A 56,873-nucleotide genomic window follows, 5' to 3' on the forward strand; every position below is an offset into this window, starting at 1 on the left:
GAGCGCATGGCGCCCGCCGCCGGAATGGACAAGCAGCGACGGCGGCAACACCCCGGAAAGAAGTCGCTCGACCCTCGTCTCGACGTCCGCCTCGGCCTCGCGCAGCGGCTTGCTCTTGTCCAGATCGATATCCGTCGCGATGACGCGGATCTTCGCTATGTCATCCTTGCGGAGCTTTGTTCCGTGCGCCCCGGCTTCTGGCTCGTTTAGCGAATAGAAGACATTCTGCCCGGCCGGAATGCTCCGGAGATAGTCGCGCACCTCACCCCATGAGTTTGGCGGGAACGTCCGGCCTAGGAAGTAGGATGCACCCGGTGGCTGATCCGGCGGCGCGTGGTCGAGGTGATGCCAGCCGTCCGGGTCGAGATGCTTCAGGAAGTCGACGGCAATGTCGGTGTCGATCCCATTGCCGGCCGGCGGCGCTGGAGGGGCCGGCGTTCGAGTATTGCCCCGCCTCGCGGCGAGGATATCGCCGAACGAGGCGCCTTGCTGCAGCCGGACCTCGGCTGTTATAGTGTCATTGCTCATTGATTGAGACCTCTTCGGCCGGTGCGCTCTTTGCGGGAGCGGCCGGCCGTTCCATTTCAGGTGTTGTCGACTACCAGACGAAGCTTTGGCTTGGCCCGCCGTGCCCGGGAACGGCGAGAGGCTTCGCGCTCCGCAATGAGCCTCTTGAGGCTGGAAAGCGTGACGCCCTGGCGGCTGCCATCCGCCGGCGCGAGCGATCCGCGGCGGCGATATTCCCGGATCCTTGAAACGGAAACGCCCGCCAGTTGCGCCGCCTCGGCGATCGATACGCCGCCGGCGGCCATTCCCTCTTTTTCGGTATTCATCGTACTGCGCCTCGCTGCTGGGTATCCAAGGATCAGAGGAGGCGGTCTGCGAAACAATGGCCCTTTACGAGCTCGGTTTCGCAGCCGTTGGCTCTTCGGCCCGCCGACGCACGTACAGCGATTGCAGAGCGGCGATGGCAGCCGCCAGAACCGCGTCGACAGCGGCTTCGCTATCTGTCCGAGCGTTCAGATCTTCGCTGAAGGTCTTCTGATAGAGCGTGAGGAACTCGCCAGTCCGGACGAGTTCGGTCGTCACGCTCTTCACGGACCGGATCGACCGCCGCTCATTGATGATGGCCCATAGCTGTTCAGTCACGCGCTGCTCATGCAGAGACGGGATGAGAAAAGCTCGTACGTGAGACATCGGCGAAGACGCGCTGAAATTGAGCCCCGACATCTGGAGCGCATTCTGGATCAGCAGGTGCCGAACCTTGTCATAGCTGATCCCGGCGCAGCCGGTCGGAATGCCCCGGCTAAGCAGCCTGGCGACATCGGAGCGATCCGGAGCCCCATGCGATAGCCAAGTCGCACTCACGACCTCGCGCACCGTCACTTTTCCCGGCTCATAGTCGGTTGGAGAAAGTCGCGGGCTGAGGTCATCCGTTTCGTCGAGAAAGAGTGCGCGGATGTTTGCGAGCAGGCCGCCCAAGTCATCGAGGAATTGTCTCATGGACGGGAGCTCGGTCACCGCGTCCGGCACACCGCTGGACGACAGATAGCTTTCAGCCATCATTCGCCGTAGCTCCGCCAGGCACTCGAAATGCCAGGATCGATGCTGGGCTTCGGCCTTCGCACGCGCCGCCGGCAGCGAGGCCACCGCCTCTGCCGTCGGCAACCGCTCTACCTGCTTGACGTAGTCCAGCGTCCAGCAGCTGAACCAGAGAAACGACCGATCGTCGATAGTGCGTTTGCTCATGGCGCTGCGCTCACGCGCTTGAGGGTACGCAATCGAGGAATGATCGCTAGGCCACGAGATCGCCGTTGACGCTGTGGTGCAGGGCAATGCGGGTTTCGAAAAGCTCTCTGGAGGCGAGCCTCCTCGGCGATCGGGCCGCAGTTCATGATCTAGCGCCTGCGCTCGTGGTCGACGCCCGTGCTAGAAGCGCGTCCAGATCAACAAACCGGACGAGGGTCCGGCCGCGGAGCCGCACGCGCGGAAGCGTCCCGTCGCGGAGAAGACGCCAAAGTGTTGGTTCGGAAACGCCAAGATACTCGGCGCCCTCACGGATTGGGCAAGCGCCAGCGCGTCCTGGCTGGCTCCGATTGGCTGCAATAGTCATCCCTATCTCCATTCGTGACATCACGTGATGGGAGTGAACAGGGATGGAAAGGAAGATAAAACGGGTCCGAATTAACTTCCTGAAGTTTCATCGATCGGATCGAACCAGAGCCGTGCGTACTTTTTCAAGGCATCCCGAACGCTCCGCGGGTTCATCGGTCGTGGCACCGGTCCGTAGCCCTCGATGCCTAGGCCGTAAAGAACGGCGGGAGCCTGCCTGATCGCCTCTTTCTCGCTTAACTCGCGGTCGTGCATGAGCTGCGTGACCACGTTATGTATTACTTTGATTCTGAGATCGTCGGGCGGCCGCCCTCGTCGCTTTTGAGACTGAGGCTTTCTCAACGAGAACATCCGGCTCAGAGCCAGGGCTGACGGTCCCGCCCGTTCAAAATCATCGATCAATGCGCTCGCGTCCACGTCGGTCAACGCCGCAAGTCCAGCAAGGAAGGCACGGTGGTCAACTATTGGAGAAGCCGGCGGCGCAGACGCCTGTACGGGAGCTGCCGTCGCTCGACGGCCAGCCAGCCACGCGGGGTCGCCCAACAAGTCGCCTAAGGTGGGCCGATCGGACGCCGGACTATCGAAGAGCGCCGCGAGGGCGACTGCAGCGTTCTGAGGCTCCGCGGGATCTTTGGTCATGTGCTCTCGACAACGAATTCGACAACGAAATGCCAAGAACCAGTCGGATGTGCCGTAAGCTATTGATTTTATTGGCGCGCCCTAGGGGAATCGAACCCCTGCTTTCGCCGTGAGAGGGCGACGTCCTGACCGCTAGACGAAGGGCGCGCGGGTCGCTTGCTCAGCGACGCTCGCGATATAGCGAACCGCTCGGCGCTTGGCAAGCGGCGCGCCGCGAATGTCGTGGAGAAGTCAGGGCGTCACGGGCAGCGGTGCGTTGGCGAGAACGGCCCGCCGCAGGACCTTGTTGGACGAAAGATCGATGACGACGATGCGGACCGCACCGCCCGCCTCGAAGGTCAGCGCCAGCAGACGGCCATCGAGCGCCGTCGAGAGAACGCGAGCACCAGCCGGCAGGACGCCGCCGATCATCGTCTCGCCGGCGACAGGCGCAAGCGCGGCCTTGTCTTGGCCAGGGCCAATCTTGTAGATGACGGCAGCGAGCACGGCGATCAGCCCCACCAGAAGCGTCGCGCTCGAAATGACGATCAGCCGCTTCAGGCGCTGGCGGATGCGCTCGACCGCCGGATCGAGCGGCGGCTCCTCGCGCTCGTCATCATCGAGCGAACGGGGCTGCAGCGGATGTGGGGCAGAAGAAGCGCGAACCATGGATGACTTTCCGGACAGCGGCGAGGACATCGTCGACCTCGTGGTCGAAGCCGAGGCAACCGGCCGGCGTCTCGACGCCTGGCTCGCCGCCCGCATCGAACGATTGAGCCGAAGCCGACTCAAGGCCCTGATCGAGGCAGGCCATGTCAGCGTCGGCGGCGCGACCATAGTCGAGGGCAAAAAGCCGGTCAATTCAGGCGACCATGTCCGCGTCACCATCCCCGAGGCGGAGCCGGCCGAACCCGAGGGCGAGGCGATCCCGCTCGACATCGTCTATGAGGACGAGGCGCTGGTCGTGATCGACAAACCAGCCGGCCTCGTCGTGCATCCCGCCGCCGGCAACTGGACCGGCACGCTCGTCAACGCCCTCATCGCCCATTGCGGGGCGAGCCTTTCCGGCATTGGCGGCGTACGTCGCCCGGGCATCGTCCACCGCCTCGACAAGGGCACGACGGGTTTGATGGTGGTCGCCAAGACCGACCGCGCCCATAAGGGCCTCGCCGCGCAATTCGCCGATCACGGCCGCAGCGGGCCGCTCGAGCGCGGCTACCAGGCCATTGTCTGGGGTGTGCCGTCCCTGCCCTACGGCCTCGTCGACGCGCCGCTCGGCCGCTCTCCGACGAGCCGGCAGAAGATGGCGATCGTCAAGCAGGGCGGCAAGCAGGCGATCACCCACTATACGGTCTCGGAGACCTTCGGCCCGGCCTCGGCTCCGATCGCCAGCCTGATCGATCTTCGTCTCGAGACGGGCCGCACGCACCAGATCCGCGTCCATATGGCAGCGCTCGGCCATCCGCTGATCGGCGACCAGGACTATGGCAAGGGCTTCCTGACCAAGGCAGGCCTGCTGCCTCAGCCGCTGCGCGCAGATGTCACGCATTTCCCGCGCCAGGCCTTGCATGCCTGGCTGCTCGGCTTTGAACATCCGGTCACGGGTGAGACGATGCATTTCGAGGCCGAACCGCCGGAGGATCTGGCCGGCCTCATCGCTGGCTTCGAAGCGCTCTAGGGTCCGCAACAAGGGGTCCCGCTTGCTCGCGGCGCAGTCTCGTCCTTGTGATCCCGCGCTGCGGGATGGCCCTGTTTTTGCTGGAATTCGCACCCATATATAGCCATGCGGGCCGTTATGGCCGCATTCGGCGTTGGCTGCTTGCGACGCCGTGAGAGGAAGGGGGTCTCAATGGCTGCCAGAGCAAGTTTGCCGGTCATCGCTTCGGGCGAGGCCGGACTATCGCGCTATCTCGATGAGATCAGGCGCTTTCCAATGTTGGCCCCGGACGAGGAATATATGCTCGCCAAGGCCTACAAGGAACATGATGACAGGAACGCCGCCCATCGTCTGGTGACGAGCCATCTGCGCCTCGTTGCCAAGATTGCCATGGGCTATCGCGGTTATGGGCTGCCGATTGGCGAGGTCATCTCCGAGGGCAATGTCGGCCTCATGCAGGCCGTCAAGCGGTTCGAGCCTGAAAAGGGCTTCCGTCTGGCGACTTATGCCATGTGGTGGATCAAGGCTTCGATCCAGGAATATATCCTGCGGTCGTGGAGCCTTGTGAAGATGGGCACCACGGCGAACCAGAAGCGGCTGTTCTTCAATCTCCGCAAGATGAAGAGCCAGATCCAGGCGCTCGACGAGGGCGACCTCAAGCCTGATCAGGTCCAGCAGATTGCGACCAAGCTCGGCGTCACCAACGAGGACGTCATCTCGATGAACCGCCGTCTCGGCGGCGACACCTCGCTGAACGCGCCGCTCCGCGCCGATGCCGAAGGCGGCGAGTGGCAGGATTGGCTCGTCGACGATAGCGAGAGCCAGGAGACGGTTCTTGCCAATCAGGAAGAGGCGAGCAACCGCCGCAAGCTGCTGAAGGACGCGATGGGCGTGCTCAATGATCGCGAGCGCCGCATCTTCGAAGCGCGCCGCCTCGCCGAGGAGCCGATCACGCTGGAGGAACTGTCGACCGAATTTGGCGTCAGCCGCGAGCGTGTGCGTCAGATCGAGGTCCGTGCCTTCGAGAAGGTCCAGAAGGCCGTCAAGCGCGGCGCACGCGAGCTTGAGCGTGGTCATTCCGATGACGATGAACTGGAACAGGCAAGTCTCTGAGGCACGGTTCTCAAGACGATCTCCGTAGCCGACTTCCAGTTCAATTCATCGAATCCTTGTCCTCACCATCGGAGTGATGACAACATCGTGATCGGCTGCCGGTCACATTACATCGTGCATCCGGCGCGATGATGAATAACCATCGGCTTGGGGCATTTGCTCAGCCGATGGTTCACCTATCGGATGAGCGTCAGTTTAAATCCGCTCTTACCAGATAGGAAAAAGGGTCAATGGCGCGCCCGCGTCGTCGCCTTATTGTCATCGCCGCACTCGACATGGTCGGCTATTCCGAGCTGGTTCAGCGCGATGAACTCGGCACGCTTCGTGAGATGCGTGCCATTTACAAGACGCTTGTCCGGCCCTCGCTGCCCAAATTCGGCGCGCAGATCATCAAGATGATGGGCGATGGCGGGCTCGTCGAGTTTCCGAGCGTTCTCGACGCCGTCGAGTGGTGCATGGGGTTTCAGCTCGCCATGGCCGAGCACAATACCGCTTCCGATCGGCCGCGCATCGAGGTCCGGGCCGCCATCGTCCTCGCCGATGTCATTCTTTCGGATGATGATCGCTTCGGCGCCGCGCTCGGCTTCGCCATGCGCCTCCAGGCGGCGGCGCCTCCCGGCGGGATCGCCATCACCCATTCGGTGCGTTGGCAGCTCTTGGGAGAGCCGGCATCGGCCTTCAAGGCGGTTGGGTTCCTGATGCTGCGCAGCGTGCCCTATCCGGTCGAAGCCTGGTTCTGGGTTCCGCCCGGACGAACTCTCCCCGACATCCAGCCGACGCAGAACCAGATGCTGACGCCAGGCGTGCTCGCTTTGCCGGGCCTTGCCGCGGAACCCCAGGAGGACCAGCGCCCCTTGGTGGCGATCCTTCCCTTCGGCGATCTCTCGCCGGACCACAGCTGCGCAAGCATTGCCGGCGGGGTGACAGAGGAGACAACGGCGACACTCGCCCATGTGCGCTCGATCCGCCTCATCGGCCGTCACTCTCTCGCCGGCGCGCCAGATATGCGCGCCCTCGCCCGCGATCTCGGTCTGCGCTATGTGGTCGAAGGCAGCGTACGCCGCGCCGCGAACCGCATCCGCATCACGGCGCAGCTGATCGAGGCCGAGACCGGCACGCATCTCTGGTCGGGCCGGACCGAAGGAACCTTTGACGATCCGTTCGCACTGCAGGACGAGGTGGCGACCACCATCGCCGGCGCCCTTCATCCGGCCATCCGCACGGCCGAGATCGACCGGGCCCGCCGCAAGAATAGCGACGCATTGCGGGCTCATGATCTCGTCCTCAAGGCAATGCCGCACTTCTGGGCCCATCGGCGCGAGGACAACGCGGCTGCCATCCGCCTGCTCGACGAGGCGCTCGCCACGGATCCGCGCTCGGGCCAGGCCTTGGGGCTCAAGGCCTGGTGCCTCAGCCAGGAGGTCACCTATCTCTGGTCGGACGACGTCGATCGCGACAAGCGACTGGCGCTCGCCCTCGCGCAGAAGGCGGCCGAGATCGCAGACCCGGATGCGCTCGTCCATGTGATGATCGGCGCGACCTTGTCCATCCTCATGGTCGACCAATCCGAGGCCCGCGTTCACATCGAGCGGGCTTTGGCGCTCGATCCGACCCTGGCATGGGCCTGGACGCGGCTCGGTTTCATCCAGGCCTATTCCGGCCAGCCGCGCGAGGGTCTGGCCAGTCTGCGCCGGGCCATCCTGCTCAGCCCCGAAGATCCGGTGCGCTTCAACGCCTATGCCGGCATGGCCACCTGTCTTTTCATGCTTGGCGACTATGCCGAAGCCGCCCGGGAGGCGCGCCAGGCCCTCGATGCACGGCCGGGCATGATCTGGGCCAATCGCCTCCTCGCCACCTCCGCAGCCCTCGCCGGCGACATGCCGCTGGCCCGGACCGCCATTGCCCGGCTGCTCCAGGAGCGACCGGGCATGACGCTCGCCGAAGTTCGGCGGGCCGTCCACAATCTGGGTGGCGCCGAAATGGAGCGCTATATGGAAGGCCTGCGCATCGCAGGTCTTCCGGAGGGGTGAGCCGCGCTCAGCGCGGCGCAATGGCGTAGCTTTCGACCGGCGGGATCGTGACGAGCAGGCCCTTGTCCTTCAGGAAAGCCGCGAACCGGTCGTAACGACCAGGGTCGAGCGCCGCAGGACGCTTGGCGAATCGCGGCAGCGTATCGGCATAGGCGGTTCGGTTCAGCTTGTCGTCGAGATCGGGATGCGCCTTGAGAAACAGCGCCAGCCCCTCCTCAGGATGATTGGTCAGGAAGATCGTCGCCTCTTCGACCGAGGCGATAAAGCGGGCCATGCGCGGGTCGGTGGCGAGGTCTTTTCGCGTCACATAGATGAGCTCGTCATAGGGCGGCACGCCATGCTCTTCCGGGAAGAAGGCAATGCCGGTCTTGCCTTCAAGCGCAAGCTGCGTCAGCTCGAAATTGCGATATCCGTCGATGACCGCGTCGACTTGGCCCGACATCAGCGCCGTTGTCAGGTTGAAATTGACATTGACCATCTCGACGTCCTTGGCAGTCAGCCCGGCGGAACCGAGGATGGCGCCGATATAGGCGTCCTGCAGGCTCGCGACCGAATAGCCGACCTTCTTGCCCTTGAGATCGGCCAGCGTCTTGATGGGGCCGTCCTTCAGCACGATCAGGCAGTTGAGCGGCGTCTCGACCAGAGTGCCGATGCGGACGAGTGGCAGGCCTTCCTTCACCTGCAGCATCAGATCGGGCTGGTAGGTGACGGCGATATCGGCCTGCCCGGCTGCGACGAGGCGCGGCGGAGCGCTTGCATCCGCCGGGGCGATCAACTCGACGTCGAGATCGTGCCGGGCGAAGAAACCGCCCTCCTTGGCCACGACCAGCGGCGCGTGATCGGGATTGACGAACCAGTCGAGCAACACGGTCATCTTGTCGGCGGCCATGGCCGGCATGACCGGCAGCGCGAGGGCAAGCGCCAGGGCAAGCATTGCGCGACGAAGTATCGGTCTCATCGAATTGTCCTTTTTGGGGGGAGATCAGGTTCGCGTTTCGGGCGCCCATGGTGCGATGTGGCGCGTGAGGGCGACGACCAGAGCGCGCACGAGTAGTGCCATGACGGCAAGGAGCGCGAGGGCGGCAAAGACGACATCGGTCTGCGCGCGTCCGTTCGCCATCAGCATCGCGTAGCCGAGCCCCGAGGAGGCACCGACCCATTCGCCGATCAGCGCGCCGACCGGCGCATAGACGGCCGCGACGCGCAGGCCCGAGGCCAGCGCAGGGAGCGCGCTCGGCACGCGCAGCAGGAACAGCTCCTGGTCATGGCGCGCCCTGTGCAGCCGGCCGAGATCGATCAGGCTTTCATCGGTGCGCGTGAGGCCGTCATGAAAGGCCGAGGCGACGGGAAAGAAGATGGCGATCGTCGCCATGACAATCTTCGAGCCGATGCCGAAGCCGAACCAGAGCACGAGCAGCGGCGCGATCGCGAAGACAGGAAACGCCTGCGTCACCACGAGCAGTGGCATCAGCACCCGCCCGAGCGGCGGCATCAGCATCATCGCGAGCGCGAGCAACACGCCGGCGATCGAGCCCGTGATGAGACCCATGATGGTCTCGGTCAGCGTCGTCACGGCATCGCGCGTCCAGAGTTCCGGCCGCGACACCAGCGCCTGCCAGACCTTCGCCGGCGGCGGCAGCATGAAAGGCGGCGGCGCGAAGATGACGATCACCGCCTGCCAGATCGCGACGAGCGCAACCGCGATGGCGAAACCGCGCAGCAACGGCGCAAATACGAGGGATGATGGCGATTGCTCAGCCAAGGACGACCAGCCCTTCCACAAACGGAATGAGCCACGCGTCGGCGATGAACGAGCCAAATGGACCAAGCTTCCCGTCCCTTCGCCGGCATGACCCGGATCAGGTTCGAAGGGTTCGGCCCTTGGCCATCTCAGCTCGCGTTCGCGAACACCCCTCGGAATGGCCGGAGCATGGCCGAAGCCTCCGCCAAGCGCAAGGGGCGGAGAAGGTGTTCCAACACCGCGAAAAGCAAATCGCCGCCGAGCGAAGCGTTCGGCGGCGACAGGATCGAGCGGTAGGAACGGGATTACGCGTCAGCAGGAAGCGGGGCGGCCCATGCAAGCCGCCCGCCCCGTCAATTGCCCCAGGCCGCTAGCGCCTTGTCGAACACGCGTTGGCCAGGCGTCCCCTTTTCGAGGGTGAGGATCGCGCGCTGGTCATTGTTGTAGACGAGCGGAATGTCGATCCAGTTGCGTTCCTTCATCAGCGCGATGTTCTGCGCCATCGGTGCGCTGTCATTGGCGAAGGCAATCCAGAAGAAGCCGTCCGCGACCTTGGCGGCGGCTCCGTCGAGCGGAACGCCGCGCGCCTCCTCGGTCGGCTTCATCACGAAGGCCGGCACCGCCTTGACCCCGCCGCCCGGGAAATCGGCCGGCGTGTCGATGATCACCTCGACGAGATGGCTCGCCGGCAGCGCGGTGTCGTTGTTCTTGCGGATATTGACCGTCACCTTCATCTGCCGGTCCGGCACGTCGACATTCGCGACGATCTGCGGGCCATTGGACGAATCGGCCTCGAACTTCCACGTCACGGTCGCCTGCAGCGCCGTCACATTGGCGCTGCCGCCGAGCGGCTGTTCGTAGAGGATCGCCTTCTGCGCGACCAGATCGTCGCCAGGCGTCGCAGCGTTGTCTGCCTCTGATGTCGGCGCAGTAGCCGCGGGCGCCTCGGCAGCCGCTTCCGGCGCGGGCGCCGGGGCAGCAGGCGTGGGTTCGCTCGCTTCATTGCTTCCAGGCTGCACCACGCCAGCCAGCGGATCCGGCTCGGAGCCTTCGGCCGGCGGCTCGGCGGTGACGGTGCGGACGGATTTCGGCGCTTCCTCGGGTGGTGCATCACCGAGACGGTCGGCATTCTTCGAATTCGCCGCGTCGGGAGCCGGTTCGGTCTGCGCCGCCGGCGTCGATCCCTTGTCGGACGAAATCAGGTCGCCGACGACATCGCCGACTTTCGCGCGCTGCGACCAGGCGAGCGCCGCGATGCCCCCGAGGATGAGAACGGCGATGACCAGGATGATGATAATCGCCGGACCACGCGAGGGCTTGGCGCGCTCGACAGAGGCGACAGGCTGCTCCTTGCGGGGACGGCGCTCGCGCCGTTCGCGGCGCGGCGGCTCTTCGTCTGCCGCAAGCAACGCCTCGGAATCGCTGTCCTCGGGCCATTCGGCACGCTCATCGGCCGTGATGGGCGCGACATCGACCGGCTCGGACGAGGTCTGCTCGGCCTCGTCGTCAAACCGCGGCTCCTGACGCGGCGCCCTCGGATTTCGGCGCGGCGCTTCCGCGACCGGCTCGTCCTCGGGCGTCCATTCCGGAGCAGCCGGCGGCGCGACGCGCGCCGCGCTGCGGCTTTGTACGGGCTCTCCAGACGGAACGATATTGCGAGCCGCCGTAGCACGCGCCTCCCCGGAACGCGGCTCCGGCGCCCGGAAATCGGGCGGCACTGGCGTCGCGCGCGGCCGTGGAGGCGCAGGCGGCGGTGCGGCCTCGGCTTCGCTCTCTTCCTCGGCGAGGCGCATCGCTTCGGCGGCCATCGCATCGGCCGCGGCGGCAGCGGCGCGCACGCGCGCGGGCGACGGCCCGGCCGCGGTCATCGCTGCCTCGCGCTCGACACGGCGGATCGCGTCCTCGAGCTCCAGGCGCTGCTTGGAGATCTCGGCCGTGGTGAGCGGCGGCGTAATCGCCTTCAACTGGCCGAGCAGGGCCGAGCGCGCCTTGTCATAGATCGACCGGCGAACGTCGGACGCTTCGTGTTCAAGCCCGCCGACGGCCCTCTTCAGTACGACGTAATAGTCGGTCATCGTTCCATTCTGCTAAGCGGTGCGTCCGGACCGGCGCCGACTTTCGTCAGGCTCAGTCCTGGAACGGATCCTGGACGAGAATCGTGTCGTCGCGCTCGGGGCTCGTCGACAGTAATGCAACGGGCGCGCCGATCAATTCCTCGACATGGCGCACATATTTGACGGCCTGAGCCGGCAGGTCGTTCCAACGCCGTGCCCCGGCGGTGGAATCCTGCCAGCCTTCGAGCGTCTCGTAGATCGGCTCGACTCGCGCCTGCGCCGCCTGGGCGGCCGGCAGGTAGTCGATCTCGCGACCATCCAGCCTATAACCCACGCAAATCTTGATTTCTTCAAGGCCGTCGAGAACATCGAGCTTGGTCAGCGCAATACCATGGATGCCCGAGGTGCGCACGGTCTGTCGCACCAGCACGGCATCGAACCAGCCGCAGCGGCGCTTGCGTCCCGTGACGGTGCCGAACTCATGGCCGCGCGTGCCGAGGAAATCGCCGACTTCCCCCGTCTGTTCAGTCGGGAACGGGCCCTCGCCGACGCGAGTCGTATAGGCCTTGGTGATGCCGAGGACATAGCCGACGGCGCCCGGACCGACGCCCGAGCCGGTCGCGGCCTGGCCTGCGACGGTGTTGGACGAGGTTACGAACGGATAGGTGCCGTGGTCGATATCGAGCAGAGCCCCCTGCGCGCCCTCGAAGAGAATGCGCTTGCCGGCCTTGCGATGCTCGTCCAGCAGCCGCCAGACTGAATCCATGAACGGCAGCACCTTGTCGGCGACCGAGGCGAGTTCTTCATAGAGCACGTTCGCATCGATCTCGGCCTGGCCGAGGCCGCGACGCAGCGCATTGTGATGCGACAGCAGGCGCTCAATCTTGTCGCGCAGCACGTCGAGATCGGCGAGATCCATGACGCGGATGGCGCGGCGGCCGACCTTGTCCTCATAGGCCGGGCCGATGCCGCGCTTCGTGGTGCCGATGCGCGTGCCGGAATTGCTGGTCTCGCGGAAGGTGTCGAGCTCGCGATGCAGCGACAGGATCAGCGCGGCGTTCTCGGCGATGCGCAGATTGTCCGGCGAAACGGCGACGCCCTGTGCCGCCAGACGCTCGATCTCTGCCACCAGCGCATGCGGATCGACCACGACGCCATTGCCGATGACGCCGAGCTTGCCCGGACGCACGACGCCCGAGGGCAGAAGGCTCAGCTTGTAGCTGACGCCATCGATCACCAGCGTATGGCCGGCATTGTGCCCGCCCTGGAAGCGCACGACGACATCCGCCCGCTCCGACAGCCAGTCGACGATCTTGCCCTTCCCTTCGTCGCCCCATTGCGAGCCGACGACGACCACATTCCCCATGAAACGGCCTCTTCGCCCCTTCGGGCGCCCTTCGGGATATCCTGACATGCCGCGCCCCGGCACCGGGCCGGGGCGAAGCGCGCGAACCTTATATCGATTCCGTTCCGGCCGCGCGACCCCTGCCGGCGACCGTCACGAAACTGCCTCTCAGAACGAGAGGCGCTTGGCCTGGACGACGCCTTCGAGCGCGCTGACGCGGCCGATGACGCTGTCCGAGATCGCCTCATCCACCTCGACCAGCGCGATCGCATCCTCGCCTGCCGCCTGGCGGCCGAGATTGAAGGTGGCGATGTTGATGCCTTCGGCTCCGAGCAGGCTGGCGAAGCGGCCGATGAAGCCGGGCTTGTCCTTGTTGGTGACATAGAGCATGTGGCGGCCGAGCTCGGCCTCCATGTTGATGCCCTTGATCTGGATGATGCGCGGCTTGGTGTCGGCAAACACGGTGCCGGCGACCGAACGCTCCTGCCGCTCCGTTGTGACGGTCAGGCGGATATAGTTCTCATAGGCGCCCTGCTGCTCGCGGCGAACCTCCTCAACGGCAATCCCGCGTTCCCGCGCGATCGCCGGCGCCGAGACCATGTTGACCGTCTGCAACTGCGGACGAAGCAAGGCAGCAAGCGCCGCATTGGTCAGCGCCTTGACGTTGAGGGCTGCGACATCACCCTCATATTCGAGCTTGATCGCCGTAATGCCGGTCTCGGTCAGCTGGCCCGCGAAGGAGCCGAGCTGGTCGGCGAGCTTGACGAACGGCGTCAGGCGCGGCGCTTCCTCGGCGGTGATCGACGGCATGTTGAGCGCGTTGGAAACGGCACCCTTCACGAGATAGTCGGCCATCTGCTCGGCGACCTGCAGCGCGACATTCTCCTGCGCCTCGGTGGTGGAAGCGCCGAGATGCGGCGTCGCGATGAAGTTCGGCAGGCCGAACAGCGCATTCTCGGTCGCCGGTTCCTCGACGAAGACGTCGAAGCCGGCACCGCCGACCTTACCGGACTTCAACCCCTCGGCGAGATCGGCCTCGTTGACCAGACCGCCGCGGGCGCAGTTGATGATGCGTACGCCATCCTTCATCTGCGCGATCGCCTTGGCGTCGATGATGCCGCGCGTCTTGTCGATCAGCGGCGTATGGAGCGTGATGAAGTCGGAACGGCGGAACAGTTCCTCGAGCTCGACCTTCTCGACGCCGAGCGCGACGGCGCGCTCATCGGAAAGGAACGGATCAAAGGCGATGACCCGCATCTTGAGCCCGACGGCGCGGTCGGCGACGATCGAGCCAATATTGCCGCAGCCGATGATGCCGAGCGTCTTGCCCGTCACCTCGACGCCCATGAAGCGGTTCTTCTCCCACTTGCCGGCCTGGGTCGAGGCGTTGGCCTCGGGGATCTGGCGCGCCAGCGCGAAGATCATCGCGATCGCATGCTCGGCCGTCGTGATCGAATTGCCGAAGGGCGTATTCATCACGATGATGCCCTTGGCCGTGGCGGCGGGGATGTCGACATTGTCGACGCCGATGCCGGCGCGGCCGATGACGCGGAGGTTCGTCGCGGCCGCGATCACCTTCTCGGTCACCTTGGTATTGGAGCGGATGGCAAGACCATCGTAGTTGCCGATGATCTCGAGCAGCTTCTCCTTGTCCTTGCCGAGGTCCGGCTGATAGTCGACCTCGACGCCGCGATCCTTGAAGATCTGGACGGCGGTCTTGGAAAGCTTGTCGGAAATGAGAACGCGCGGTGCCATGATGAGGATTTCCTTGCGCATTGCCTGAAGACCCCTCGCCTGTCATGCCCGGGCTCGACCCGGGCATCCAGTCTCCGCCTGCATCGCGGTCAGGCTGGATTGCCAGGTCAGGCCCGGCAATGACCGAAGGGGAACGAACTGCGAAACTCAGGCGGCCTTCTTGAGGCCGGCCTTCTGCGACTGAAACGCCCAGTCGAGCCACTCGGTCAGGATCGCGAGATCCGACGCCTCGATGGTCGAGCCGGCCCAGATCCGGAGACCTGCCGGCGCATCACGATAGGACCCGATGTCATAGGCGACGCCGGCCTTTTCGAGCGCCGAAGCAATGCCCTTGGCGAACGCCGCCTGACCGTCCGCATCGAGCGCCTTCACGGCCGGATCGGCGATCACGAGGCAGACCGAGGTGTTGGAGCGTGTCTTCGGCTCGGCCGCCAGGAATTCCGCCCAGTCGCTCTTCTCGACCCAGTCGGCGAGCACCTTGAGATTGGCGTCGCAGCGCGCGGCGAGACCTTTGAAGCCGCCGATCGACTGCGCCCAGGTCAGCGCGTCGAGATAATCCTCGACCGCCAGCATAGACGGGGTGTTGATGGTTTCGCCGACGAAGATGCCTTCAATCAGCTTGCCGCCCTTGGTCATGCGGAAGATCTTCGGCAGCGGCCATGAAGGCTTGTAGCTCTCGAGCCGTTCGACGGCGCGCGGCGACAGAATGAGCATGCCATGCGCTGCCTCGCCGCCGAGTACCTTCTGCCAGGAGAAGGTCACGACATCGAGCTTCGGCCAGTCGAGATCCTGCGCAAAGGCGGCGGAGGTCGCGTCGCAGATCGTGAGACCGGCGCGGTCGCCATCGATCCAGTTGCCGTCCGGAACGCGCACACCAGAGGTGGTGCCGTTCCAGGTGAAGACGACATCGCGGTCGAAATCGACCTTGTTGAGATCCGGCAGCTTGCCATAGTCAGCGGCGAGCGTCCGGACATCGGACAGCTTCAGCTGCTTGACGATATCGGTGACCCAGCCTTCGCCGAAGCTCTCCCAGGCGAGCACGTCGACGCCGCGGGCGCCGAGCAGCGACCAGAGCGCCATCTCGACGGCGCCGGTATCGGACGCCGGCACGATGCCGATGCGGTAATCCGCCGGCACGCCGAGAACCTCGCGGGTGAGGTCGATCGCCTTCTGGAGCTTGGCTTTGCCGATCTTGGCCCGATGCGAGCGACCGAGCGCCGCATCCTTGAGCGCTTCAAGCGACCAGCCGGGTCGCTTGGCGCAGGGGCCGGAAGAATAGTTGGGATTGACCGGCCGGGAGCCGGGCGTCGCGAGATCTGCCATTTAATCTACCCTCTCAGATAGCAGCGCCTCGTTGGGGAGGCGTGTCCCGCCGTGGCTGTTACGCGGGCCGGAGAGGGAAGTCAACGAGCCGCCACGCCGCACCAGCGTCGCATGCATCACAATGACGAAAGGCGCGCCCTTGCGGACGCGCCTTTCCTTGATCGATCGCCGATGCGCTCAGTAGAAGTTATAGCGCAGACCGAGGCGAACCTCGTTGGCCGAGATGTTGTCGTAGTTGATCGTGCCGCCGCCGCCGGCCGGAATATAGCCGGAAACCGCATCGCCGAGATTGAGATAGCGATAATTCAGGTCGACCGACACGTTCGGCGAGAAGGCATAGGAAACGCCGGCCATGAGGGCATAGGCGAAGTTCCAGTTGCCAGCGCCGTCCCAGGTTCCGCTGACGCCGTTCGGATTGAGGTAGCCGATATCCGTCGTCTGCAGGTAGGACGTGCCGATGCCCGCGCCGACATACGGCGTGAAGCCGGACCAGGTGCCGATATCGACGTAGCCGTTGGCGAGGAACGTCCAGGCGTCGATGTTGCCGGTCTCGATCGTGTGACCGACGCCGCCGCAGCCGCCGCAATAGCCTTCGGCATAGGTGCCGGCCTGGAACTCGTAATCGATGGTGGCGTCGACACGGAAGTGGTCGTTGAAGCGATAGCCGGCACCGAGACCGATGATGCCGGTATTATCGAGCGTGCTGTTGTTCCAGTTGTCGACATAAGTATTGGTGACGAAACTGGTGCTCGGATTATTGTACCACTTGTATCCGATATCACCGCGCAGATACCAGCCGCCCGTCGCGATGACCGGCGGGGCCGGCTCGACATAAGGCTCGGGCATGTCGGCGGCCAGCGCGGCCCCCGATGCGGTAAGGCCCGCCCCAAGCATGGCGGCGAGCGTGATTGTCTTCACGAAATGCATGGAAGTCTCCCCGGCATCGACTGGATCGAGGCCAAGCCCGATCGATACAAAATCACCGAGGATGAATCTGCCGGAGAAGCTTTAAGAACAGATTAACTACGTCGCTTAACCACGGCGGTTTACGTTACTCGCACGTTAACATCGGCCAGAACGGCGAATCGCCAATCCGGCCAATCGCTTGCCGCAATCAGCCGGTGGCCGCAGCGCAAAACGCGCCGGGGGCCATCTCAATAATCATGAAGAAAACGATGCGGATCTGAAGATCAGTTCATGCCGACGAACTGATCATCGAAAGCATATCCTGAGCCACGTACGGTTCGGATCGGATCTTTGACCCGCCCGCGATTGACCGCCTTGCGCAGACGACCAATATGAACATCGACGGTGCGCTCATCGACATAGACGTCGCGTCCCCAGACGCCGTCGAGAAGTTGCTCGCGCGAGAAAACGCGGCCGGGGCTTTTCATCAGGAACTCGAGCAGGCGGAACTCGGTCGGCCCGAGCCGCAATTCGCGCCCCGAGCGGCGGACGCGGTGCGTCTCGCGATCGAGTTCGATATCGCCGGCCCGAAGCAGCGAGGCGATGACCTCGGGCCGCGAACGGCGCAGGATGGCGCGAACCCGGGCCATCAGCTCGGGCACGGAGAACGGCTTGACGACATAGTCGTCCGCGCCCGTCGCGAGGCCGCGGATGCGCTCCTGCTCCTCGCCGCGCGCGGTGAGCATGATGATCGGAAGCGTGCGCGTCGTGTCTCGGGCCCGTAGCCGCCGACAAAGCTCGATGCCGGAAATGCCGGGCAGCATCCAGTCGAGCAGCAGCAGATCCGGCGCCGTCTCCTTCAGCCGGGTCTCGGCATCGTCGCCGCGCGGCACGACCTCGACCGTATAGCCCTCGGCCTCGAGGTTGTAGCGGAGGAGGAGGCCAAGGGCCTCCTCGTCCTCGACGATCATCACGCGTGGCGTCATCTCGGTCTTGGTGTCCTTCTTCGAGGCGCGCTCAGCGGGTCTCGTAGGAGACGCTGGTCACGCTCGATTCGTCCTGCTTCGGACGGTCCTGCGTCAGCGCCTCGCCGGTAACGACATAGTGCACGGTTTCGGCGATGTTGGTCGCATGATCGCCGATGCGCTCGATATTCTTGGCGCAGAACAGAAGATGCGTGCACAGGGTGATGTTGCGCGGATCTTCCATCATGTAGGTCAGCAATTCGCGGAACAGCGACGTGTACATGCTGTCGATATCGGCATCGCGGCGCCAGACTTCGAAGGCTTGGTTGACGTCGCGGGCAGCATAAGCATCGAGCACGTCCTTGAGCTGGGCGAGCGACAGCTCGGCCATGTGCTCGACGCCGGTGATGAAGCGCTTCGACTGGAACTGGCCATCGAGCGCCAGGACGCGCTTGGCGATGTTCTTGGCGAGATCGCCGATGCGCTCAAGATCGTTCGAGATGCGCATCGCGCCGATCACTTCGCGCAGGTCCAGCGCCATCGGCTGGCGGCGGGCGATGATCATGATCGCCAGCTCCTCGCACTCGCGCTGAACCTGGTCGAGGCGCCTGTCATCGGCGATGACCGAATTGGCGATCGTCGTGTCGAGGCGGGTCAACGCGCGGACCGACAGGTCGACGAGCCGCTCCGCCATGCCACCCATCTCCGCGATGCGGCGCTGGACATCCCTCAATTCGTCGTCGTAGCGGGTAACGATATGTTCCGACATGTCGTCCTCCTGGCGCGGTCCGGCCTCAGCCGAAGCGTCCGGTGATATAATCCTGGGTGCGCTTGTCGCTCGGGGCCGTGAAGATCTTCGAGGTTTCGTCGAACTCGATCAGTTCGCCGAGATACATGAAGGCGGTGTAGTCGGAGACGCGGGCAGCCTGCTGCATGTTGTGCGTCACGATGGCGATCGTGTAGTCGGCCGTCAGTTCGTCGATGAGTTCCTCGATCTTCGAGGTCGAGATCGGATCGAGCGCCGAGCAGGGCTCGTCGAACAACACCACCTCGGGGCGCACCGCGATCGAACGGGCGATGCACAGGCGCTGCTGCTGACCGCCGGAGAGGCTGAGACCGCTCGAATGCAGCTTGTCCTTGACCTCGTTCCACAGCGCGCCGCGCGTCAACGCCGCCTCGACCCGCTCGTCCATCTCGGTGCGCGACAGGTTTTCATAGAGACGGATGCCGAAGGCGATGTTGTCGTAGATCGACATCGGGAACGGGGTCGGCTTCTGGAACACCATGCCGATCCGGGCGCGCAGCAGGTTAAGATCCTGGTTCGGCGCCAGGATGTTGCCGCCGTCGAACAGAACCTCGCCCTCGGCATGCTGCTTCGGATAGAGGTCGTACATGCGGTTGAGGACGCGCAGCAAGGTCGACTTGCCGCAACCCGACGGTCCGATGAAGGCGGTGACCTTCTTCTCGTAGAGCGGCAGGTTGATCGACTTCAATGCGAGGTTGTCGCCGTAGAAGAATTTGAGATTCTTGATCGAGATCTTCTCGGGCAGCGCGTTCTGGAGCGTGGACACGGTCATTTCGACGTCCTCGGGCTAAGGAAGGTGCGCGCCACGATGTTGAGCGCAAGCACGGTGAAGGTGATGAGCAGCGCACCGGACCAGGCGAGCTTCTGCCAGTCGGGATAGGGGCTGAGCGCGAACTGGAAGATCGTCACCGGCAAGCTCGACATCGGCGCGTTGAGGTCGGTGCTCCAGAACTGGTTGTTCAGGGCGGTAAACAGCAGCGGCGCCGTCTCGCCGCTGACGCGGGCAATGGCGAGCAGGACGCCCGTGACGATGCCCGACATCGCGGCGCGATAGGCCACTTTCTGGATCATGACGGACCGCGGCAGGCCGAGCGCCGCCGTGGCTTCGCGCATCGTGTTGGGAACGAGGCTCAGCATGTCCTCGGTGGTCCGCACCACGACCGGGATGACCAGGATGGCCAGCGCGATCGAGCCGGCGATCGCCGAGAAATGACCCATCGGCGCCACGACCACCTCATAGACGAAGAGGCCGATGACGATCGAAGGCGCGGCGAGCAGGATGTCGTTGATGAAGCGGACCACGGTGGTCAGCTTGTTGTGCCGGCCATACTCGGCCATGTAGGTGCCGGCCATGATGCCGATCGGCGTGCCGACCACGACGCCGATGATGGTCATGACCAGGCTGCCCATGATCGCATTGAGCAGGCCGCCGGCGGCGCCGGGCGGCGGCGTCGTTTCGGTGAACACTTCGAGCGAGAGGCCGGCGAAGCCCTGGTAGAGCAATGCCGCGAGGATCAGCACCAGCCAGGCGAGGCCAAAGATGGTTGCGGCGAAGGAGAGCGTGAGCAGCACCACATTGCCGCGGCGGCGGCGGGCGTAGAGCGCCTGCGCTGCGGGTGAGGAGACGGCGGAGTTGCCGAGCGTTGCCATGATCGTTTCGCCTCAGTTGCCGGCTTTGACGTTCATGCGCATCAGGAGAAGCCGCGCAGCCGCCAGGACGAAGAAGGTGATGACGAAGAGGATGAGGCCGAGGGCGATCAGCGAAGACGTGTAGAGATCGCCGACCGCCTCGGTGAATTCATTGGCGATCGAAGCCGAGATGGTCGTGCCGGGCGCCATGATCGAAGCGGAGATCTTGTGCGCGTTGCCGATGACGAAGGTCACCGCCATGGTCTCGCCGAGCGCGCGGCCGAGGCCGAGCATGATGCCGCCGATGACGCCGACCCTCGAATAGGGCAGCACAACCTTGGTCACCACCTCCGCCGTCGTGCAGCCGAGGCCGTAGGTCGCCTCCTTCAACACCGGGGGGACGGTGTCGAACACATCGCGGGTGATCGAGGTGATGAAGGGCAGCACCATGATCGCGAGAATGATGCCGGCCGTCAGGATGCCGATGCCGTAGGGCGGACCCGCGAAGAAGTCCGACAGGACCGGGACCGGCCCGAACAGAGCGATCAGCGCCGGCTGGATCGTCGTCTGGAAGAAGGGGGCGAAAACGAACAGGCCCCAGATGCCGTAAATGATGGACGGGATGCCGGCGAGCAGTTCGATGGCGACGCCGATCGGACGCTTCAGCCAGGGCGGGCAGAGCTCGGTCAGGAAGATCGCGATGCCGATGCCGACCGGCACGGCAATGAGGAGCGCGATGATCGAGGTGACGACCGTACCGTAGATCGGCGCCAGCGCACCGAACTTCTCGGTGACCGGGTTCCAGCGCTGTGTCGTCAGAAATTCGAGCCCGAAGGTGGAGAAGGCCGGGATGGACCCGTAGATTAGCGAGATGATTACCCCGCCAAGCAGGAGCAGCACGGTCAGCGCCGCCGCCAGTGTCAGGCCCCTGAAGGTCGAGTCGCCGACGCGCAGCCGCGCCAGGCGTCGGAGCTTTGCATTGTCGATGCCTGCGGTTTGCAAGCCAGTCATTACGGCGTCCGCCATCTCGATCCCCCGACCCTTATCGAAGGGTCCACGATGTCAACGGTCGGAGGAGGGGCAATGCCCCTCCCCCGGTTCGGCGAAACTTACTTCGCTTCGACGTAGAGCGGCTTGCCGTCTGCGCCCTTGATGTCCTTGGCCCAGGTCGCCTTGATGTTCTCGACGACGGCGTCCGGCATCGGGATGTAGTGCAGTTCGGCGGCGGCCGCGTCACCCTTGGCATAAGCCCAGGAGAAGAACTTCAGCGCTTCGGCGGCGTCTGCATCATCCTTGGGCTGCTTGGGGATCAGGATGAAAGTGGCAGCCGTGATCGGCCAGGACTTGGCGCCCGGCTCGTTGGTCAGGATGATGTAGTAGCCGGGGGTGTTCGCCCAGTCGGCGCTCTCGGCGGCGGCCATGAAGTTCGGCACTTCCGGCGAGACGGTCTGGCCGTCCTTGTTGATCAGCTTGGTGAACGTCATGTTGTTCTGGGCGGCGTAGGCATACTCGACATAGCCGATCGAGCCGACCGTCTGCGTCACGCCGGCGGAAACGCCTTCATTGCCCTTGGCGCCGAGGCCCGTCGGCCATTCCACGGCAGTGGCCGCGCCGACATCGTCACCCCAGGACTTACTGACCTGCGACAGATAGGTCGTGAAGATGAAGGACGTACCCGACCCGTCCGACCGATGCACGACGGCAATGGCGGTCGACGGCAGGTTGACGTCGGGATTGAGCTTCTTGATCGCCGCGTCGTCCCACGACGTGATCTTGCCCTGGTAGATGTCGGCAAGGGTCTGACCGTCGAGCGTGATCTCGCCCGGCTTGATGCCCGGCAGGTTGACGACCGGCACGACGCCGCCCATCACCGTCGGGAACTGGACGAGGCCGTCCTTCTCGAGCTGCTCCGGCTTCAGCGGGGCGTCCGAGGCGCCGAAGGTGACCGTACGGGCCTGGATCTGCTTGATGCCGCCGCCCGAACCGATCGACTGGTAGTTGAGACCGTTGCCAGTCTCCTTCTTATAGGTATCCGCCCACTTGGCGTAGATCGGATAGGGGAAGGTCGCGCCAGCCCCCGAGATATCGGCGGCCTCAGCGGAGCCGAAACCGATGACGGCGGCGACCATGCCTGCCGCAAGTACGATGTTCGTGAGTTTCACGGACCATCTCCCTGATGGATTCAATTTTGTCAGACCAACCTTTTGCCGCAGTGCAACAGGCTGGAACGGGTCGGACCCTAGTGACCTCAGGTAATGGTTCTATGACGAAAGCAATACGCTTTTGTGACAGATCAAGTCGTTGGGATATCTAGACTTTATCCGTGTCGATCCGCTTCGGACCGATCGTCCCGCCAGCGAATTCGACACTGAAGGCAGCGCCGGCCCCAGGCTGGCTTTCGATCACCAATCGAGCCCGATGGCGGTTGAGGATGTGTTTGACGATGGCAAGGCCGAGCCCTGTGCCGCGCGTGCTGCCGCCCGGTTCGTCAGCCCGGTAGAAGCGCTCCGTCAGGCGCGGCAGGTGCTCGGCGGCGATGCCGGGCCCGAAGTCACGCACGGTGGCGCGGGGCCCCTCGCCCGCCGCGCCGGCCTCGAGTTCCACCGCGACGCGGCCGCCCGACCGGCCATATTTGCAGGCATTCTCGACAAGGTTCTGGAACACCTGGACCAGTTCGTCGCGGTCGCCGGCGATCACGACCGGAGCGTCAGGCAGTCGCGATTCGATCGTCACATGCTGCTCGCGCGCCAGCGGTTCCATCGCATCGACGACCCCCTTCAGCAGCCCCGTCAGATCGACCGGCGCTTCCGGCTTCATGTGTGCCTTCATCTCGACGCGCGAGAGCGACAGGAGATCGTCGATGAGGCGACTCATCCGCGTCGCCTGCTCATGCATGATGCCGAGGAATCGTTCGCGGGCGACGGCGTCGTCCCGTGCCGGCCCCTGCAAGGTCTCGATGAACCCGGCCAGGGAAGCGAGCGGCGTGCGCAGCTCATGGCTGGCATTGGCGACGAAGTCGACGCGGATGCGCTCGGCGCGGCGCTGTTCGGTCTTGTCGGAAAACAGCAGCATGACGAAGCCGCTGCGGCCATTGTCCTCGCGCGTCTCGATCGGCGAGAACCAGGCGTCGTACCAGCGCTCGGTCGGCACGCGCTCGACAAATTCGAGCCGCTCGGCCACGCCGCCGGCGGCAACGCGTTCATAGGCACGCAGAAGATCCGGCGCGCGCAGCCGGAACGTCAGCGGATCGCCGGGCCGGATCGGGAATGCAGCTTCGGCGAGGTGATTCTGGTAGCGGACAAAGCCGCGCCGATCGAGAATGACGCAGGGCTCCGGCAGGGCGTCAGCCATCTGCTTCAACCCGGTGTCGGGCCAGACGGAAGGCGGCGCGCGCTGGGCAAGGCGGCGCGGCACGAGGCGCTCGCCGCGCGGCAGCGCCGCGATCATCAGCGTGACGGCGAAAAACAGCAGAGCTGCCGTGTGCAGCGCAAGCGCCGCGGCTGCGACCAGGATCGCCAGCAAACCGACGAAGCCGAGCAGCACATAGCGCGCAGCGCCGAGACGGCCGACCACGCCGCCATCTCCGCCCTGCGCCGATCCGCGCTCCTCACGGTCTGCCGCTTCACCCGCCATGCCTGCGCCCGCCTCCGCGCTTTCCCACTGTCAATTCTGACGAAACATCAGGATCGCATGACATGCGGGACAAACGGATGACGTCTGTGACAGAATCGAAGCCAACATAAAAGTCTGGCGGAGGGCGCTCTCATGGCGAAGGACAGCGAAAAGCGCGAGCGGAAGGGCTCCCGCAACGGCAATGGCAACGGCGATGGCAAGAAAAAATCCGCCAGCCCCGCCGTCTCGGGGCCGCAGCCCAGTTCGGACACGCTGCCGCCGCAGCTCAAACCTGAGACCGACGCTCCCGCTGTCGAAACCAAACATGGTCGCTTCGATCTCGACGATCCGGTCCTTCCGGACTGGATCGAAAAGGCGGCATTCAGTTCTGGCGGCTATCCCTATGACAAGTCGCTGAAGAGCGAGGCCTATGAGGCGGAGCTCATTCCGCTGCAGATCGAGCTGGTCAAGCTGCAAGCGCATGTGCAGACCAAGGGCCTCCGCATGGCGCTCGTCTTCGAAGGACGCGATGCCGCCGGCAAGGGCGGGGCGATCTTCGCGTTCCGCCAATATCTCAATCCCCGCCATGCCCGCGACGTCGCGTTGCCGAAGCCGAGCGAGACGGAGGCCGGCCAGTGGTACTTCCAGCGCTATGTCGCGGAATTGCCGACCGCTGGCGAAATCGTCACTTTCGACCGCTCCTGGTACAATCGCGCCGGGGTCGAGCCTGTCATGGGTTTCTGCACGCCCGCCGAGCACAAGGCTTTCTTGGATCAGGTGCCGCGCTTCGAGAGCCTTCTCGTCGATTCCGGCCTTATTCTCTTCAAGTTCTGGCTCGATATCGGTCGCGAGACGCAGATGAAGCGTTTCCACGAGCGGCGGCACAATCCGCTCAAGATCTGGAAGCTCTCGCCGATCGACTATGCGGCGCTCGACAAGTGGGACGACTACACCAAGGCGCGCGATGCGATGCTCGACGCCTGCCACGCCGAGAGGGCGCCATGGACCATCGTGCTCGCCAATGACAAGCGCCGCGCCCGCCTCAACATCATTCGCCAGGTGCTCTCCAGCGTCGATTATCCCGGCCGCGACATGTCGGTGGTGGGAACGCCCGATCCGCGCGTGCTCGGTTTCGGGCCGAAATTCCTCAGCCGCCGTGGCTGATGTCGAAACCGGGAATGCAACGCCGGCTCGCCATCGCCGCGATCTTCCCCTAATCCTTCGCTCCAGCGAATCATGAGCCATCTCGAAACAGCCCTGCGACGCGCCATAGCTGATCTCGATCCATCGGATCGGGACGCGCGGCGCATGGCGCTCGGCAATGTCCGCGCCTCGATGCTTCGGTTGCTCGCGGTCTATGATCCGCCGCTGAGCGCCGATGCCATCGAGCGCAAGATCGATGAAGTCGACGCCTATATCCGCACGATCGAAGCGGAATTTGCGGCGCCCGTCCCAGAGCCGGCCGAGCCGTCGCCCGCGCCAATCCCGGCGAGCTCCGACTTCGACGAGGAATACGAAGCAGGCGACGAGGACTATGTCGACGAGGATCCTGACGAGGGGCCCTTCGACGAGGACGAACTGGAAGACGAGCCGCTGGACGAGCCCGAGGAAGCTGTCCTCGACCTGGACGAGACGCCGCTCGCGCCGTCTGAGCCAAGCTGGCTATCGGCGAGGAGGCTGGCCCTCATAGCCGTCGGGCTGGTCGCGCTGCTGGCGATCCTGATCGCAGGGCTCTATCTGGCTCAGCGGATGGCACAAGGCAGTGCGACGCCGGCCGCGGTCGAGGAGCCGGCCACAGGCGACACGCCAGCAACTGCTGGCCCGTCGGCCGGCGGCACCGACGCTCTCGAAAGCACCGACGTTCCTCAGGACGCCGCCCCCTCGCCTGCCGAACCCGCGCCTTTGCCGGAGACGGCGGCCACACCGCCGGCCGATGCGGCAGCACCAGCAGCCGGAGAACCCTCCGTACCCGCCGCCACGGCGCCAAGCACAACGCCGCAAGCCGTTGCACCTCCGCCTGGCCCGCAGGCATCCGAGAGCCTGATGCTGTTCGACGGCCATGATCCATCGGGATTCCGGTCGACGCCGGACAATCCCGTCAGGTTTGAAGGCAGCGCATCAGACGGCTTCGTCGAGATCTCGTCGTCCACAGGCGCCAATGGCGCCCGATTGATCGTCGGCCCGGGCGTCTATCAGCGCATCGCTGGCCGCAATATCCGGATCGTCGTAGTGGCGCGGGGCGCGCGAGACAATCCGGCCGCGACGTTGCGCCTTGCCTATCAGAACGGGCATCAGCTCAGCGGCTGGACCGATCTGGACCTCGGCAACGACTTTAAGTCCCTGCAGATGAGTTGGACGGTTCCGAAGGATCGCAGCGGCCCGGACGGCGATGCGATCCTGATCGAGCCCGGCATTCCCGGCGACCAGACGGCGGCGGACATCCGTTCCGTCACGATCGACGTATTGCCCTGAGGCGATGACTGTCGCAGACGGGCCCCACCCGGGCCGCGACAGGCTTGTCAGCGAGGAATGAAGCCGTTGCTCGCGAGATAATCAATGACGCGGTCGGCGAGGTCCTCGGCCGAGGCGCTGCCGGCTTCGAGCCGCAGTTCCGCGCTTTCGGGCGCCTCATAGGGGCTGTCGATGCCGGTGAAGTTCACGATCTTGCCTTCACGGGCCTTGCGATAGAGGCCCTTCGGATCGCGCGCCTCGGCGACCGAAAGCGGCGTATCGACGAAAATCTCGACGAATTCGCCGGGCTCGACCAGATCGCGGGCGAGCTGCCGCTCGGAGCGGAACGGCGAAATGAACGAGGCCAGCACGATGAGGCCCGCATCGACGAAGAGCTTCGCCGTCTCGGCGACGCGGCGGATATTCTCGACCCGGTCGGCATCCGTGAAGCCGAGATCGCGGTTGAGGCCGTGGCGGACATTGTCGCCATCGAGCAGATAGGTGTGGCGGCCGGCGAGATGCAGCTTCTGCTCGACGAGATTGGCGATCGTCGACTTGCCGGCGCCAGAGAGCCCGGTGAACCACAGGATCGCCGGCTTCTGGGCCTTGGCGCCCGAGCGCGCCGCCTTGTCGATCGTCAAGGCCTGACGATGGATGTTGGTGGCCCGGCGCAGGCCAAAGCGGATCATGCCCGCCGCGACCGTCTGATTGGTGAAACGATCGACCAGGATGAAGGCGCCCGTCGTCCGCACATCGTCATAGGGATCGAAGGCGATCGGCTCGGCCAGCGAGAAATTTGCGAAGCCGATATCATTGAGCGACAGCGTCTTCGCCGCGAGCGGCTTCAACGTGTCCATCTCGACCCGGTGCTTCAGCTCGGTGACAGCGGCGCCGACAGTCCGCGTGCCGATCTTCATGAGGTAAGGCCGACCGGGCAGCATCGGCTCCTCGGCCATCCAGATGAGATGGGCGGCGAACTGATCGGAGACATCCGGGCGCGCGCCTGATGGCACCAGGATATCGCCGCGGGACAAGTCGATCTCGCGGTCGAGCGTCAGCGTGACGGCATCCTCGGCCGATGCTTCGGCAAGGTCGCCGTCATGCGTCACGATGCGCTCGACGCGGGCGGCCTGGCCGCTCCGCGCCACGACGACCTCGTCGCCAGGGCGAACCGTTCCCGCCGCAAGGGTGCCGGCATAGCCGCGGAAGGTCAGGTCCGGACGGTTGACCCATTGCACGGGGAAGCGGAGCGGTCGCGTCGCGGCGGCGCCCGACGAAAGCTCGACATTTTCCAGATGCTCGATCAGCGTCGGCCCGCGATACCAGGGCATGTGCTCGCTGTGGCGACTGACATTGTCTCCATAACGGGCCGAGATCGGGATAGCGACGCGGGTCGCGAAGCCATAATGGCCGGCATCCGCATCGAAAGCCGCGACGATCGAATCGAAGACCGAACGATCATAATTTACGAGGTCGATCTTGTTGATCGCAAGCACGACGTGCCGGATGCCGAGCAGCGAGGCGATCGTCGCGTGGCGTCGCGTCTGGCTGAGGATGCCCTTGCGCGCATCGATCAGAAGGACGGCGAGGTCCGCTGTCGAGGCGCCGGTCGCCATATTGCGGGTATATTGCTCATGGCCCGGCGTGTCCGCGACGATGAATTTCCGCTTCTCCGTCGCGAAGAAGCGATAGGCGACGTCGATCGTGATGCCCTGCTCGCGCTCGGCCTCGAGGCCGTCGACGAGCAGCGCGAGATCCATGTCGTCACCGACGGTGCCGAACTTGCGCGAATCCTTTTCGAGCGTCGCGATCTGATCTTCGAACAGCCGCTTCGAATCGAACAGCAGCCGGCCGATCAGGGTCGACTTGCCGTCGTCGACGCTGCCGCAAGTCAGGAAACGCAGAAGGCTCTTGTCGGCATCACCAAGCGCCAGGCTGCGCACGGACGCTTCTTGGCTGGGGCTGAGGATTGCGGGCTCGGCCATCAGAAATATCCCTCGCGCTTCTTCTTTTCCATCGAGCCGGATTCATCATGGTCGATGAGCCGACCCTGACGTTCCGACGTCGTCGCCAGCAGCATTTCCTCGACGATGTCCTCGATCGTCGTAGCGTCGGACTCGACAGCAGCCGTGAGCGGATAGCAGCCGAGCGTGCGGAAGCGGACACGGCGCTTCACCGGCGTCTCGCCGGGCTTGAGCCGCATGCGCTCATCATCGGCCATGATCAACTGACCGCCGCGCTCGACGACCGGACGCGCCTCGGAAAGGTAGAGCGGCACGATCGGTATCTGCTCGGCGAGGATGTATTCCCAGATGTCGAGCTCAGTCCAATTCGAGAGCGGGAAGACGCGGATCGTCTCGCCCGTGCCGATGCGCGTATTGTAGAGCGACCAGAGTTCCGGCCGCTGGTTCTTCGGGTCCCAGCCATGGCTGGTGGTGCGGAAAGAGAACACGCGCTCCTTGGCGCGGCTCTTCTCCTCGTCGCGTCGCGCCCCGCCGAAAGCCGCGTCATAGCCGCCGGCATCGAGCGCCTGCTTCAGCGCCTCGGTCTTCATCACCTGCGTATAGTTCGACGAGCCATGATCGAACGGGTTGATGCCCGACGCCTTGCCTTCAAGATTGGTGTGCACGGTGAGGTTCAGCCCGAGCCGGCGCACGGTCTCGTCCCGAAACGCGATCATCTCGCGGAATTTCCAGGTCGTATCGATGTGCAGCAAGGAAAAGGGCGGCTTGGCAGGATAAAACGCCTTCATCGCCAGATGCAGCATGACCGACGAATCCTTGCCGATCGAATAGAGCATCACGGGGTTCGCGAAATTCGCCACCACCTCGCGCATGATGAAGATGGCCTCGGCTTCGAGGCGGCGAAGATGCGGCTTTAGTTGAGATGTCATTCGGCGGGCTCCGGCACAGCTCGGAACCTAGTCTTCGCGGACACCCTGCCTCAAGCACGGGCGTCGCGTTTATCCGGCCGAATACCAAGCGACATCGCGCGCCCGGCCTCAAACGCGAAAAGCCATTTCCGCTAACTCGATCTTGTTAATCGGGATTGGCCGATTGGCTGCCATAGGCGACGAACCACGGGTTGGCAAAAGCCATGACCCCGGGCCGGCCGTTCGGCCCATAATGCAGCGGCTCGCCATCCGTTTCGGTGACGATGCCGCCCGCGGCGCGCAGCACGGCGTCGCCTGCCGCCGTATCCCACTGCATGGTCGGGCCCATGCGCGGATAGAGATCGGCCTCGCCCGCCGCCATCAGACAGAACTTGAGCGAGGACCCGGCCGAAACGATCGAAGCGCCGGGATGGGTAGCGATGAACGCATCCGTCTCGGACGTGCGATGCGAGCGGCTGGCGATGATGCGTGGCGGCACCACGCACGGACACGCCACGCCGATAGCCTGACGCGCGACGACGCGGCCGTGCTCGATGGCGAGCTTCTCAGCACCCGCGCCGAGCCGGCCAACATAAAGCGCGCTTCGTGCCGGCGCATAGACGATGCCAAGCACGGGCATGCCATCACGGATCAGCCCGATATTCACCGTGAAGTCGCCATTGCGGCTGACGAACTCGCGCGTGCCATCGACGGGATCGACGAGAAAGAACGTCGCGCTGACCGCAGGCACCTCGCCGCTCGAACAGGCTTCCTCTGCCACCACCGGAATGCCGGGCGCAAGCCGCGCGAGATCGGCAAGAATGATCGCCTCGGCAAGCTTGTCGGCTTCCGTGACCGGCGAGGCGTCGCTCTTTTTCTCAACGGCGAAATCCTGCTCGTAGACACCCATCACCGCAGCACCGGCTGCAATCGCTGTCGCGATCAGGGCTTCGGCAAGGGCGGCATCGGAAGGCGGCGGGGCGGTCATCGTCATAGCGGGCCTGTTGGCATTGGCAGTGCGGCGGAGACGCATATCACTGCACATCGCATCCGGCGACTAAGCATTTGCCGAAGGAGGCAACAGCAGGTAGCGCTCGACATAGCTACACGCAAGAATGACAGCGTCGGATTCGCGTGGGAAAAGCATGACGATCATCGTCGACGAAAAAGGTGTAGAGCAGCCGGACCGCCGCAAGATGGGCCATGCGACAGGGGCAACCTGGGTCGAGCGGCACGAGGCGCTTGCGCTCGCATGTGGCGCCTTCTTGCTTAACCTCATCATTCGCCTGCCGACGATCGGCCGCCAGTCCTTCTGGATCGACGAAGTCTTCACCGCGCAGTCCGTCGCGAGGACCTGGTCCGGGCTTGTCGGCGAGCGCCTGGCAGCCGGTCATTTCCCGACCTATTTCCTGCTCATGAAAGGTCTCGGCCTCGGCGGCGCATCCGAGGCCATGCTGCGCCTGCCGTCGGCGCTTTTCGAGAGCGCTGCGGCCGCACTTTTCGCCCTGATGGCGTTCCGGCTCGGCGGGCGCATGGCGGCCATCGTCACCGCCTTCCTCTTCGCCTTCCTTCCTGTCCTGGTCTATTACGGCCAGGAAGCACGCCCCTACGCCATGATGCTGTTCTTCCTGGCGATCATGATGCTGGGCCAGCGGAACCTGCTGGACGGCGTGCCCCGAGAACGGGAGGCGCCCCGCGCCGGCGGGCTTATGGCAAGCCTTGGGGCGATCGCAGCGGCGCTGACCATCCCGGCGGCGATCGTCTCGATCGCGGCGTCTCATATCGGTTTGGTAATGGCCGGAGCCATCCGGTCAGGCGCCGACAACCGTTTGCGCGTACTCCGCCATATGCTGGCGACCTGGCTCGTGATCGGCGCCGCCTCGCTGGTCCTCATCCCCAGCGTGATCGCCGAAGCGACCCGCCCGCATGGGCTCATGAAATGGCAAGTGAACGACAGCGCGGCCAACCGGCTGACCAGCATCTGGCGCGAACTGTTCGGGCTGGCGGTGGCGAGGGACGCCAACATATTCCTCCCGCCGGGATGGGAGCGCTACCCATCGCTCGCCCTCGTCCTGCTCGCTATCGCCGGCGCCTGGTTCGGCCGCAAGCAACCGGTGATCCGCTACCTTTCCGGCATGGTGCTCCTCACGCTGATCGCCTTCGTGGCCATCGGCAGTTTCACCGCAACGGTCGCGCGCTATCTGCTCGGCGTGGTGCCACCCTTCCTGATCCTCGCCGCCTATGCCGCGAGCCGGCCGCTGCAGCATCGCTCGTGGCTGCGTCCGGTCTGGGCCGCGCTTCTCGTCGTCGTCGCCGCGATGATGGCGCTCCAGACGCTCGACGCGCTCCATTCCCATTCGCGCTACAACTGGAACGGGCTCAGCGAATTCCTGCGCGCAAGCGGCATCGATGATGCCGCGGTTCTGACCGTCGAGCCCCTGTCACGCGAGCTATTCCTCTATTATCAGCCCGACGCCGTGCCCCCCGCCTTCGCGGCGGTGCCGTGGGACAAACTCTGGCAGAGCGTGCCGGCGACGGGGACAGCCTATGTGCTGGCCTTCGATATCGGCGACGGCGTGCCCGACGGGATCGCCGCCGGGCGCACCGTCTGCCGCTGGCGCATCGACGAGGCCACCTTCTTCGTGTTCACGCCCGATCCGGCCAGCCTCCCCGCGCCGCTCACCAGTTGTGCGGGGCGACTCACCGGCGGTTGATCAGGCTGCGATATCGCCGGCCGGATCGGCAAAGCTCTCGCCGAGGGCCTCGGCCACCGCGCGATGCGTGATGCGTCCGCGATGGACGTTGAGCCCATTGCGCAGATGCGGATCGCGGGCGAGCGCGGCGAGACCCTCGCCGGCGAGCGCCAGCCCGAAAGGCAGCGTCGCGTGATTGAGCGCATGGCTCGAGGTTAGCGGCACGGCGCCTGGCATGTTGGCGACACAATAATGGATGACGCCGTCGACGACATAAGTCGGCTCGGCATGTGTCGTGGCATGCGAGGTCTCGAAGCAGCCGCCCTGGTCGATGGCAACGTCGACCAGTACCGCGCCGCGCTTCATCTTCGGCAGCATGGCCCGCGTGACCAGCTTCGGCGCCGCAGCACCGGGGATCAGCACCGCACCGATGACCGCATCGGCCGAGACGGCTTCGTCCTCCAGCGCATCGATCGTGGAATAGCGGGTGCGCACCCGGCCGGCGAAGGTCTCGTCGAGTTCGCGAAGGCGCGGCACCGAGCGGTCGAGAACGGTGACTTCGGCCCCAAGGCCGGCCGCCATTCGCGCCGCATGCATGCCGACGACGCCACCACCGATGACGACAACCTTGGCCGGCGCAACGCCCGGAACGCCGCCGAGCAGGATGCCACGGCCGCCATTTGGCTTCTGCAGCGCCGTTGCTGCGGCCTGGATCGATAGCCGGCCGGCAACTTCGCTCATCGGCGCCAGCAGCGGCAGGCCGCCATGCGCGTCGGTGACCGTCTCATAGGCGATTGCGGTGACGCCCGAGGCCATCAGGCCGCGGGCCTGATCCGGGTCGGGCGCGAGATGCAGATAGGTGAAGAGAATCTGGCCCGGCTGGAGCTGTGCCCATTCCGCCGGCTGCGGCTCCTTCACCTTGACGATCATGCCGGCCTTGGCGAACACCTCGCCGGCCGTCGCGGCGATCGTGGCGCCGGCAGCGACATAGGCGGCGTCCGGTGCGTCGATCCCAAGCCCGGCGCCCGTCTCGACGATGACCTGATGGCCCCGCGCCACATATTCGCGCACCGCGGCCGGCGTCAGGCCGACGCGGAATTCGTTGTTCTTGATCTCTTTCGGAACGCCGACGAGCATGATGATATCCCCTGGCTCTTATTGGCTGTGCCTGAAGGATATCGCCGCGCCTGGGAGGTTTTCGTGCTATTTCATGTCGCCAAGCGCACCTTGTCGCACTAACTTTGCGCTGACGGCGGCGGAGGCGCCCGATTCATGCAGCTCGACGATTTCGACCGCCGCATCGTCGGCGCTTTGGCCCGCGAGGGCCGGCTTTCGGCCGTTGAACTTGCCGAGCGGATCGGCCTGTCCGCTTCCGCTGTAACGCGGCGGCTGCAGCGTCTGGAGGCCGGCGCCGTCATCACAGGCTATCGTGCGGTGGTGGACCCCAACGCGCTCGGCCTCGGCATCACGGCCTTCGTCGAGATCTCGCTCGACCGGCAGAATGACGAAGCGCTGAAGACCTTCGAGGCCGCAGCGCGCAAATGCCCCAACATCCTGTCGCTCTATCTGATGTCGGGCTCGAGCGACTATCTGCTGCGCATCGTCGCGCGCGATCTGCCGGATTTCGAGCGGCTGCATGCCAATGTGCTCGGCCACCTGCCGGGTGTTGCGCGCATCTATTCGAAATTCGCGCTCCGCGAAGCGATCGAGCGGCCTCTGGTGCCGATCGGCTGACGGGATCGCTTCGCCGCATCGACGGCGAAACAGGCGCATGCCATGCTCGCGCTCTTTCATGACGGAGCTGAAGCGTGGCGCGCCACCATGATGTCATCATCGTCGGCGGCGCCGTTCATGGCGCCTCCGCCGCCTATCACATCGCCGCCCATCCCGGCTTCACCGGCAGCGTGTTGCTCGTCGAGAAGGACCCGACCTTCCAGCAGGCGGCAAGCGCGCTTTCCGCCGCCTCGATCCGCCAGCAATTCTCCTCGCCGGTGAATATCGACATGTCGCTCTACGGCATCGAATTCTTGCGCGCGATCGGCGACACGCTCGCCGTCGGAGACGACCGGCCTTTCATCAGCCTCAACGAGGGCGGCTATCTGTTCCTCGCCACGACGGCTGGCGTTCCGACGCTGACCGAAAACCATATCCTCCAGTCGAGCCGCGGCGCGGATGTCGTGCTGTTCAATCCGACTGAACTCGCCGAGCGCTTCCCCTATCTCGCCCTCGACGACATCGCGGCCGGCGCCTTCGGCGCGACCGGAGAAGGCTGGTTCGATGGCTATGGGCTGATGCAGGCCTTTCGCGGCAAGGCGCGGTCGCTCGGCGTCGAGACGGCCGGCGCCACCGTGACCGAAATCCTCACCGAAAGCAGCCGCGCAACAGGCGTGCGCTTTGCGGACGGCGAGACGGCCTTCGCGGGCACGGTGATCATCGCGGCCGGCACCGGCACCAGCGCCCTGCTGCAGCCGCTCGGGATCCCGCTGCCCGTCGAGGCGCGCAAGCGCTGCATCTTCACCTTCGCCTGCCGCGACAAGCTGCCCGGCTTCCCGATGCTGATCGACCCGTCTGGCGTCTATTGCCGGCCGGAGGGCGAGCTCTTCCTCTGCGGCTCGGCGCCGGAGGCCGACAATGATCCGCTCGCCGAGGATTTCGACGTTGATCATGCACTGTTCGAAGAGATGATCTGGCCGATCCTCGCGGCCCGCGTTCCGGCCTTCGAAGCGATCCGCCAGGGACGCGCCTGGGCCGGCCATTACGACATGAATCTTTTCGACCACAACGCAATCGTCGGCCGCCTGCCGCCCTATGGCAATCTCCTCATCGCCAACGGCTTTTCAGGCCACGGCCTGCAGCAAGCACCAGCCGTCGGCCGCGGCCTCGCCGAGCTCGCAGTGGACGGCGCCTACCTGACGATCGACCTTACCCCGCTCGGCTACGAGCGCATTCTCGAAAACCGGCCGCTGATTGAGAAGAACATCGTCTGAAGCCGATCCCCTACGCTCTCCCGCAAAGCCGGGGAGAGTTGGGGACGAGGGCGCGTCCTTTGCTCACGACCCTACCCCAAACGAAATCGGGCGCCCGAAGGCGCCCGATGCCGAAATGGGGAACAGGCCGAGGATTACTTCAGCCCGGCCTTGTCGGTGACCGCCGTGGTCGTCGCTGTTGCGTCGGGCTCCTTGGAGATGACGCCACCGGCCGACAGCATGGTCTGCACCGTCTGCTTGTAATCGGCCGGCTCGAGCGCGCCCGACGTTCCGTCGGTGAGCTTGTTCACTTCTCCGATCATGTATTTCTGGTGATCGAGCGTCTGCGAACCGGACTCATCGGCGTCGACGGTGATCTGCGCCGCTTCGTCTGGGTTCTCGCGCGCATAGGCCCAACCCTTCTCGGAAGCCTTCACGAAGCGGGCGAGCTTGTCGACATAGGCCGGATCGGCAAGCTTGCCCTCGAGCGCATAGAGACCGTCCTCGAGCATGCCGACATTCTCGTCGCGATAGTTGAAGACGACGAGGTCTTCGGCCTTGATGCCGGCATCGAGGATCTGGCCATATTCGTTATAGGTCATGGCCGAGATGCAATCCGCCTGCTTCTGCACGAGCGGATCGACGTTGAAGGCCTGCTTCAGAACCGTGACGCCATCGGCGCCGCCTTCGGTCTTGTAGCCAAGCTTGTTCATCCAGGCCATGAACGGATATTCATTGCCATAGAACCAGACACCGAGCGTCTTGCCCTTGAAATCGGCCGGCGTGGCGATGCCGGTGTCCTTGCGGCAGACGAGCAGCAGGCCGGAGCTCTTGAATGGCTGCGCGATGTTGACGAGCTTGACGCCCTTTTCGCGCGAGGCGAGCGCATCCGCCATCCAGTCGACGATCACGTCGGCGCCGCCGGCCGCGATCACCTGCACCGGCGAGATGTCCGGCCCGCCCGGCTTGATCGTGACGTCGAGCCCTTCCGCGTCATAAAAACCCTTGGCCTTGGCCACCAGATAGCCGGCGAACTGGGCCTGCGTGACCCATTTCAGCTGCAGGGTCAGCGGGTCGGCCGCAAAGGCAGGCCCGCTCATCGCAAGGCCGGTCGCGGCAGCGATCGCGCCCATCATCCACTTCTTCATTGACCCCTCCAGGTTGTCGTTTCCGTCCCTAAGTGCGGAAGGACGGATGCCAGAAAGTCGCGGCGCGCTCGGCGAGCGCGACCACACCGTAGAACGCGGAGCCGGCCAGCGCCGCCACCGCGATTTCCGCCCACACCATGTCGATGTTCATGCGCCCGACTTCGGTAGAGATACGGAAACCCATGCCCACGATCGGCGTGCCAAAGAACTCCGCTACAATGGCCGCGATCAAGGCGAGAGTCGAATTGATCTTGAGCGCGTTGAACACGAACGGCATCGCCTCCGGCAGCCGCAGCTTGAACAGCGTCTGCCAATAGGTCGAGGCATAAGTCCGCATCAGATCGCGGCTGATCGGCTGCGAGGCGGAAAGCCCGGTGACCGTGTTCACCAGCATCGGAAAGAACGTCGAGACCACGACGACAGCCGCCTTGGAGGGCCAGTCGAAGCCGAACCACATCACCATGATCGGCGCGATGCCGACGATCGGCAGCGCCGAGACGAGATTGCCGATCGGCAGCAACCCGCGCTTCAGAAACGAGACGCGGTCGACCAGGATCGCCACCAGGAAACCTGAGCCGCAGCCGATCGCATAGCCGGCCACGACCGCTTTCAGGAAGGTCTGACGGAAATCGGCGGCAAGGATCGGCAGTGAACTGGCGATGCGCGTTCCAATCGCCGAAGGCGGCGGGATCAGCACGAACGGCACCTCGAAGACGACGACGACGATCTGCCAGAGGATCAGCAGCCAAAGACCGAACAGGAACGGAATAAGCAGCGACAGCACAAGGCCAGGCAGGCCCGGTCGGCGCGGCCATTCCGACAGTTCGGTGACCAGCGCCCAGGCGAGCAGCCAGGATGTCAGCACCAGCGCCCAGAACCCGCTGCCGGCATGACCGGCAAGGCTGGGCAGCAGACCGATGGCCATCGCCGCGCCGCCATGCGCTGCCAGCGCCAGCAATCCCGCCGCGACAAGGCTGCGCCGGGCGCGGATCGCGGCGATGATGGCGGCCGCCATGACCGCGACCAGCGCCCAGCCGGCCGGCCCCTCGCGCACCAGCAGCCGCGCCGGATCGGCTGAATCAAGCGGCATTGCGAAAAGCGCGATCAACCCGACCAGCGCGATCCAAGGCTGGATATGGCCACGGTTCCGGTTCATCGCGCGAGCCCCATTCGCTTGACGACCGCCGTGCCGCCGAGGCTGACCATCCAGACGAGGAGCGCAGCCAGCACGGACGCTGCGATGAGCGCGGACCAGATCTGCACCGTCTGCCCGTAATAGGAGCCCGCGAGCAGCCGCGCGCCGATGCCCGCCGAAGCGCCGGTCGGCAATTCGCCGACGATGGCGCCGACGAGGCTGATGGCAATCGCGACCTGCATCGAGGCAAACAGGAATGGCAGCGCCGCCGGCATACGCAGCTTCCAGAAGGTCTGCCAGCGATTGGCCGAATAGGTCCGCATCAGATCGACGAGGATGGTATCGGGGGAGCGCAGCCCCTTCACCAGTCCGACCGTGATTGGAAAGAAGGAGAGATAGGTCGAGATCAGCGCCTTCGCGATGAAGCGCGACGTATCGGTCGAAAAGCCCATCTGCCCGTTCATGAGATTATAGCCGACCACGACGATCATCGGCGCAATGGCGACGATCGGGATGGTCTGCGAGGCGATCACCCACGGCATCAGGCTGCGATCAAGGCTCGGCACATGCACGATGGCCGCCGCAAGGATCAGGCCGAGCAACGCACCGGAAAGGAAACCGGCGAGCGTCGCGGAAAGCGTGATCCAGGAATGATAGACGAGGCTCTTCTTGGAGGTGACCGGCGTCAGCGCGGTCGACTTCCAGATCTCGGCGACGATCTGATGCGGTGCCGGCAGCAGCGGTCGGTCCATGGCATAGGTCGCGAGCAGAAGTTCGCTCGCTGTCGGTTCCTTCTTGGCGCGCAGGAAGGCATCGCGCGCCAGCGTCGCATTCATGAAATAGGCGCCGACATACCAAAGCGCGATCAAAGCCAGCGTCACGACGAGGACCGGAACGAGCTTACCCTTAGGCTTTGCTGGCAAGGGGTGCGGAGTAGCAGCAAGTGCCGTCATGACCACACTCTATCCGCCAGCGGTGGCAGAAAGGCCGCCCGGTGCTCGGCCTCGATCAACCAGCGCTCAATCCTCATAGGAGTGCCCAGCTCTGAGGCCAGCACGGACGCGGGCGGCGATGGCGAGGAATTCCGGCGTCTCGCGGATGTCGAGGCTGCGGTGACGCGGGAAGCCGCACTCGATGATATCGGTGACGCGGCCCGGCCGCGGCGACATCACCACGATCTTGGTCGAGAGAAACACCGCCTCGGGGATCGAATGGGTGACGAAGACGACGGTCTTCTGCGTCCGGTCCCAGAGCCGCAGCAGCTTTTCGTTGAGATGGTCGCGGACGATCTCGTCCAACGCCCCGAACGGCTCGTCCATCAGCAAAAGCTCGGGCTCAACCGCAAGCGCGCGGGCGATCGAGGCCCGCTGCTGCATGCCGCCCGAGAGCTGCCATGGATATTTCCGCTCGAAGCCGGCGAGGTCCACGAGTGCGAGATTGTCGGCGACGCGCTTCTCGCGATCGGCCCTGGTGAGCCCCATGATCTCCAGCGGCAACGCGATGTTCCGGGCGATCGTGCGCCAGGGATAGAGCGCCGCCGCCTGGAAGACATAGCCATAGGCGCGCGCGAGGCGTGCCTCCTCCGGCGAGACGCCGTTGACTGTGATCGAGCCGCCGGTTGGCTGCTCCAGATCGGCGATGACGCGCAGCAGCGTGGTCTTGCCGCAGCCCGATGGGCCGATGAAGGAAACGAACTCGCCGCGCTTCACCTCGAGGTCGATATCCGACAGCGCCTGAACAGGGCCGTCATTGGTGTTGAAGACGAGCGAAAGACCAGCGATCGCAATCGCCGGACTTTCGCTCTTCTTGCCTGATGTCCCCTCCCCGGTCATCAGGCGCTCAGACGCCGATCGGCATGTGTTCGGCCGAGCGGGTGACGGCGCGCGGCGCGGTCAGCTCTTTCCATTTGGAGAGCGCCCGGTTGACGGCCGGGAAGGGCTTGCGCGGGATGAACTTGCCGCGACCGGGCTGCGGCTGCGAGTTCTGGCCGTCCGACCAGACCACTTCGCCGCGCGAGAGCGTATAGCGCGGCAGGCCGCGCACCTCGACGCCCTCGAAGACGTTGTAGTCGATGATAGACTTCTGGTTGGCCGCCGAGATCGTCTTCGAGAGCTTCGGATCCCAGACGACCAGGTCGGCGTCGGAGCCCGGCAGGATGGCGCCCTTACGCGGGTAGATATTCAGAATCTGGGCGATGTTGGTCGAGGTCACGGCGACGAACTCATTCGGCGTCAGCCGTCCCGTCTCGACGCCGCGTGTCCACAAGACCGGCATGCGGTCCTCGATCCCGCCGGTCCCGTTCGGGATCTTGCGGAAATCGCTGGCGCCCATCCGCTTCTGCTCTGTGGTGAAGGAGCAATGGTCCGTCGCCACCACCTGCAGCGAGCCGGCGGCCAGCCCGGCCCACAGGCTGTCCTGGTGGCTCTTGTCACGGAAGGGCGGCGACATCACACGCCGCGCCGCATAGTCCCAGTCGCGATTGAAATACTCGCTTTCGTCGAGGACAAGATGCTGGATCAATGGCTCGCCATAGACGCGCATGCCCTTCTGACGTGCCCGGCGGATCGCCTCGTGCGCCTGCTCGCAGGAGGTATGGACGATATAGACCGGCACCCCTGCGGCATCGGCGATCATGATCGCGCGATTGGTCGCCTCGCCCTCGACCTCGGGCGGCCGCGAGAAGGCGTGCGCCTCCGGCCCGGTTTTACCTTCGGCCATCAGCCTCTGCTGCAGGGCGGCGACGATATCGCCGTTCTCGGCATGGACGAGCGGCAGCGCGCCGAGCGCGGCGCAGCGCTGGAACGAGGCGAACATCTCGTCGTCGTTCACCATCAGCGCGCCCTTGTAGGCCATGAAATGCTTGAAGGTGTTGATGCCGCGGTCGACGATCTTCGCCATCTCGTCGAAATGCGCCTCGGACCAGCCGGTGACGCACATGTGAAAGGAATAATCCCCCGATGCCTGGCGCGTTGCCTTGCCGCTCCAGTCCTCGAGCGCTGCGAGCATGCCGGCCTCGCCGGGGATGACGAAATCGACGACCGTGGTCGTGCCGCCGGAAAGGGCCGCGAAGGTGCCGCTCTCCCAGGTTTCAGCCGCCGTGGTGCCCATGAACGGCATTTCGAGATGCGTGTGCGGGTCGATGCCGCCCGGCATCACATAGGCGCCGCTCGCATCGACCACCGTATCGCCTGAAAGATCGGGCCCGATCGCCTTGATCGTCTCGCCCTCGATGAGGATATCCGCCTCATAGCTGCGGTCCGCGGCCACGATCGTGCCGCCCTTGATCACCGTCGACATCTGTAATCCCTCTCTGTTTCTGGCAGGCGGATCAGCCGACGATCTCGGCCGTCTCGAGCACGGCGTGCAGAAGCACGTCCGCCCCGGCTGATGCCCATTCCGGTGTGATGGTTTCGTCTTCGTTGTGCGAGAGCCCGTCGACGCATGGGCACATGATCATGGTGGCCGGCGCCACCTTGGCGGCCCAGCAGGCGTCGTGTCCGGCTCCGGAAATGATGTCCATATTGCTGTAGCCGAGCCGCTCGGCGGCGCTGCGGACCCGCCCAACCAGCACCGGATCGAAGGTCACCGGGTCGAAATGGCCGACCGGCTCGATCGTGCAGCCGACCGCGAGCTCGGCGGCGATCAGCAACGCCTCCTCTTCGATCCGCGCGCGCATGCCGTCGAGCTTCGCCTGATCGGGGCTGCGGATATCGATCGTGAACACGACCTTGCCGGGCAACACGTTGCGCGAGTTCGGCGTGAAGAACACCTGGCCGACGCCGCCGACGGCGCCGGGCTGGCTCTCCATCGCAACCGTCTGCACCATCTCGATGATCCGCGCCATGGCAAGACCGGCATTGACGCGCATCGCCATCGGCGTCGAGCCTGTATGCGCTTCCTTGCCGGTCAGCGTCACTTCGAGCCACCACAGGCCCTGGCAATGCGTGACGACGCCGATCTGCTTCTTTTCGGCCTCGAGGATCGGCCCCTGCTCGATATGATATTCGAGATAGGCGTGCATCTTGCGCGCCCCGACATTCTCCTCGCCCAGCCAGCCGATGCGCTTCAGTTCCTCGCCATAGGTCTTGCCTTCGGGATCCTTGCGGCCATAGGCGTAGTCGAGCGTCAGCTGTCCGGCAAAGACGCCCGAGGCGAGCATGGCCGGCGCAAAGCGCGCGCCCTCCTCGTTCGCCCAGTTGGTCACGACGATCGGATGCTTCGTCTTGATGCCGAGATCGTTGAGGCTGCGCACGACTTCCAGCGCCGAGAGCACGCCGAGCACGCCGTCGAACTTGCCGCCGGTCGGCTGGGTATCGAGATGCGAGCCGACATAGACCGGCAGCGCCGCCGGATCGGTGCCCGGCCGCGTCATGAACATGGTGCCCATCTTGTCGACGCCCATGATGAGCCCAGACGCCTCGCACCAGCCCTCGAAAAGCTTCCGCCCCTCGCCATCGGCGTCCGTCAGCGTCTGGCGATTATTGCCGCCCCTGAGGCCTGGCCCGATCTTCGCCATCTCCATCAGGCTGTCCCACAGGCGCTCGCCATTGATGCGGAGGTTATCGGTCGGGGCGGTCATGTCGGTACTGTCCTCAAAGAGCTCGACAGCCTGTCATTGCCGGGCTCGACCCGGCAATCCAGACCTTTACTGGAGATCGGCAACAAGACTGAATCCCCGGGTCAAACCCAGGGATGACGACTGAGAATGCAGCAGCCGAATTTGACCACATCCTCACATCGTCGGGAAGTTGAACACGGCGCCGGACTTGATGCCATCCGGCCAGCGCGAGGTGACGGTCTTGATCCGCGTATAGAAGCGGACGCCTTCCGGCCCATAGATGGCATGATCGCCGAAGATTGACCGCTTCCAGCCGCCAAAGGAATGATAGGCGACCGGAACCGGGATCGGAACATTGATGCCGACCATCCCGGCCTCGATCTTGTCGGCAAACGACCGCGCGGCGTCGCCGTCGCGCGTGAAGATCGCCGTGCCATTGCCGAATTCATGGGCATTGATCAGCTCGACTGCCTCGTCATAAGTCCCGGCGCGCAGCACCGAGAGGACAGGACCGAAGATCTCCTCGCGGTAGATCGTCATTTCCTTGTCCACATGATCAAAAAGCGTGCCACCGACGAAGTAGCCGCCCTCATAGCCCTGCAGCTTGAAGCCGCGCCCGTCGACGACGAGCTTGGCGCCCTCGGCGACGCCCTTGTCGATATAGGTCGCGACCTTGTCGAGATGCTGCTTCGTGACGAGCGGCCCCATCTCGGCCTCGCGGTCGGTCGCCGGGCCGATCTTCAGCGACCGGACCCGCGGCGCCAGCGCCTCGATCAGCGCATCGGCCGTCTTGCCACCGATCGGCACGGCCACCGACACCGCCATGCAACGCTCGCCGGCCGAACCGTAGCCCGCGCCCATCAGCGCATCGGCCGCCTTGTCCATGTCGGCGTCCGGCATGATGACCATGTGGTTCTTGGCGCCGCCGAGCGCCTGAACGCGCTTTCCGGCTGCCGTGCCCGTCGCATAGACATAGGAGGCGATCGGCGTCGAGCCGACGAAGCTGACCGCCTTGATGTCGCGATGGGCGAGGATGGCGTCAACGATCTCCTTGTCGCCATGCACGACATTGAGCACGCCGGCCGGCAGCCCGGCCTCATAGAGCAGTTCAGCGACGACCATCGCTGCACTCGGATCCTTCTCCGAGGGCTTCAGGATGAAGCAATTGCCGGCGGCGATCGCCACTGGATACATCCAGAGCGGCACCATGCAGGGAAAGTTGAACGGCGTGATGCCGGCAACGACGCCGAGCGGCTGGCGATCGGAATAGCTGTCGATCGAGGGGCCGACATTCTTCGAATATTCGCCCTTCAAAAGATGCGGGATGCCGCAGGCGAACTCGACCACCTCGAGCCCGCGCTGCACTTCGCCGAGCGCATCGTCATGCGTCTTGCCATGCTCGGCAGAGATCGCCCGCGCGATGCGATCGGCGTTCTGCTCCAGGAGATCCTTGAAGCGGAACATCACGCGCGCCCGCTTCAGCGGCGTCGTCTCGGCCCAGGCCGGAAACGCCGCCTTGGCAACCGCAACGGCGGCGTCGAGTTCCGCGGCCGTGGAAAGCGGCAGCTCGGCGATCTGTTCGCCGGTCGCCGGGTTGAAGATCGGCGCCATGCGGGCCGAGGCCGATGGCTGCTTCTTGCCGCCGATGAGATTGGCGATCTTGTCCATGTGCTGCTCCTCCCCAGCCGCTCAGTCGGCCTGCTTCAGCAAGCGGCCGAGCGTCTCGAAGATCTGGTCGATATGCGTCTTCTCGATGATCAGAGGCGGCGAAAGCGCGATGATGTCGCCGGTGGTGCGGATCATCAGGTTATTCTCGAACGCCTTGAGGAAGATCGAAAAAGCCCGCTTGGTCGGTGCACCGGCAATCGGATCGAGTTCGATCGCGCCGATGAGGCCGAGATTGCGGATGTCGATGACATGCGGCAGGCCCTTGAGGCTGTGCAGCGCGTCGGCCCAATAATCCGCGAGCTCGGCGGCGCGCGTCAGCAGACCTTCCTCGGCATAGATGTCGAGCGTCGCGAGCGCGGCCGCGCAGGCGACCGGATGCGCCGAATAGGTATAGCCGTGGAACAGTTCGATCGTGTTCTCGGGCGCATCCATGAAGGTGTCGTAGATCTTCTTGGAAGCGAACACCGCGCCCATCGGCACGACGCCCGACGTGATGCCCTTGGCCGTGCAGACCATGTCCGGCACGACATCGAAATAATCGACTGCGAACGGCGTGCCGAGGCGACCGAAGCCGGTGATGACCTCGTCGAAGATCAGGAGAATGTCGTGCTTGTCGCAGATTTCGCGCAGGCGCTTCAGATAGCCCTTCGGCGGAATCAGCACGCCGGTCGACCCAGCCACCGGCTCGACGATCAGCGCCGCGATGTTGGAGGCGTCATGCAGCGCGATGACCTTTTCGAGGTCCTCGGCGAACTCGGCGCCATATTCCGGCTCGCCGCGCGTGAAGGCGTTGCGCTCGAGATCATGCGTGTGGCGAATGTGGTCGACGCCGGTCAAGAGCGTCCCGAACGTCTTGCGGTTGCCCGAAATGCCGCCGACCGAAATGCCGCCGAAGCCTACGCCGTGATAGCCGCGCTCGCGGCCGAGCAGGCGGAACTTCGTGCCCTTGCCGCGCGCACGGTGATAGGCGAGCGCGATCTTGAGGGCCGTATCAACCGACTCCGAGCCCGAATTGGTGAAGAACACATGGTCGAGCGGCGACGGCATCATGCCGGCGAGGCGGGCCGCAAGCTCGAAGGCCTTCGGATGACCCATCTGGAAAGCCGGGGCGTAATCGAGCTCGGCCACCTGCGCCGAAACCGCCTCGACGATCTTCGCCCGGCCATGGCCGGCATTGACGCACCAGAGGCCGGCCGTGCCATCGAGGATCTGACGCCCGTCGTCGGAGGTGTAATACATGTCCTTGGCAGCGACGAGCAGGCGCGGGTTCTGCTTGAACTGCCGGTTGGCCGTATACGGCATCCAGAAGGCTTCGAGATTGTTCGGGCGGACGGGGGCGGTCATGATGGAATGGTCTCCAGGATGCCGGGCGGGACGGTTCGACCGGTCATTTTCCTGAACGTAGGCCCGCCGGAAAAGCCGGTCAATTCGTTGCGGACGTTAAGAGTGTTCTTTATATTGAACACATGAACGATGCCCATTTCGACATCGATGTCGGCGCGCGCCTGCGCGATCTGCGCCTCAAGCAAGGCCTGTCGCAGCGCGCGCTAGCGAAGCGCGCCGGCGTTTCCAACGCCACGGTATCGATGGTCGAGGCCAATCGCGTCAGTCCCTCGGTGTCGGGCCTTCGCCAGATTCTCGCCGGCATCCCGATCAGCCTTGGCGAGTTCTTCGCCGGCCCGCCGGGCGACCGCGAGCAGGTCGTCTTTCGCGCCGACGAATTGAAGGAGATCGCCGGCGGCCCGATCTCGTTCCGCCAGGTCGGCGCCAATCTCGAAGGGCGCGCGCTGCAGATGATCCATGAGCGCTATCGGCCGGGCGCGGAAAGTGGCAAGGCGATGCTCTCGCATCAGGGCGAGGAAGCCGGCCTCGTCATCCGCGGCCGCATGCTGCTGGAAGTCGCCGGCATCCGCCATGAACTCGGCCCCGGCGACGCCTATTTCTTCGACAGCCGCAAGCCGCACGCCTTCAGGAATATCGGCGAAGGCGAGCTGGAACTGGTCTCGGCCTGCACGCCGCCCAGCTTCTAGACGGCCGCGAAACGGCCGAAATGCGGGGCCGCGCGTCGACAATCCTCGCTGGCACCCGCCGCGTCCGATGGCGAAGCCCATCGAGCACCGCTATTCTTGCCGTCCGGATGCGGGAGATCATCAATGGCCGTCAAGCGGGTCGTCACCAATATCGGACCTGTCCGCCCTGCCGAAGCCAAGGCGTTCTATGGCGATATTCTCGGCATGGAGATCGTCATGGACCATGGCTGGATCGTCACATTTGCGGCCAACACCCGGTCACGACCCGAGGTGAGCTTTGCCGTCGAAGGCGGCTCCGGGACGCCTGTGCCTGACCTCTCCATTGAAGTCGATGATCTCGATGTGGTTCTTGAGGCGCTGGCTGCGGCCGACATCGCGATCGAATATGGTCCGGCTCACGAGCCTTGGGGCGTGCGCCGGGTCTATGTCCGCGATCCCTTCGGCAGGCTGGTCAATATCCTTGCCCATGCTGATCGCGGTGACTGATTGCGGCAGACGCGAAGCCGTCAGGCCGCAACCTGCTTCAGCGCGACGCAGATATCATCCACAACCGAGGTGACGACCGTCTCGTCATCGCCTTCCGCCATGACGCGGATGAGCGGCTCGGTGCCGGAGGGGCGGATCACGAGGCGGCCGGAGCCCGAGAGACGTGCCTCGCCTTCGGCGATCGCGGCCTTGACGCTGGCCGTATCAAGCGGCTTGCCACCGCCGAAGCGAACATTCTTGAGGATCTGCGGCACCGGCTCGAACCGGCGGCAGACCTCGCTCACCGGCTTGCCGGTCTGGCGCACCACCGCAAGAATCTGCAGCGCCGAAACGAGGCCATCACCGGTGGTCGAGAAATCCGAGAGGATCAGATGGCCGGACTGCTCGCCGCCGACATTGAAGCCATGCTGGCGCATATGCTCGACGACATAGCGGTCGCCGACCTTGGTGCGGGCCAGCGATAGACCGAGGGACCCGAGATAGCGCTCAAGCCCGAGATTGGACATGATCGTCGCGACGATCCCGGGCTTGGAGAGCTTCCCCTCCTCGGCCCAGGAGGCGGCAACGACGGCCATGAGTTGGTCGCCGTCGACGATCTCGCCGCGCTCATCGATCAGGATCACCCGATCAGCGTCGCCATCTAGCGCGATGCCGATATCGGCGCGCACTTCATGGACCTTGCGCCTGAGCGCATCCGTCGCGGTCGAGCCGACATCGCGATTGATGTTGAGCCCGTCGGGCTTGTCACCAATCGAAATCACTTCTGCGCCGAGTTCCCACAACGCTTCCGGCGCCACCTTGTAGGCCGCACCATTGGCTGTATCGATGACGATCCTGAGGCCGGACAGATCGAGCGACTTCGGCAGCGTCCGCTTGGCGAATTCCACATAGCGCTCGCGCGCACCATCGATGCGCTTGGCGCGCCCGAGGTCGCCGGAGGCCGCGAGGCTTCCCGACAGATCTTCCTCGATCAACGCCTCGATCCTTGCTTCGGCTTCGTCCGAGAGCTTGTAGCCGTCCGGGCCGAACAGCTTGATGCCGTTGTCCTCATAGGGATTGTGCGAGGCCGAGATCATGACGCCGAGATCGGCCCGCAACGAACGCGTCAGCATGGCAACGGCCGGCGTCGGCATCGGACCGAGCAGGAAAACGTCCATCCCGGCGGCGGTGAAACCGGCCGTCAGCGCCGGTTCGATCATGTAGCCGGACAGACGGGTATCCTTGCCAATGACAACGCGATGTCGATGCGCGCCATTGCGGAAGGCAATACCGGCCGCAATGCCGACCTGCAGTGCCATTTGCGGCGTGATCGGGAAAGCATTGGCCTTGCCCCGAATGCCGTCTGTACCGAAGAGCTTGCGCGCCATCACTGCCATCCGTCTTTTCGCATGCGGACCTTCATAGTCCGAACACTAGGCGAAGACCGTTCAAAATTGATGAGCGACGGTCACATCCTCGCCGCGCCTTTGGATGAGAGGATGCACCAACGAAAAGGGCGGCCCGAAGGCCGCCCGATTGCGTGGCAAAACAAATCCATCAGGCCTGCGGCTGCGGCTCGAGGCCGGTATCGCCCTTCGGCCGGGGACCGCGTGTCGTCGGCACCACCGAGGGACGCGAGGGCGGCGTGTCATCGCCCGTATCGCGGATCGGCGGCTTGCCGGCGAGCAGGCCACGGATCTCGTCGCCGCTCATCGATTCATATTCGAGCAGACCCTGGGCCAGGATTTCGAGGTCGCCATGCTTCTCCGAGAGGATCCGGCGCGCATCGTCGAGGCCCATCTCGACCAGGCGCCGAACCTCGGCGTCGATCTTGCGAGCCGTCTCTTCCGAGACATTCTGCGTCCGCGACACCGAATGGCCGAGGAACACCTCTTCCTGGTTCTCGCCATAAGCGACCGTGCCCAGCTCTTCCGAGAAGCCCCAGCGCGTGACCATCGCCCGGGCAAGGCGCGTTGCCTGCTCGATATCGGAAGCGGCGCCGGACGTGACCTTGTCCTTGCCGAAGGTGATCTCCTCGGCAATGCGGCCGCCCATCATGATGGAGAGACGCGAGGTCATCTGCTCGTAGCTCATCGAGAGCTTGTCGCGCTCCGGCAACTGCATGACCATGCCGAGGGCACGGCCGCGCGGAATGATCGTCGCCTTGTGGACCGGATCGGTGGCGGGGACGTTGAGGGCAACGATCGCGTGGCCAGCCTCGTGATAGGCGGTCAGGCGCTTCTCGTCCTCGGTCATCACCAGCGAACGCCGCTCGGCGCCCATCATCACCTTGTCCTTCGAATCCTCGAACTCGCGCATGGTGACCATGCGCTTGTTTCGCCGGGCCGCCATCAGCGCCGCTTCGTTGACGAGGTTCATCAGGTCGGCGCCGGAGAAGCCGGGCGTACCGCGAGCCAGCGTCTTCAGGTCGACGTCGGGCGACATCGGCACCTTACGGGCGTGCACCTTCAGGATCTTCTCGCGTCCGACGACATCCGGATTGGGGATGATCACCTGACGATCGAAGCGGCCGGGACGCAGAAGCGCCGGGTCCAGCACGTCGGGACGGTTGGTCGCGGCGATGATGATGATGCCTTCGTTCTGCTCGAAGCCATCCATCTCGACGAGCAGCTGGTTCAGCGTCTGCTCGCGCTCGTCATTGCCGCCACCGAGACCGGCGCCACGATGGCGGCCGACAGCGTCGATTTCGTCGATGAAGATGATGCAGGGCGCGTTCTTCTTGGCCTGCTCGAACATGTCGCGGACACGGCTTGCGCCGACGCCGACGAACATCTCGACGAAGTCGGAGCCCGAAATGGTGAAGAACGGCACATTGGCTTCACCGGCGACGGCGCGCGCCGTCAGCGTCTTGCCGGTGCCGGGCGGGCCGACGAGCAGCACACCACGCGGAATCCGTCCGCCGAGCCGCTGATACTTCTGCGGGTCGCGCAGGAATTCGACGATCTCCTGCAGGTCTTCCTTGGCTTCGTCGACACCGGCGACGTCGTCGAAGGTGACGCGGCCATGCGCCTCGGTCAGGAGCTTGGCCTTCGACTTGCCAAAGCCCATCGCCTTTCCGCCAGCCCCGCCCTGCATCTGGCGCATGAAGAAGATCCAGACCGCGAGGATCAGGAACATCGGGAACCAGGAGATGAGCACGCCGATCAGCGAGGTGCCGGCCTCGGACGGCGGCTTAGCGGAAATGGCGACGCTCTTCGCCTCGAGCCGCTTCACAAGATCGGAATCCTGCTGCGGGGCAAAGGTCTGGAAGCCGCTATTGTCGCTGTAGGAGCCGCTGATCTGCTGGCCCGCGATCACAACGCTCTTTACCCGCCCGGAATCGACATCGTTCAGGAACTGCGAGTAGGCGATGTCTTGCCCAGCCGCGCGCGGTCCCGGGTTCTGGAACAGGTTGAAAAGCGCGATCAGAAGCAGGCCGATAATGACCCAAACGGCGAAGTTGCGAAAATTCGCGTTCATAAGAGTCCCTTCAAGGGCGGGGAGCTGCGCACGGGCGCTGCTCGTCACCCGCTAAGATAGGTGTGTGGACCTGTGAAGCCAAGTGAAGCTCTGGCGGCGCCGACGCATAAAATGCCAGAATGGTTGAGACGCTCGTCATAGATCATCGATCCGCGTTCGATCAAGCAGCCGAAGTGGCACGATCGAGCGCATTTCAGCGCGGATTCGCTGCGCGGGGTCGGCGTCCATCCCGAGAACGGGTGCGGCGATGAGCGTATCGCCGCGATAAAGTGCGGGGCAGGCTTCGATGGCGCGTGGCAATCCATCGACGAGGCATGCACCCACGGACCGCCGTCCGGCCTCGCCGAGTGCCGCGAGCCGCAGTGGTACGCCATCTGACGTGACACGCACGGAGAAACGGCCGTCCCAGACACCGTCAAAGGCGCCGCTGACAGCGATCTCGGGCAGTCCGTCGCGCCCGGCCTCGCGCTGGAAACGCAATTCGCCCTTCCGACGCTCGACGGTCACGCCGGCCAGCGTGCGCGCCGGCACGGTTCCGGCACCGCCGGTCATGGCCGCCGCGAGATCCGAGAGACTGTCGAGGCGCGGACCATAGGTGGCGCCGCCCACCGCCCTCAGGATGCGGGCAAGGACCCGCAGCCGCGTTTCCTCGGGCTCGGCCGCGAGGCGAGCCGCCTCGAGCCGCACTGCGCCGGTGACGTCGACACGCGCCGCGTCTAGCAACCGATCGGCATAATCATCGAGGGCCGATGCCGCGCGGCGAAACCGGGTCGCGGTCGCGACCAGCGTCGGCGTGTCGAGGCCTTCCCTGGCGAGAGCCGCCATCAGGGCGCGAATGCGGGCCCGGGCAAAGCGATCGTCCTCGTTGTGCGGATCGAGAACAGGCTCAAGACCTGCTTCAGCAACGATGGCGGCGAGCGCAGACCGGCGGAGACCGAGAAGCGGACGCGCGATGCGGATGCCCTCGCGCCGGCTTTCCGTTGCCATCGCGGAGAGGCCATAGACGCCCGAGCCGCGCGCCATACGCAGCAGCAGCGTCTCGGCCTGGTCGTCGGCATGGTGCGCGGTCATGAGCACGGCCGCGCCTTCCGCGCGCGCGGCGGCGAACAGCAAGCCGTAGCGGAGCGACCGCGCCGCCGCCTCGATATCGGATTCCGGCGCCGGTCCTGTGCCACGAAGCGCCCGGAAATCCAGTCCAAGCCGGGACGCCGCGGCGCCGACAGCCGCAACCTCGGCCGCCGCCTCGGCCCGCAGGCCATGATCTACGGAGAGCACGACGAGACGCGGCCCCGCATCGAGCGACTGCCGCCAATGATGCGCAGCGAGCATCAGCGCCAGCGAGTCCGCCCCGCCGGAGACCGCGAGCGCGATTACCGGCTCGTCAGCCCAGCGGCTGAAAAGCCCGGCGCGATCAGCGCCGATGTAAGGCTCAGCAGCTCGCACTGGCCTGTTCGGTCTTGACGCGCTGCATCAGCGCGTTGGAGGCCTTCGGATATTTCTTCAGGATCTCGGCATAGGTGCCGCAGGCGGCGTCGCGCTGGCCGAGGCCGACCAGCGAGAGGCCGAGCTTCAGCAGCATGTCGGGCGCCTTGCCGCTCTTGGGATATTGCTGGTAGCCGGTCAGGAACGCATCGGCCGCGCCGCGGAAGTCGCTGCGCTGATAGAGGCTCTCGCCGATCCAGAACTGCGCGTCCGGCGCCAGCGCATCACCGGGATAATTCGCGAGGAAGACCTGGAAGGCCTTTTCGGCAACGTCGTAATCGCCCTTCAGAACCAGATCATAGGCCGTGTCATAATCGCTGCGTGAATTGCCAGAGGGCGCCGGCGCCGGCGAAGGCGTCGCGGCCGGAGCAGCGAGCGTCGCAAGATCGAGCGGCTGGCCGTTGGCGCCCGCCGGCAACTGGCCGAGCGGTCGCGGCGGGGTGCCCGGCCCTCCGGCATCGACAGGGGCAACGTCTGAGCCGGACCCAATCGCCTGACCGATTGGATCGGGCGCAGCGGTGGCAGCGGGAGCATTCGCCGGCGGGCGAACACCCGGCGCCGCGGGTGCTTCGGCCGCCGTCCTGCGACTGCCCGAAGTCCCGCCTTGCGAGGCGCGGATCTGCGCCTGCAACTGGTTGAGCTGGAACGTCAATTCCTCGATCTGGCCGGTCATCTGGCGCATCTGTTGCTCCATGCGGTCCATCCGCATGGCGGCCTGCGCCTCGCTGGAGGGCGATGCAGCCTGCGCCGAGAAGCCTGGCGTGGCGTTGGTGCTGCCGCCGCCAACCGATGACGGCGGCGCCGGCGCATTGGGGTCCGGCATCTGCTGCTCGCGCTTGAAGATGTCGAAGAGGCCGGCATGCGCGGGCGCACTCGACGCCAGGACCATGGCACCGAGCGCCACGGCGAGTAATGTGTCGCGTGTCGTCATTGATCCATCCATGGGACGGCGCGCAACGCGCCGGACAAACCGCCGCACTGATCGCGGCATCCCTTTGGATGCATAGAGACCGTTGAGTTCGGCCAAAGTTTGACGCATGGCCAAACGACAGCGGCGGCTCCCGTTCAGGAAGCCGCCGCGTCACGATCCGCTGGTGGACGGATGGGCCTAGTTGTCGAGCACGGTGACGGCGCGACGGTTCTGCGACCAGCAGGAAATGTCGTTGCAGACCGCGACCGGGCGCTCCTTGCCATAGGAAATGGTGCGGATACGGGCCGGGCTGATGCCACGCGAGACGAGATAGTTCTTGACGTTGGTGGCGCGGCGGGCGCCGAGCGCGATGTTGTATTCGCGCGTGCCACGCTCGTCAGCATGACCCTCGATGGTCACCTGATAGCGCGGGAAGCGCTGCAGCCATGCGGCCTGCTTGTCGAGAGTGACGCGGCCCTGCGCCGAAACGTCGGTCTGGTCGGTATCGAAGAAGACGCGGTCGCCGACATTGACGACGAAGTCCTGCGCGCTGCCCGGCGTCGCGGAGCCGATGCCACCGGCGCCGGCGCCTTCCGGACCACCCGGCTTGTTGGCGCAAGCAGCCAGCATGAGAGCAAGGCCCAGGAACCCGACGAGCTTCACCCCGTGCGAGACCGATCGAATATCCATCATCAAATAAACTCCTTGTCCACCATGATCGGACTGCCGGTTTTTAGGCTGCGCTTGGTTAAATGCGGGTTCACGGACAGGGTTGATCAAAGGTTAAGCGATTGCGCGATACGCGACTCGGCGCGGCGGAAGCCTTGATCCGTCTCGATTCCGCCAACGCTCGAAAGCAACGGGCGATCCCGGCGGATGAAGGAAATTGAGCGGCGCAGCTGGGCGCCGCTTCAGTTGATCAGGGGCGACCAGGCGGGATCCGAGCCGAAATTGGGCGTCGGTACGCGGAACTCGTTGTAGCCCGTCAGGTCGATCGACCAGAGTTGCGGACCGCCCGTCGGGCCTGGGACGTCGCGGAAGAACATCAGCACGCGGCCGTTCGGCGCCCAGGTCGGACCCTCGTTGTGGAAGCCCTCGGTCAGGATGCGTTCGCCTGAGCCATCTGGCTTCATGACGCCGATGGCAAAGCCATTCGCGGATTGGCGCGTGAAGGCGACGAGATCGCCGCGCGGCGACCAGACCGGCGTCGAATAGGACCCCTGACCGAACGAGATGCGGGTCGGATTCGAGCCATCTGCGCCCATCACATAGATTTGCTGGCTGCCGCCGCGATCGGACGTGAACGTGATCTGCGAACCATCCGGCGAATAGGACGGGCTGGTATCGATCGAGGCCGAATTGGTGAGCCGCGTCGTCTTCTTCGAGCGCAGGTCCATCCGGTAGATGTTCGCGTTGCCCTGGTCCTCGAGGCTCATCACGATGCTTTGGCCATCCGGCGAGAAGCGCGGCGCGAAGGTCATGCCCGGGAAATTGCCGACCAATTCGCGCTGTCCCGTTTCAATATTGAGCAGGTAAACGCTCGGCTGATCCTGCCCATAGGACATGTAGACAATTTCCTGCGACGACGGATTGAAGCGCGGCGTCAGCACCAGATCGTTGCCACGGGTCAGGAAGCGGGCATTGGCGCCGTCCTGATCCATGATCGCGAGGCGCTTGACGCGCTTGTCCTTCGGCCCGCTCTCGTCGACATAGACGATGCGCGTATCGAAATAGCCGCCGTCGCCGGTGAGCCGCTCATAGATCGCGTCGGCGATGATATGGGCGACGCGGCGCCAGTTGTCGGGGCTCGTATAGAATTGCTGTCCCGCCATCTGCTGGCCGGCATAGATGTCCCAGAGGCGGAACTCGGCCTTGAGGCGGCCGTCGGGCTGGCGCGTCACGCCGCCTGTCACCAGCGCCTGCGCGTTGATGACCGTCCAGTCCTGGAAGCGCGGCGTCTGGTCGGCGCGCGTGATCTTCTCGATGAACGAAGCCGGATCGAGCGGCATGAACAGGCCGGAGCGCTTGAGATCCGCCGCCACGACGCCGGAGACATCGGCGGCGAGCTGCGCGTCCTCGGCGGTGCCGCCGATGAAGGTCGGAATCGCGATCGGCAGCGGCTGGACATTGCCCTGCGTGACGTCGAGGCTGATCAGCGCCTCGGCCCGATCGGCCGTCATCACCCCGGCAGCGAACATGGTCGCCGCGAGGCCGATAGATGCGAAGGTCAGGCGAATGAAGCGGAGCGGCCCGGCGGCGCGTCTCTCGGCAGCGTGAACCGTCATGATGGTGTTCCTTGAATCCGAAAGTCTCGAGTTGGGCCGGTCATGCATGAAGATAACGGCGGTGCGGTGACGAAGGCGCATCATCCCTGCGGGCTGAAACGCATCTGGACTTCGCTCCACTGGTCATATTTCTCGGCCGGAAGCTGATACGGCCCGCATTGCAGGACTGCGCGCACTGCGCCTTCGGCGGCGACGGTGCCGTAATTGCTGGCGGGATACTGCTCGATACTGGGCGTTCCATTGACGGTGCCGTCCTGATTGAGCTTGAAGCGGATCGTGACCGTCACCTCGCGCGGATCGGTCCAGCCGACCGGCAGGTTCCAGCAGCGCTGCACCTGCGAGCGCAGCGCGTCGAGCTCGCTTTGCGACATCATCGCCGTCGGATTGCGCGCCTCTTCGGCGCCGAAGCTCTCGGGCTCCTGGCTCGCCTGCGTGCTACCGGTCGGCTTCTGGCGGTCGAGCAGCGCCGAAATCTTGTCCGGATCGAATTTTGAATCGGTCGTGCTCTGCGTCGGCGTCGCCGGCTTCGCAGCGGCCGTCTGGTCGGGCTTCGGCGGCGTCGGCGTTGGCGGGGTCGGCCGAACGCGCGGCTTCGGCGCCGGTGGCGGCGGCGGCGCTTCGGCAACCTTCTCGGCCTCGGGCGGCTTTGGCGCGACGGCAGGTTCAGGCGACGGCGCAGGCGCCGGCTCGGCCGGTTTTTCAGGCGCGGCCGGTGTCGGTGGAGGCGTCGCCTCGGCCTTCGGGGCGGGCGGCGTCGGCTCGGCCTTTGGTGCCGGCGGCGTCGGATCCGCCTTGGGCGGTGGCGGCGTAGAGGGCGGTGTCGGCTTTGGCGGTGGCGGCGTCGGGGCCGGCTTCGGCGAATCCTTTTCAGCCGGCTTGTTCGGCGAGGGCTTGTCCTTGACCTCAGCGGTCTTCTTGCCCTTCTGCAGGCTGGTCAGATCGGAGATCGGCACAAGCTCGACCGGCAGCGCCTCGACCGAGCTCGTATCGAACGGCTTGGTATCGGGCAGCGCAAAAAGGCCCCAGAAAATAATGAGGAGATGGGCAATGATCGAAGTGATGAGCCCGGTACGCATCGGGATCAGCCGCCCTGGGAGTCGATCGTGACCAACCCGATGTTGCGGTAGCCGGCGCCGGAGATCAGGCCCATGACCTGCATGATCGCGCCATAATTACTGGTCTTGTCGCCGCGCACGAAGATGCGCTCGTCATAGCCGGTGGTGGCGATCGCCTTGAGCTTCGGCACGAGTTCGTCGGCCGCAATCTCGGTGTCCTGCAGGAAGATCTTGCCCGCCGGGTCGATCGTGATCGAAATCGGATCCTTGTCCGCCGAGAGCGCCTTGGCCTCGCTCTCAGGCAGGTTGATCGGAACGCCGGACGTCAGCATCGGCGCCGAGACCATGAAGATGATGAGCAGAACGAGAATGACGTCGACGAAAGGCGTGACGTTGATCTCGCTCATGATCGCGGTCGAACGACGGCGACGACGCGCGCCGCGGCGCCCGCCTCTCCCGCCTGCCCCACCGACGGCCATGGCCATTGCTCAGTTCCTCTCGTCGATCTGGCGCGACAGGATCGCGGAGAACTCGTCGGCGAAGCCCTCGAGGCGGCCGGTGATCTTGCCCGACGAACTTGCGAGCTTGTTGTAGGCAATAACGGCGGGAATGGCCGCGATCAGGCCGAGCGCGGTCGCCATCAGCGCTTCCGCGATGCCCGGCGCCACGACGGCGAGCGAGGTGTTCTTGGACGCTGCGATGGCCTGGAACGACGTCATGATGCCCCAGACCGTGCCGAACAGGCCGATGAACGGACCCGCCGAGCCGACCGTCGCCAGGAACAGGAGCCGGCTTTCGAGCCGCTCGCTTTCCCGCGCGATCGTCACGTCGAGCACGCGGTCGATACGCATCTGCAGACCGATCGGCGAGCGCGCGCCCGCCTCGAACGAGCGCTTCCACTCGCGCATCGCCGCGACGAAGAGCGCTGCCATGGCGGATGCCGGCCGGCTCGACAGCGAGCGATAGAGATCCTCCAGCGACTGGCCGGACCAGAACACCTTCTCGAACCGGTCGATCTGGCGCTTGACGCGGCCGTAGAGAAGGACCTTGTCGACGATGATCGCCCAGCTCCAGATCGAAGCGAAGCCGAGCCCCAGCATCACGCATTTGACGACGATATGCGCGTTGAGGAACAGCGTGATGAGGGACAGGCTTGCAGCAGGCGCGTCGAGTGCTGCCTGGCCCACGTCGGCCGGATTCATTCGCTTCGAACCTCTCGGGGTTGACCCTCGATGCCTCGGTGCTGACCTTGGCGTTTACGAGGTCGGGACCGGCCTGATGCTGATCCCCGCCTGGAAATTATGTCCTTGCAAGCGGCGGGCCGGACGTGAACTCCCGGTGGCTGTCTCGCCTTCAAATTTGTCGAAAAGAGGGCGTTTCCATCAGGTTTTCGGCCGCTTCCGCGTCGCTTGCTTATAGCGGGAGCATGGTTAATCAATCCTTATTGCGGCGCCGCAGCGAAACGCTCCGCCAGCGCGTCCGGAATACGGCACGGCCGACCGGCCCGGTTGACCAGAACCACCGTCACGGTCGCGTCGACGAGCCGCTCTCCGTCCCGCATGACCTGCTGCGACAGGATGATCCGCGCCCCGCGAATCTCCTTCGGCCGCGTCACGACTTCGACGACATCGTCGATCCTAGCCGGACGGCGGAACTCGATTTCGAGCCTGTGAACGGCGAAGGCGAGCGATTCGCCGGTTTCGCCGGCATCGAGCGCCGCGTGATGGACGCCGAGCAGGCGCACATATTCGGTGCGGCCCCGCTCCAGGAAGCGGACATAGGAGGCGTGATAGACGACGCCGGAGAAATCCGTGTCCTCGAAATAGATGCGGATCGGCAGCACATGGCCATCGGCCGTATGGCGGCCGGACGAGGGAAGATTGGCCTCGCTCACGGGTCTTCCTCGAAAAGAGGGAGTGGAAGGGCCGGCACGCTCGGCGCGGCAAGGCCGAGATGCGCAAAGGCATGCGGCGTCAGGACGCGGCCGCGCGGCGTGCGCTGAACCATGCC

53 protein-coding genes, 1 tRNA gene and 1 riboswitch (2 of these 55 only partly in view) are annotated in these 56,873 nt (G+C 64.9%); of the genes, 10 read left to right on the forward strand and 44 right to left on the reverse strand.

Annotated features, from left to right (window positions below; all coding sequences use genetic code 11):
• From LB518_RS10115 to LB518_RS10145, 7 genes are all read right to left on the reverse strand, one after another.
• A protein-coding gene (locus LB518_RS10115; RefSeq protein ID WP_224576735.1) for an AAA family ATPase crosses the window boundary here: on the reverse strand, positions 1-528 show its beginning. 1,917 nt of this gene lie to the left of the window's left edge; only the first 528 of its 2,445 coding nucleotides appear in the window; it begins with the start codon at positions 526-528; the stop codon falls past the left edge of the window.
• A gap of 56 nt (positions 529-584) precedes the next feature.
• Positions 585-812, reverse strand: coding sequence for a MerR family transcriptional regulator (locus tag LB518_RS10120; protein WP_224576737.1), 228 nt, complete (start codon positions 810-812; stop codon positions 585-587).
• Positions 813-897: 85 nt separating this feature from the next.
• Positions 898-1,749, reverse strand: coding sequence for a hypothetical protein (locus LB518_RS10125; RefSeq protein WP_224576739.1), 852 nt, complete (start codon positions 1,747-1,749; stop codon positions 898-900).
• A 142-nt stretch (positions 1,750-1,891) separates the two neighbouring features.
• Positions 1,892-2,134: a helix-turn-helix domain-containing protein gene (locus LB518_RS24835; protein ID WP_353619945.1), complete on the reverse strand. Its 243-nt coding sequence runs from the start codon at positions 2,132-2,134 to the stop codon at positions 1,892-1,894.
• A gap of 50 nt (positions 2,135-2,184) precedes the next feature.
• Positions 2,185-2,538 (reverse strand): hypothetical protein, encoded by a 354-nt coding sequence (locus LB518_RS10135; RefSeq protein WP_224576744.1) that lies wholly within the window; start codon positions 2,536-2,538, stop codon positions 2,185-2,187.
• 285 nt (positions 2,539-2,823) lie between these two features.
• Positions 2,824-2,898 (reverse strand) — tRNA-Glu (locus LB518_RS10140).
• Between the two features lie 84 nt (positions 2,899-2,982).
• Positions 2,983-3,399, reverse strand: coding sequence for a fimbrial protein (locus LB518_RS10145; protein WP_224576747.1), 417 nt, complete (start codon positions 3,397-3,399; stop codon positions 2,983-2,985).
• Here LB518_RS10145 and LB518_RS10150 point away from each other — a divergent pair.
• From LB518_RS10150 to LB518_RS10160, 3 genes are all read left to right on the forward strand, one after another.
• Complete coding sequence (locus tag LB518_RS10150) at positions 3,398-4,408, forward strand: RluA family pseudouridine synthase (RefSeq protein WP_224576749.1); 1,011 nt, start codon at positions 3,398-3,400, stop codon at positions 4,406-4,408. The genes LB518_RS10145 and LB518_RS10150 overlap by 2 nt on opposite strands.
• A gap of 171 nt (positions 4,409-4,579) precedes the next feature.
• Positions 4,580-5,500, forward strand: a complete 921-nt coding sequence (gene rpoH, locus LB518_RS10155; protein WP_224576751.1) for an RNA polymerase sigma factor RpoH — start codon at positions 4,580-4,582, stop codon at positions 5,498-5,500.
• Positions 5,501-5,730: 230 nt separating this feature from the next.
• On the forward strand, positions 5,731-7,530 hold the full coding sequence (locus tag LB518_RS10160) for a tetratricopeptide repeat protein (protein ID WP_224576753.1): 1,800 nt from the start codon (positions 5,731-5,733) through the stop codon (positions 7,528-7,530).
• A 7-nt stretch (positions 7,531-7,537) separates the two neighbouring features.
• Here LB518_RS10160 and LB518_RS10165 read toward each other — a convergent pair whose 3' ends face one another.
• The 14 genes from LB518_RS10165 to LB518_RS10230 all read right to left on the reverse strand — a co-directional run bounded on the left by LB518_RS10165 (position 7,538) and on the right by LB518_RS10230 (position 23,686).
• Entirely contained in the window at positions 7,538-8,488 is a 951-nt protein-coding gene (locus LB518_RS10165) for an ABC transporter substrate-binding protein (RefSeq protein ID WP_224576762.1), read from the reverse strand.
• A gap of 24 nt (positions 8,489-8,512) precedes the next feature.
• Positions 8,513-9,253, reverse strand: coding sequence for an ABC transporter permease (locus LB518_RS10170; protein ID WP_224577146.1), 741 nt, complete (start codon positions 9,251-9,253; stop codon positions 8,513-8,515).
• A gap of 96 nt (positions 9,254-9,349) precedes the next feature.
• Positions 9,350-9,455, reverse strand: a riboswitch (TPP riboswitch).
• Positions 9,456-9,624: 169 nt separating this feature from the next.
• A complete protein-coding gene (locus LB518_RS10175) occupies positions 9,625-11,346 on the reverse strand; it encodes a hypothetical protein (RefSeq protein WP_224576765.1) in 1,722 nt (573 codons plus the stop codon).
• A gap of 52 nt (positions 11,347-11,398) precedes the next feature.
• Positions 11,399-12,691 carry an adenylosuccinate synthase gene (locus tag LB518_RS10180; protein ID WP_224576767.1) on the reverse strand — a complete coding sequence of 431 codons (1,293 nt, stop codon included), beginning with the start codon at positions 12,689-12,691 and terminating at the stop codon, positions 11,399-11,401.
• Between the two features lie 147 nt (positions 12,692-12,838).
• Entirely contained in the window at positions 12,839-14,425 is a 1,587-nt protein-coding gene (serA, locus tag LB518_RS10185; protein ID WP_224576769.1) for a phosphoglycerate dehydrogenase, read from the reverse strand.
• Positions 14,426-14,572: 147 nt separating this feature from the next.
• Positions 14,573-15,748, reverse strand: a complete 1,176-nt coding sequence (locus LB518_RS10190) for a phosphoserine transaminase (protein WP_224576771.1) — start codon at positions 15,746-15,748, stop codon at positions 14,573-14,575.
• Positions 15,749-15,925: 177 nt separating this feature from the next.
• The gene (locus LB518_RS10195; protein ID WP_224576781.1) at positions 15,926-16,675 is read right to left on the reverse strand and encodes an outer membrane protein; all 750 of its coding nucleotides are present in this window, start codon (positions 16,673-16,675) and stop codon (positions 15,926-15,928) included.
• A 263-nt stretch (positions 16,676-16,938) separates the two neighbouring features.
• A complete protein-coding gene (phoB, locus tag LB518_RS10200; RefSeq protein WP_224576792.1) occupies positions 16,939-17,640 on the reverse strand; it encodes a phosphate regulon transcriptional regulator PhoB in 702 nt (233 codons plus the stop codon).
• Between the two features lie 31 nt (positions 17,641-17,671).
• A complete protein-coding gene (gene phoU / locus LB518_RS10205; RefSeq protein ID WP_224576794.1) occupies positions 17,672-18,388 on the reverse strand; it encodes a phosphate signaling complex protein PhoU in 717 nt (238 codons plus the stop codon).
• A 25-nt stretch (positions 18,389-18,413) separates the two neighbouring features.
• Entirely contained in the window at positions 18,414-19,196 is a 783-nt protein-coding gene (gene pstB, locus LB518_RS10210; RefSeq protein ID WP_224576796.1) for a phosphate ABC transporter ATP-binding protein PstB, read from the reverse strand.
• A complete protein-coding gene (gene pstA / locus LB518_RS10215; RefSeq protein ID WP_224576798.1) occupies positions 19,193-20,074 on the reverse strand; it encodes a phosphate ABC transporter permease PstA in 882 nt (293 codons plus the stop codon). The genes pstB and pstA overlap by 4 nt, the downstream gene beginning before the upstream one ends.
• A gap of 12 nt (positions 20,075-20,086) precedes the next feature.
• A complete protein-coding gene (gene pstC, locus LB518_RS10220; protein WP_224576800.1) occupies positions 20,087-21,064 on the reverse strand; it encodes a phosphate ABC transporter permease subunit PstC in 978 nt (325 codons plus the stop codon).
• A 98-nt stretch (positions 21,065-21,162) separates the two neighbouring features.
• The gene (gene pstS, locus LB518_RS10225; RefSeq protein WP_502845815.1) at positions 21,163-22,215 is read right to left on the reverse strand and encodes a phosphate ABC transporter substrate-binding protein PstS; all 1,053 of its coding nucleotides are present in this window, start codon (positions 22,213-22,215) and stop codon (positions 21,163-21,165) included.
• A 148-nt stretch (positions 22,216-22,363) separates the two neighbouring features.
• Positions 22,364-23,686: an ATP-binding protein gene (locus LB518_RS10230; RefSeq protein WP_224576802.1), complete on the reverse strand. Its 1,323-nt coding sequence runs from the start codon at positions 23,684-23,686 to the stop codon at positions 22,364-22,366.
• Positions 23,687-23,938: 252 nt separating this feature from the next.
• On the opposite strand from LB518_RS10230, the gene ppk2 reads away from it, so the two are divergent.
• Both ppk2 and LB518_RS10240 read left to right on the forward strand, forming a co-directional pair.
• The gene (gene ppk2, locus LB518_RS10235; RefSeq protein WP_502845818.1) at positions 23,939-24,829 is read left to right on the forward strand and encodes a polyphosphate kinase 2; all 891 of its coding nucleotides are present in this window, start codon (positions 23,939-23,941) and stop codon (positions 24,827-24,829) included.
• Positions 24,830-24,901: 72 nt separating this feature from the next.
• The gene (locus LB518_RS10240) at positions 24,902-26,137 is read left to right on the forward strand and encodes a hypothetical protein (RefSeq protein ID WP_224576806.1); all 1,236 of its coding nucleotides are present in this window, start codon (positions 24,902-24,904) and stop codon (positions 26,135-26,137) included.
• Positions 26,138-26,184: 47 nt separating this feature from the next.
• Here LB518_RS10240 and cysN read toward each other — a convergent pair whose 3' ends face one another.
• From cysN to cysQ, 3 genes are all read right to left on the reverse strand, one after another.
• Positions 26,185-28,101, reverse strand: coding sequence for a sulfate adenylyltransferase subunit CysN (gene cysN / locus LB518_RS10245; RefSeq protein ID WP_224576808.1), 1,917 nt, complete (start codon positions 28,099-28,101; stop codon positions 26,185-26,187).
• Complete coding sequence (gene cysD, locus LB518_RS10250; RefSeq protein ID WP_224576810.1) at positions 28,101-29,009, reverse strand: sulfate adenylyltransferase subunit CysD; 909 nt, start codon at positions 29,007-29,009, stop codon at positions 28,101-28,103. Before cysD ends, cysN begins: the two co-directional genes overlap by 1 nt.
• Before the next feature lie 145 nt (positions 29,010-29,154).
• A complete protein-coding gene (cysQ, locus tag LB518_RS10255; protein WP_224576812.1) occupies positions 29,155-29,982 on the reverse strand; it encodes a 3'(2'),5'-bisphosphate nucleotidase CysQ in 828 nt (275 codons plus the stop codon).
• A 151-nt stretch (positions 29,983-30,133) separates the two neighbouring features.
• Between cysQ and LB518_RS10260 the strand changes: the two genes are divergently transcribed.
• Positions 30,134-31,702 carry a glycosyltransferase family protein gene (locus LB518_RS10260; protein ID WP_224576814.1) on the forward strand — a complete coding sequence of 523 codons (1,569 nt, stop codon included), beginning with the start codon at positions 30,134-30,136 and terminating at the stop codon, positions 31,700-31,702.
• Here LB518_RS10260 and ald read toward each other — a convergent pair whose 3' ends face one another.
• Entirely contained in the window at positions 31,703-32,818 is a 1,116-nt protein-coding gene (ald, locus tag LB518_RS10265) for an alanine dehydrogenase (protein ID WP_224576816.1), read from the reverse strand.
• 135 nt (positions 32,819-32,953) lie between these two features.
• On the opposite strand from ald, the gene LB518_RS10270 reads away from it, so the two are divergent.
• On the forward strand, positions 32,954-33,415 hold the full coding sequence (locus LB518_RS10270; protein ID WP_224576818.1) for an Lrp/AsnC family transcriptional regulator: 462 nt from the start codon (positions 32,954-32,956) through the stop codon (positions 33,413-33,415).
• 74 nt (positions 33,416-33,489) lie between these two features.
• The gene (locus LB518_RS10275) at positions 33,490-34,668 is read left to right on the forward strand and encodes an NAD(P)/FAD-dependent oxidoreductase (RefSeq protein ID WP_224576819.1); all 1,179 of its coding nucleotides are present in this window, start codon (positions 33,490-33,492) and stop codon (positions 34,666-34,668) included.
• 134 nt (positions 34,669-34,802) lie between these two features.
• On the opposite strand, the gene LB518_RS10280 is transcribed toward LB518_RS10275, so the two are convergent.
• The 8 genes from LB518_RS10280 to aptA form a co-directional block, all read right to left on the reverse strand.
• Positions 34,803-35,795: an ABC transporter substrate-binding protein gene (locus LB518_RS10280; protein ID WP_224576821.1), complete on the reverse strand. Its 993-nt coding sequence runs from the start codon at positions 35,793-35,795 to the stop codon at positions 34,803-34,805.
• A 28-nt stretch (positions 35,796-35,823) separates the two neighbouring features.
• Positions 35,824-36,951, reverse strand: a complete 1,128-nt coding sequence (locus tag LB518_RS10285; protein WP_224576823.1) for an ABC transporter permease — start codon at positions 36,949-36,951, stop codon at positions 35,824-35,826.
• On the reverse strand, positions 36,948-37,883 hold the full coding sequence (locus LB518_RS10290; protein ID WP_224576825.1) for an ABC transporter permease: 936 nt from the start codon (positions 37,881-37,883) through the stop codon (positions 36,948-36,950). The genes LB518_RS10285 and LB518_RS10290 overlap by 4 nt, the downstream gene beginning before the upstream one ends.
• Positions 37,884-37,949: 66 nt before the next feature.
• Positions 37,950-38,762: an ABC transporter ATP-binding protein gene (locus LB518_RS10295; RefSeq protein ID WP_224576827.1), complete on the reverse strand. Its 813-nt coding sequence runs from the start codon at positions 38,760-38,762 to the stop codon at positions 37,950-37,952.
• Positions 38,763-38,769: 7 nt separating this feature from the next.
• Complete coding sequence (gene hydA / locus LB518_RS10300; RefSeq protein ID WP_224576829.1) at positions 38,770-40,227, reverse strand: dihydropyrimidinase; 1,458 nt, start codon at positions 40,225-40,227, stop codon at positions 38,770-38,772.
• Positions 40,228-40,258: 31 nt separating this feature from the next.
• Positions 40,259-41,509 (reverse strand): Zn-dependent hydrolase, encoded by a 1,251-nt coding sequence (locus tag LB518_RS10305; RefSeq protein WP_224576831.1) that lies wholly within the window; start codon positions 41,507-41,509, stop codon positions 40,259-40,261.
• Positions 41,510-41,662: 153 nt separating this feature from the next.
• Positions 41,663-43,156, reverse strand: coding sequence for a CoA-acylating methylmalonate-semialdehyde dehydrogenase (locus LB518_RS10310; protein ID WP_224576833.1), 1,494 nt, complete (start codon positions 43,154-43,156; stop codon positions 41,663-41,665).
• Between the two features lie 21 nt (positions 43,157-43,177).
• Complete coding sequence (gene aptA / locus LB518_RS10315) at positions 43,178-44,500, reverse strand: omega-aminotransferase AptA (RefSeq protein ID WP_224576835.1); 1,323 nt, start codon at positions 44,498-44,500, stop codon at positions 43,178-43,180.
• 122 nt (positions 44,501-44,622) lie between these two features.
• Between aptA and LB518_RS10320 the strand changes: the two genes are divergently transcribed.
• On the forward strand, positions 44,623-45,186 hold the full coding sequence (locus LB518_RS10320; RefSeq protein WP_224576837.1) for a cupin domain-containing protein: 564 nt from the start codon (positions 44,623-44,625) through the stop codon (positions 45,184-45,186).
• A 123-nt stretch (positions 45,187-45,309) separates the two neighbouring features.
• Complete coding sequence (locus tag LB518_RS10325) at positions 45,310-45,672, forward strand: VOC family protein (protein ID WP_224576839.1); 363 nt, start codon at positions 45,310-45,312, stop codon at positions 45,670-45,672.
• Between the two features lie 20 nt (positions 45,673-45,692).
• Here LB518_RS10325 and glmM read toward each other — a convergent pair whose 3' ends face one another.
• From glmM to ruvB, 11 genes are all read right to left on the reverse strand, one after another.
• A complete protein-coding gene (gene glmM / locus LB518_RS10330) occupies positions 45,693-47,039 on the reverse strand; it encodes a phosphoglucosamine mutase (RefSeq protein WP_224576851.1) in 1,347 nt (448 codons plus the stop codon).
• Positions 47,040-47,208: 169 nt separating this feature from the next.
• On the reverse strand, positions 47,209-49,131 hold the full coding sequence (gene ftsH, locus LB518_RS10335; protein ID WP_224576863.1) for an ATP-dependent zinc metalloprotease FtsH: 1,923 nt from the start codon (positions 49,129-49,131) through the stop codon (positions 47,209-47,211).
• A 135-nt stretch (positions 49,132-49,266) separates the two neighbouring features.
• Positions 49,267-50,574 carry a tRNA lysidine(34) synthetase TilS gene (tilS, locus tag LB518_RS10340; protein ID WP_224576874.1) on the reverse strand — a complete coding sequence of 436 codons (1,308 nt, stop codon included), beginning with the start codon at positions 50,572-50,574 and terminating at the stop codon, positions 49,267-49,269.
• Positions 50,561-51,544 carry a tol-pal system protein YbgF gene (ybgF, locus tag LB518_RS10345; RefSeq protein ID WP_224576876.1) on the reverse strand — a complete coding sequence of 328 codons (984 nt, stop codon included), beginning with the start codon at positions 51,542-51,544 and terminating at the stop codon, positions 50,561-50,563. Before ybgF ends, tilS begins: the two co-directional genes overlap by 14 nt.
• 177 nt (positions 51,545-51,721) lie before the next feature.
• Positions 51,722-52,216: a peptidoglycan-associated lipoprotein Pal gene (pal, locus tag LB518_RS10350; RefSeq protein WP_224576877.1), complete on the reverse strand. Its 495-nt coding sequence runs from the start codon at positions 52,214-52,216 to the stop codon at positions 51,722-51,724.
• Between the two features lie 218 nt (positions 52,217-52,434).
• Positions 52,435-53,703, reverse strand: a complete 1,269-nt coding sequence (gene tolB / locus LB518_RS10355; RefSeq protein WP_502845819.1) for a Tol-Pal system beta propeller repeat protein TolB — start codon at positions 53,701-53,703, stop codon at positions 52,435-52,437.
• 185 nt (positions 53,704-53,888) lie between these two features.
• Positions 53,889-54,884: a cell envelope integrity protein TolA gene (tolA, locus tag LB518_RS10360; RefSeq protein ID WP_224576879.1), complete on the reverse strand. Its 996-nt coding sequence runs from the start codon at positions 54,882-54,884 to the stop codon at positions 53,889-53,891.
• A 5-nt stretch (positions 54,885-54,889) separates the two neighbouring features.
• Positions 54,890-55,348 (reverse strand): protein TolR, encoded by a 459-nt coding sequence (tolR, locus tag LB518_RS10365; RefSeq protein ID WP_224576881.1) that lies wholly within the window; start codon positions 55,346-55,348, stop codon positions 54,890-54,892.
• 3 nt (positions 55,349-55,351) lie between these two features.
• Complete coding sequence (tolQ, locus tag LB518_RS10370) at positions 55,352-56,065, reverse strand: protein TolQ (RefSeq protein WP_286198645.1); 714 nt, start codon at positions 56,063-56,065, stop codon at positions 55,352-55,354.
• 239 nt (positions 56,066-56,304) lie between these two features.
• A complete protein-coding gene (gene ybgC, locus LB518_RS10375; RefSeq protein WP_224576883.1) occupies positions 56,305-56,757 on the reverse strand; it encodes a tol-pal system-associated acyl-CoA thioesterase in 453 nt (150 codons plus the stop codon).
• Positions 56,754-56,873: the final stretch of a Holliday junction branch migration DNA helicase RuvB gene (gene ruvB / locus LB518_RS10380; protein WP_224576885.1), read on the reverse strand. Its footprint extends 915 nt past the window's final position; the window shows 120 of its 1,035 coding nt (coding positions 916-1,035); its start codon lies off the right edge, out of view — the gene reads right to left on this strand; it ends in the stop codon at positions 56,754-56,756. The genes ybgC and ruvB overlap by 4 nt, the downstream gene beginning before the upstream one ends.

The sequence above is a fragment of the Mesorhizobium sp. BR1-1-16 genome (genome assembly GCF_020165495.1).
Taxonomy (GTDB): Bacteria; Pseudomonadota; Alphaproteobacteria; order Rhizobiales; family Kaistiaceae; genus Kaistia.

What these genes read in the sequence shown, in the direction of transcription:
- pstC (WP_224576800.1), bottom strand. Translation starts at nt 21,064, where the DNA reads ATGACTGGCTTGCAAACCGCAGGCATCGACAATGCAAAGCTCCGACGC.
- tolR (WP_224576881.1), bottom strand. Translation starts at nt 55,348, where the DNA reads ATGGCCATGGCCGTCGGTGGGGCAGGCGGGAGAGGCGGGCGCCGCGGC.
- LB518_RS10295 (WP_224576827.1), bottom strand. Translation starts at nt 38,762, where the DNA reads ATGACCGGGGAGGGGACATCAGGCAAGAAGAGCGAAAGTCCGGCGATT.
- hydA (WP_224576829.1), bottom strand. Translation starts at nt 40,227, where the DNA reads ATGTCGACGGTGATCAAGGGCGGCACGATCGTGGCCGCGGACCGCAGC.
- ftsH (WP_224576863.1), bottom strand. Translation starts at nt 49,131, where the DNA reads ATGAACGCGAATTTTCGCAACTTCGCCGTTTGGGTCATTATCGGCCTG.
- LB518_RS10240 (WP_224576806.1), top strand. Translation starts at nt 24,902, where the DNA reads ATGAGCCATCTCGAAACAGCCCTGCGACGCGCCATAGCTGATCTCGAT.
- pal (WP_224576877.1), bottom strand. Translation starts at nt 52,216, where the DNA reads ATGATGGATATTCGATCGGTCTCGCACGGGGTGAAGCTCGTCGGGTTC.
- LB518_RS10150 (WP_224576749.1), top strand. Translation starts at nt 3,398, where the DNA reads ATGGATGACTTTCCGGACAGCGGCGAGGACATCGTCGACCTCGTGGTC.
- LB518_RS10125 (WP_224576739.1), bottom strand. Translation starts at nt 1,749, where the DNA reads ATGAGCAAACGCACTATCGACGATCGGTCGTTTCTCTGGTTCAGCTGC.
- LB518_RS10180 (WP_224576767.1), bottom strand. Translation starts at nt 12,691, where the DNA reads ATGGGGAATGTGGTCGTCGTCGGCTCGCAATGGGGCGACGAAGGGAAG.
- LB518_RS10310 (WP_224576833.1), bottom strand. Translation starts at nt 43,156, where the DNA reads ATGGACAAGATCGCCAATCTCATCGGCGGCAAGAAGCAGCCATCGGCC.
- cysQ (WP_224576812.1), bottom strand. Translation starts at nt 29,982, where the DNA reads ATGACGATGACCGCCCCGCCGCCTTCCGATGCCGCCCTTGCCGAAGCC.
- aptA (WP_224576835.1), bottom strand. Translation starts at nt 44,500, where the DNA reads ATGACCGCCCCCGTCCGCCCGAACAATCTCGAAGCCTTCTGGATGCCG.
- LB518_RS10160 (WP_224576753.1), top strand. Translation starts at nt 5,731, where the DNA reads ATGGCGCGCCCGCGTCGTCGCCTTATTGTCATCGCCGCACTCGACATG.
- tolA (WP_224576879.1), bottom strand. Translation starts at nt 54,884, where the DNA reads ATGCGTACCGGGCTCATCACTTCGATCATTGCCCATCTCCTCATTATT.
- LB518_RS10290 (WP_224576825.1), bottom strand. Translation starts at nt 37,883, where the DNA reads ATGACGGCACTTGCTGCTACTCCGCACCCCTTGCCAGCAAAGCCTAAG.
- pstA (WP_224576798.1), bottom strand. Translation starts at nt 20,074, where the DNA reads ATGGCAACGCTCGGCAACTCCGCCGTCTCCTCACCCGCAGCGCAGGCG.
- LB518_RS10260 (WP_224576814.1), top strand. Translation starts at nt 30,134, where the DNA reads ATGACGATCATCGTCGACGAAAAAGGTGTAGAGCAGCCGGACCGCCGC.
- ybgF (WP_224576876.1), bottom strand. Translation starts at nt 51,544, where the DNA reads ATGACGACACGCGACACATTACTCGCCGTGGCGCTCGGTGCCATGGTC.
- LB518_RS10190 (WP_224576771.1), bottom strand. Translation starts at nt 15,748, where the DNA reads ATGGCAGATCTCGCGACGCCCGGCTCCCGGCCGGTCAATCCCAACTAT.
- LB518_RS10285 (WP_224576823.1), bottom strand. Translation starts at nt 36,951, where the DNA reads ATGAACCGGAACCGTGGCCATATCCAGCCTTGGATCGCGCTGGTCGGG.
- LB518_RS10325 (WP_224576839.1), top strand. Translation starts at nt 45,310, where the DNA reads ATGGCCGTCAAGCGGGTCGTCACCAATATCGGACCTGTCCGCCCTGCC.
- LB518_RS10175 (WP_224576765.1), bottom strand. Translation starts at nt 11,346, where the DNA reads ATGACCGACTATTACGTCGTACTGAAGAGGGCCGTCGGCGGGCTTGAA.
- LB518_RS10320 (WP_224576837.1), top strand. Translation starts at nt 44,623, where the DNA reads ATGAACGATGCCCATTTCGACATCGATGTCGGCGCGCGCCTGCGCGAT.
- phoB (WP_224576792.1), bottom strand. Translation starts at nt 17,640, where the DNA reads ATGACGCCACGCGTGATGATCGTCGAGGACGAGGAGGCCCTTGGCCTC.
- serA (WP_224576769.1), bottom strand. Translation starts at nt 14,425, where the DNA reads ATGGCACCGCGCGTTCTCATTTCCGACAAGCTTTCCAAGACCGCCGTC.
- glmM (WP_224576851.1), bottom strand. Translation starts at nt 47,039, where the DNA reads ATGGCGCGCAAGCTCTTCGGTACAGACGGCATTCGGGGCAAGGCCAAT.
- LB518_RS10305 (WP_224576831.1), bottom strand. Translation starts at nt 41,509, where the DNA reads ATGACCGCCCCGACCGATAACCTCCGCATCAATGGCGAGCGCCTGTGG.
- LB518_RS10145 (WP_224576747.1), bottom strand. Translation starts at nt 3,399, where the DNA reads ATGGTTCGCGCTTCTTCTGCCCCACATCCGCTGCAGCCCCGTTCGCTC.
- pstB (WP_224576796.1), bottom strand. Translation starts at nt 19,196, where the DNA reads ATGACCGTGTCCACGCTCCAGAACGCGCTGCCCGAGAAGATCTCGATC.
- LB518_RS10280 (WP_224576821.1), bottom strand. Translation starts at nt 35,795, where the DNA reads ATGAAGAAGTGGATGATGGGCGCGATCGCTGCCGCGACCGGCCTTGCG.
- cysD (WP_224576810.1), bottom strand. Translation starts at nt 29,009, where the DNA reads ATGACATCTCAACTAAAGCCGCATCTTCGCCGCCTCGAAGCCGAGGCC.
- ald (WP_224576816.1), bottom strand. Translation starts at nt 32,818, where the DNA reads ATGCTCGTCGGCGTTCCGAAAGAGATCAAGAACAACGAATTCCGCGTC.
- cysN (WP_224576808.1), bottom strand. Translation starts at nt 28,101, where the DNA reads ATGGCCGAGCCCGCAATCCTCAGCCCCAGCCAAGAAGCGTCCGTGCGC.
- phoU (WP_224576794.1), bottom strand. Translation starts at nt 18,388, where the DNA reads ATGTCGGAACATATCGTTACCCGCTACGACGACGAATTGAGGGATGTC.
- LB518_RS10230 (WP_224576802.1), bottom strand. Translation starts at nt 23,686, where the DNA reads ATGGCGGGTGAAGCGGCAGACCGTGAGGAGCGCGGATCGGCGCAGGGC.
- tolQ (WP_286198645.1), bottom strand. Translation starts at nt 56,065, where the DNA reads ATGAATCCGGCCGACGTGGGCCAGGCAGCACTCGACGCGCCTGCTGCA.
- LB518_RS10195 (WP_224576781.1), bottom strand. Translation starts at nt 16,675, where the DNA reads ATGCATTTCGTGAAGACAATCACGCTCGCCGCCATGCTTGGGGCGGGC.
- tolB (WP_502845819.1), bottom strand. Translation starts at nt 53,703, where the DNA reads ATGACGGCCGATCGGGCCGAGGCGCTGATCAGCCTCGACGTCACGCAG.
- LB518_RS10270 (WP_224576818.1), top strand. Translation starts at nt 32,954, where the DNA reads ATGCAGCTCGACGATTTCGACCGCCGCATCGTCGGCGCTTTGGCCCGC.
- rpoH (WP_224576751.1), top strand. Translation starts at nt 4,580, where the DNA reads ATGGCTGCCAGAGCAAGTTTGCCGGTCATCGCTTCGGGCGAGGCCGGA.
- LB518_RS10120 (WP_224576737.1), bottom strand. Translation starts at nt 812, where the DNA reads ATGGCCGCCGGCGGCGTATCGATCGCCGAGGCGGCGCAACTGGCGGGC.
- LB518_RS10165 (WP_224576762.1), bottom strand. Translation starts at nt 8,488, where the DNA reads ATGAGACCGATACTTCGTCGCGCAATGCTTGCCCTGGCGCTTGCCCTC.
- LB518_RS24835 (WP_353619945.1), bottom strand. Translation starts at nt 2,134, where the DNA reads ATGTCACGAATGGAGATAGGGATGACTATTGCAGCCAATCGGAGCCAG.